Source organism: Falsiroseomonas stagni DSM 19981 (genome assembly GCF_900114315.1).
Lineage (GTDB): Bacteria > Pseudomonadota > Alphaproteobacteria > Acetobacterales > Acetobacteraceae > Falsiroseomonas > Falsiroseomonas stagni.
Genome location: NZ_FOSQ01000010.1, coordinates 1 through 56797, shown reverse-complemented (window position 1 = coordinate 56797; position 56797 = coordinate 1). Strand labels below are relative to the sequence as shown.

At 70.3% G+C, this 56797-nt stretch carries 53 protein-coding genes (1 of these 53 cut by a window edge); 23 read left to right on the top strand and 30 right to left on the bottom strand.

Features of this window, described 5'->3' with window-relative positions:
- From BM041_RS21450 to BM041_RS21435, 4 genes are all read left to right on the top strand, one after another.
- A protein-coding gene (locus BM041_RS21450; protein ID WP_245762211.1) for a class I SAM-dependent RNA methyltransferase crosses the window boundary here: on the top strand, positions 1-342 show its final stretch. Its footprint begins 942 nt before the window's first position; the window shows 342 of its 1284 coding nt (coding positions 943-1284); the start codon falls outside the window, past its left edge; it ends in the stop codon at positions 340-342.
- A 110-nt stretch (positions 343-452) separates the two neighbouring features.
- A complete protein-coding gene (locus BM041_RS21445; RefSeq protein WP_092961954.1) occupies positions 453-1430 on the top strand; it encodes an MBL fold metallo-hydrolase in 978 nt (325 codons plus the stop codon).
- A gap of 13 nt (positions 1431-1443) precedes the next feature.
- Positions 1444-2361, top strand: a complete 918-nt coding sequence (locus tag BM041_RS21440; protein ID WP_175534075.1) for an MBL fold metallo-hydrolase — start codon at positions 1444-1446, stop codon at positions 2359-2361.
- A gap of 65 nt (positions 2362-2426) precedes the next feature.
- Complete coding sequence (locus BM041_RS21435) at positions 2427-3776, top strand: hydrolase (protein ID WP_092961952.1); 1350 nt, start codon at positions 2427-2429, stop codon at positions 3774-3776.
- A 133-nt stretch (positions 3777-3909) separates the two neighbouring features.
- On the opposite strand, the gene BM041_RS21430 is transcribed toward BM041_RS21435, so the two are convergent.
- Positions 3910-4929, bottom strand: a complete 1020-nt coding sequence (locus tag BM041_RS21430) for a hydroxyacid dehydrogenase (protein ID WP_175534074.1) — start codon at positions 4927-4929, stop codon at positions 3910-3912.
- Positions 4930-5071: 142 nt separating this feature from the next.
- Here BM041_RS21430 and BM041_RS21425 point away from each other — a divergent pair, with 142 nt between their 5' ends.
- Positions 5072-7705, top strand: coding sequence for a M10 family metallopeptidase (locus BM041_RS21425; protein WP_175534073.1), 2634 nt, complete (start codon positions 5072-5074; stop codon positions 7703-7705).
- Between the two features lie 3 nt (positions 7706-7708).
- On the opposite strand, the gene BM041_RS21420 is transcribed toward BM041_RS21425, so the two are convergent.
- The 9 genes from BM041_RS21420 to BM041_RS21380 all read right to left on the bottom strand — a co-directional run bounded on the left by BM041_RS21420 (position 7709) and on the right by BM041_RS21380 (position 15405).
- Positions 7709-8785: an MBL fold metallo-hydrolase gene (locus BM041_RS21420; protein WP_245762210.1), complete on the bottom strand. Its 1077-nt coding sequence runs from the start codon at positions 8783-8785 to the stop codon at positions 7709-7711.
- Positions 8786-8858: 73 nt separating this feature from the next.
- Positions 8859-9230: a HesB/IscA family protein gene (locus BM041_RS21415; protein ID WP_092961948.1), complete on the bottom strand. Its 372-nt coding sequence runs from the start codon at positions 9228-9230 to the stop codon at positions 8859-8861.
- A 43-nt stretch (positions 9231-9273) separates the two neighbouring features.
- Complete coding sequence (locus BM041_RS21410) at positions 9274-9669, bottom strand: SUF system Fe-S cluster assembly protein (protein ID WP_092961947.1); 396 nt, start codon at positions 9667-9669, stop codon at positions 9274-9276.
- A complete protein-coding gene (gene sufU / locus BM041_RS21405) occupies positions 9638-10117 on the bottom strand; it encodes a Fe-S cluster assembly sulfur transfer protein SufU (protein WP_092961946.1) in 480 nt (159 codons plus the stop codon). The genes BM041_RS21410 and sufU overlap by 32 nt, the downstream gene beginning before the upstream one ends.
- Positions 10114-11343, bottom strand: coding sequence for an aminotransferase class V-fold PLP-dependent enzyme (locus BM041_RS21400; RefSeq protein ID WP_408735415.1), 1230 nt, complete (start codon positions 11341-11343; stop codon positions 10114-10116). The genes sufU and BM041_RS21400 overlap by 4 nt, the downstream gene beginning before the upstream one ends.
- A gap of 11 nt (positions 11344-11354) precedes the next feature.
- A complete protein-coding gene (gene sufD / locus BM041_RS21395; RefSeq protein WP_092961945.1) occupies positions 11355-12665 on the bottom strand; it encodes a Fe-S cluster assembly protein SufD in 1311 nt (436 codons plus the stop codon).
- Positions 12662-13408, bottom strand: coding sequence for a Fe-S cluster assembly ATPase SufC (sufC, locus tag BM041_RS21390; protein ID WP_092961944.1), 747 nt, complete (start codon positions 13406-13408; stop codon positions 12662-12664). The genes sufD and sufC overlap by 4 nt, the downstream gene beginning before the upstream one ends.
- 16 nt (positions 13409-13424) lie before the next feature.
- Positions 13425-14924, bottom strand: coding sequence for a Fe-S cluster assembly protein SufB (sufB, locus tag BM041_RS21385; protein WP_092961943.1), 1500 nt, complete (start codon positions 14922-14924; stop codon positions 13425-13427).
- A 10-nt stretch (positions 14925-14934) separates the two neighbouring features.
- Entirely contained in the window at positions 14935-15405 is a 471-nt protein-coding gene (locus BM041_RS21380; protein ID WP_092961942.1) for an Rrf2 family transcriptional regulator, read from the bottom strand.
- A 167-nt stretch (positions 15406-15572) separates the two neighbouring features.
- On the opposite strand from BM041_RS21380, the gene BM041_RS21375 reads away from it, so the two are divergent.
- Both BM041_RS21375 and BM041_RS21370 read left to right on the top strand, forming a co-directional pair.
- A complete protein-coding gene (locus tag BM041_RS21375) occupies positions 15573-16460 on the top strand; it encodes an alpha/beta fold hydrolase (RefSeq protein ID WP_092961941.1) in 888 nt (295 codons plus the stop codon).
- Positions 16461-16477: 17 nt separating this feature from the next.
- A complete protein-coding gene (locus BM041_RS21370; RefSeq protein ID WP_092961940.1) occupies positions 16478-17152 on the top strand; it encodes a Crp/Fnr family transcriptional regulator in 675 nt (224 codons plus the stop codon).
- Positions 17153-17155: 3 nt separating this feature from the next.
- On the opposite strand, the gene BM041_RS21365 is transcribed toward BM041_RS21370, so the two are convergent.
- From BM041_RS21365 to BM041_RS21355, 3 genes are read right to left on the bottom strand one after another with little or no spacing between them, the layout of a single operon-like run.
- Complete coding sequence (locus tag BM041_RS21365; protein ID WP_092961939.1) at positions 17156-18115, bottom strand: ABC transporter substrate-binding protein; 960 nt, start codon at positions 18113-18115, stop codon at positions 17156-17158.
- A 22-nt stretch (positions 18116-18137) separates the two neighbouring features.
- Entirely contained in the window at positions 18138-18899 is a 762-nt protein-coding gene (locus BM041_RS21360) for an ABC transporter permease (protein ID WP_092961938.1), read from the bottom strand.
- A complete protein-coding gene (locus BM041_RS21355) occupies positions 18892-19659 on the bottom strand; it encodes an ABC transporter ATP-binding protein (protein WP_092961937.1) in 768 nt (255 codons plus the stop codon). Before BM041_RS21355 ends, BM041_RS21360 begins: the two co-directional genes overlap by 8 nt.
- A gap of 120 nt (positions 19660-19779) precedes the next feature.
- On the opposite strand from BM041_RS21355, the gene BM041_RS21350 reads away from it, so the two are divergent.
- Genes BM041_RS21350 through BM041_RS21330 form a run of 5 tightly spaced genes read left to right on the top strand, consistent with a single transcriptional unit; the run spans position 19780 to position 25428 of the window.
- Positions 19780-20691 (top strand): SDR family NAD(P)-dependent oxidoreductase, encoded by a 912-nt coding sequence (locus BM041_RS21350; RefSeq protein WP_092961936.1) that lies wholly within the window; start codon positions 19780-19782, stop codon positions 20689-20691.
- Positions 20691-21842: an acyl-CoA dehydrogenase family protein gene (locus tag BM041_RS21345; protein ID WP_092961935.1), complete on the top strand. Its 1152-nt coding sequence runs from the start codon at positions 20691-20693 to the stop codon at positions 21840-21842. Before BM041_RS21350 ends, BM041_RS21345 begins: the two co-directional genes overlap by 1 nt.
- A 13-nt stretch (positions 21843-21855) precedes the next feature.
- Positions 21856-23898: an acetate--CoA ligase family protein gene (locus tag BM041_RS21340; protein ID WP_092961934.1), complete on the top strand. Its 2043-nt coding sequence runs from the start codon at positions 21856-21858 to the stop codon at positions 23896-23898.
- A 32-nt stretch (positions 23899-23930) separates the two neighbouring features.
- Positions 23931-24740, top strand: a complete 810-nt coding sequence (locus BM041_RS21335) for a nitroreductase family protein (protein ID WP_175534072.1) — start codon at positions 23931-23933, stop codon at positions 24738-24740.
- A complete protein-coding gene (locus tag BM041_RS21330; RefSeq protein ID WP_245762209.1) occupies positions 24733-25428 on the top strand; it encodes an NUDIX hydrolase in 696 nt (231 codons plus the stop codon). Before BM041_RS21335 ends, BM041_RS21330 begins: the two co-directional genes overlap by 8 nt.
- A 3-nt stretch (positions 25429-25431) precedes the next feature.
- Here the strand turns inward: BM041_RS21330 and BM041_RS21325 are convergent, their stop codons facing one another.
- Genes BM041_RS21325 through BM041_RS21305 form a run of 5 tightly spaced genes read right to left on the bottom strand, consistent with a single transcriptional unit; the run spans position 25432 to position 30686 of the window.
- Positions 25432-26316 (bottom strand): MBL fold metallo-hydrolase, encoded by an 885-nt coding sequence (locus BM041_RS21325; protein ID WP_092961931.1) that lies wholly within the window; start codon positions 26314-26316, stop codon positions 25432-25434.
- Positions 26313-27224, bottom strand: a complete 912-nt coding sequence (locus BM041_RS21320; RefSeq protein WP_092961930.1) for a DMT family transporter — start codon at positions 27222-27224, stop codon at positions 26313-26315. The genes BM041_RS21325 and BM041_RS21320 overlap by 4 nt, the downstream gene beginning before the upstream one ends.
- The gene (locus tag BM041_RS21315; protein WP_245762208.1) at positions 27225-28196 is read right to left on the bottom strand and encodes a DMT family transporter; all 972 of its coding nucleotides are present in this window, start codon (positions 28194-28196) and stop codon (positions 27225-27227) included. It abuts the gene before it with no gap.
- On the bottom strand, positions 28189-29031 hold the full coding sequence (locus tag BM041_RS21310; RefSeq protein ID WP_092961929.1) for an FAS1-like dehydratase domain-containing protein: 843 nt from the start codon (positions 29029-29031) through the stop codon (positions 28189-28191). Before BM041_RS21310 ends, BM041_RS21315 begins: the two co-directional genes overlap by 8 nt.
- Positions 29028-30686 carry a hypothetical protein gene (locus tag BM041_RS21305; RefSeq protein ID WP_092961928.1) on the bottom strand — a complete coding sequence of 553 codons (1659 nt, stop codon included), beginning with the start codon at positions 30684-30686 and terminating at the stop codon, positions 29028-29030. The genes BM041_RS21310 and BM041_RS21305 overlap by 4 nt, the downstream gene beginning before the upstream one ends.
- 128 nt (positions 30687-30814) lie before the next feature.
- Between BM041_RS21305 and BM041_RS21300 the strand changes: the two genes are divergently transcribed.
- From BM041_RS21300 to BM041_RS21280, 5 genes are read left to right on the top strand one after another with little or no spacing between them, the layout of a single operon-like run.
- Positions 30815-31549 (top strand): class I SAM-dependent methyltransferase, encoded by a 735-nt coding sequence (locus BM041_RS21300; RefSeq protein ID WP_092961927.1) that lies wholly within the window; start codon positions 30815-30817, stop codon positions 31547-31549.
- 14 nt (positions 31550-31563) lie between these two features.
- Positions 31564-32565 (top strand): glycosyltransferase family 2 protein, encoded by a 1002-nt coding sequence (locus tag BM041_RS21295; protein WP_092962085.1) that lies wholly within the window; start codon positions 31564-31566, stop codon positions 32563-32565.
- 25 nt (positions 32566-32590) lie between these two features.
- Entirely contained in the window at positions 32591-32941 is a 351-nt protein-coding gene (locus tag BM041_RS21290) for a DMT family transporter (protein ID WP_092961926.1), read from the top strand.
- Complete coding sequence (locus BM041_RS21285; protein ID WP_175534071.1) at positions 32938-34107, top strand: MFS transporter; 1170 nt, start codon at positions 32938-32940, stop codon at positions 34105-34107. Before BM041_RS21290 ends, BM041_RS21285 begins: the two co-directional genes overlap by 4 nt.
- Before the next feature lie 10 nt (positions 34108-34117).
- Positions 34118-34516, top strand: coding sequence for a DUF3574 domain-containing protein (locus BM041_RS21280; protein WP_092961924.1), 399 nt, complete (start codon positions 34118-34120; stop codon positions 34514-34516).
- On the opposite strand, the gene BM041_RS21275 is transcribed toward BM041_RS21280, so the two are convergent.
- Together BM041_RS21275 and BM041_RS21270 are read right to left on the bottom strand one after the other, a co-directional pair.
- Entirely contained in the window at positions 34517-37309 is a 2793-nt protein-coding gene (locus tag BM041_RS21275) for a phosphoenolpyruvate carboxylase (protein WP_092961923.1), read from the bottom strand. It abuts the gene before it with no gap.
- A 99-nt stretch (positions 37310-37408) separates the two neighbouring features.
- Complete coding sequence (locus BM041_RS21270) at positions 37409-38953, bottom strand: ABC transporter substrate-binding protein (RefSeq protein ID WP_175534070.1); 1545 nt, start codon at positions 38951-38953, stop codon at positions 37409-37411.
- 101 nt (positions 38954-39054) lie between these two features.
- On the opposite strand from BM041_RS21270, the gene BM041_RS21265 reads away from it, so the two are divergent.
- Entirely contained in the window at positions 39055-40593 is a 1539-nt protein-coding gene (locus tag BM041_RS21265) for a M81 family metallopeptidase (protein ID WP_092961921.1), read from the top strand.
- Here BM041_RS21265 and BM041_RS21260 read toward each other — a convergent pair.
- From BM041_RS21260 to BM041_RS21230, 7 genes are all read right to left on the bottom strand, one after another.
- On the bottom strand, positions 40533-42758 hold the full coding sequence (locus tag BM041_RS21260) for an ATP-binding protein (protein WP_175534069.1): 2226 nt from the start codon (positions 42756-42758) through the stop codon (positions 40533-40535). The genes BM041_RS21265 and BM041_RS21260 overlap by 61 nt on opposite strands.
- A 186-nt stretch (positions 42759-42944) precedes the next feature.
- Complete coding sequence (locus BM041_RS21255) at positions 42945-43685, bottom strand: SDR family NAD(P)-dependent oxidoreductase (protein WP_092961919.1); 741 nt, start codon at positions 43683-43685, stop codon at positions 42945-42947.
- 36 nt (positions 43686-43721) lie between these two features.
- Positions 43722-44852 (bottom strand): DegT/DnrJ/EryC1/StrS family aminotransferase, encoded by a 1131-nt coding sequence (locus tag BM041_RS21250; protein ID WP_092961918.1) that lies wholly within the window; start codon positions 44850-44852, stop codon positions 43722-43724.
- A gap of 14 nt (positions 44853-44866) precedes the next feature.
- A complete protein-coding gene (locus BM041_RS21245; protein ID WP_092961917.1) occupies positions 44867-45853 on the bottom strand; it encodes an NAD-dependent epimerase/dehydratase family protein in 987 nt (328 codons plus the stop codon).
- Between the two features lie 47 nt (positions 45854-45900).
- Entirely contained in the window at positions 45901-46971 is a 1071-nt protein-coding gene (gene rfbB, locus BM041_RS21240) for a dTDP-glucose 4,6-dehydratase (protein WP_092961916.1), read from the bottom strand.
- Positions 46972-47050: 79 nt separating this feature from the next.
- The gene (locus BM041_RS21235; protein WP_092961915.1) at positions 47051-48067 is read right to left on the bottom strand and encodes a potassium channel family protein; all 1017 of its coding nucleotides are present in this window, start codon (positions 48065-48067) and stop codon (positions 47051-47053) included.
- Positions 48064-48414: a RidA family protein gene (locus BM041_RS21230; protein WP_092961914.1), complete on the bottom strand. Its 351-nt coding sequence runs from the start codon at positions 48412-48414 to the stop codon at positions 48064-48066. Before BM041_RS21230 ends, BM041_RS21235 begins: the two co-directional genes overlap by 4 nt.
- An 85-nt stretch (positions 48415-48499) precedes the next feature.
- On the opposite strand from BM041_RS21230, the gene BM041_RS21225 reads away from it, so the two are divergent.
- Positions 48500-49009, top strand: coding sequence for a YqhA family protein (locus BM041_RS21225; RefSeq protein ID WP_092961913.1), 510 nt, complete (start codon positions 48500-48502; stop codon positions 49007-49009).
- A gap of 10 nt (positions 49010-49019) precedes the next feature.
- Here the strand turns inward: BM041_RS21225 and BM041_RS21220 are convergent, their stop codons facing one another.
- A complete protein-coding gene (locus BM041_RS21220) occupies positions 49020-49883 on the bottom strand; it encodes a metal ABC transporter permease (RefSeq protein WP_456303967.1) in 864 nt (287 codons plus the stop codon).
- Positions 49884-49887: 4 nt separating this feature from the next.
- Positions 49888-50640, bottom strand: coding sequence for a metal ABC transporter ATP-binding protein (locus BM041_RS21215; protein ID WP_092961912.1), 753 nt, complete (start codon positions 50638-50640; stop codon positions 49888-49890).
- Between the two features lie 226 nt (positions 50641-50866).
- Between BM041_RS21215 and BM041_RS21210 the strand changes: the two genes are divergently transcribed.
- Both BM041_RS21210 and BM041_RS31910 read left to right on the top strand, forming a co-directional pair.
- Positions 50867-52156: a DUF445 domain-containing protein gene (locus BM041_RS21210; RefSeq protein ID WP_092961911.1), complete on the top strand. Its 1290-nt coding sequence runs from the start codon at positions 50867-50869 to the stop codon at positions 52154-52156.
- 116 nt (positions 52157-52272) lie between these two features.
- A complete protein-coding gene (locus BM041_RS31910; RefSeq protein ID WP_092961910.1) occupies positions 52273-54498 on the top strand; it encodes a VCBS domain-containing protein in 2226 nt (741 codons plus the stop codon).
- A 19-nt stretch (positions 54499-54517) separates the two neighbouring features.
- On the opposite strand, the gene BM041_RS21200 is transcribed toward BM041_RS31910, so the two are convergent.
- Positions 54518-54988 (bottom strand): nucleoside deaminase, encoded by a 471-nt coding sequence (locus BM041_RS21200; RefSeq protein ID WP_092962083.1) that lies wholly within the window; start codon positions 54986-54988, stop codon positions 54518-54520.
- A 52-nt stretch (positions 54989-55040) separates the two neighbouring features.
- Here BM041_RS21200 and BM041_RS21195 point away from each other — a divergent pair, with 52 nt between their 5' ends.
- Together BM041_RS21195 and BM041_RS21190 are read left to right on the top strand one after the other, a co-directional pair.
- Positions 55041-56075, top strand: coding sequence for an LLM class flavin-dependent oxidoreductase (locus BM041_RS21195; protein WP_092961909.1), 1035 nt, complete (start codon positions 55041-55043; stop codon positions 56073-56075).
- A 285-nt stretch (positions 56076-56360) separates the two neighbouring features.
- On the top strand, positions 56361-56797 hold a 437-nt coding region (locus BM041_RS21190; protein ID WP_139226128.1), incomplete at its 3' end, for a hypothetical protein.

Below are 56797 nucleotides of genomic sequence, written 5' to 3'. Positions count from 1 at the left end.
GAGGCCGGCGCGGTGGCCGCGCTGGACGCCGCCGCGCGCAAGGCGGGCGGGCGGGTGGAGGCCATCAAGCGGGACCTGGCCTATCGCCCGCTGCTGCCAGCGGAGCTCGATGCCTTCGGCGCGGTAGTGCTGGACCCGCCCTATAGCGGCGCGGTGGAGCAGGTGGCGCAGATCGCGCGCAGCAAGGTCCGGCACGCCATCTATGTCTCCTGCAACCCGGTCGCGCTGGCGCGGGATGCGGCGGTGCTGGGCAAGGCGGGGTTCAAGGCGGTGTCGGCGGTGCCGGTCGACCAGTTCCCGTGGTCCCCCCATCTCGAATCGGTTGTCGCCTTCGCGCGCTGAAAAGCGTCCCGTCCGGTGAAAGAAGCTTGCGTTGGGGGCACCCTTGGGGGTTGCATCCCGCGCCTGCCGCCCAACGTCGCGGCGAGCCAACCGTCCCGGAGGGAAGAAGCATGATCCGCAGGTCCTTGTTCATGGGGGCGGCCGCTGCCCTTGCTGCGCCCGCGCTGCTGCGGGCCGGCCCCGCTTTCGCCCAGGCTGCCGCGCCCGCGCCGCTTGCCCAGGCGCCGGGCTTCTTCCGCTTCCGTCTGGGGTCGCTGACAGTGACCATGCTGCATGATGGCAGCCGCGCCATCCCGCTGAATGCGGGCTTCGTGCGCAATGCCTCGCTGGAAGACGTGCAGCGCGTGCTGGCGGAAAGCTTCCTGCCCACCGACACCTTCCGCATCCCCTTCACACTGACCTGCGTGGAGACACCGAACGGGCTGGTGCTGTTCGATACCGGCAACGGCCCCTCCGGCCCCAACGCCCCGGTCGGGCTGCTGGTGCAGAACATGCGCGCCGCGGGCCTCGACCCGGCCCGGGTCACGACGGTGGTGTTCAGCCACTTCCATGGCGACCACATCAGCGGCCTCCTGAACGCCGACGGCACCGCCGCCTTCCCGAATGCGGAACTCGTCGTGCCGGCGCCGGAATGGGCCTGGTGGACCGATGCGGGGAATGAGAGCCGCAGCCCCGAATTCCAGCGCGCCACCTTCGCCAACACCGCTCGCCGCTTCGCGCCCTACCAGGGCAAGGTCCGGCAGGTGGCGCCGGGGGCGGAGGTGATGCCCGGCATCACCAGCATCGCCGCGCATGGCCATACGCCGGGCCACACGATCTACCGGGTCTCCAGCGGGAACGAGCAGCTGGTCTTCCTGGCGGACATCACCAACCGGCCGGAGGTCTTCGCCCGCCGCCCCGATTTCCACCTGGTCTTCGACTTCGACGCGCAGGCGGCGGAGGCGACGCGCCGGCGGGTCTTCGACATGGTGTCCACGGACCGCATCCGGGTCACCGGCTACCACTTCCCCTTCCCCTCCACGGGTTTCATGGCGAAGGACGGCAATGGCTACCGCTTCGTGCCGTCCGACTGGGCGGCGGCGGGCTGAGGAGAGCACGGCCATGATGATCGATCGTCGCGGCCTGCTGGCCGCGGGCGTGGGCCTCGCCCTGGCGCCCTCCCTTGCCCAGGCACAGGCGCCGACCTCCCACCGCGTGGCGGTGGGCGGGCTTGAAGCCTTCATCGTCACGGACGGGTCCGTGGTGCGGGCGGACGCCACCCAGGGCTTCGTGCTGAACGCCACGCCGGCGCAGGTGTCCGCCGCCATGCAGGCCGCGGGCATGCAGGGGACGGCCCTCGACAATCCCTTCAACGTCACGGTGGTCAGGACGCCGCGTGGTCTTGTGATGCTGGATGTCGGGCGCGGCGCGCCGGGCAGCACGATGCTGGCCAATATGCGCGCGGCCGGGCTCGACCCCGCGCAGGTCATCCTGGTGGTACACACGCATTTCCACGGCGACCACATCGGCGGGCTGACGGATGCGCAGGGCCAGGCGCTGTTCCCGGGCGTGCCGGTGCTCGTGCCGGAACGGGAATGGGCCTACTGGACCGATGCGGGGGAGGAGTCCCGCGCGCCGGAAGGCCGCCGCCCCGGCTTCGCCAATGTGCGGCAGAAATTCGCCCCCTACCGTGATCGCGTGCAGACCTTCGCACCCGGCGCACAGGTGGCGCCGGGCATCACCGCCATCGCGACCAACGGGCATTCGCCGGGCCATGCCTCCTTCATGATCGCCGATGGGCGGGACCAGCTTCTGGTCATCGGCGATGCGGTGAACGCGCCAGCCTTCTTTATGGCCAATCCGGAATGGCACCCGGTCTTCGACATGGATGCCGCCATGGCGGTGCAGACCCGCCGGCGCCTGCTGGACCAGGCGGCGACGGACCGCGTGCCGGTGGTGGGCTACCACTTCCCCATGCCCGCCACAGGCCGGGTGGAGCGCGCGGGCAGCAGCTATCGCCTTGTGCCGGCCAGCGCGTGACGTGACCAGGCGGGGCGGGCGATGGCTGTTCCATGCCGTCGCCCGTCCCGCTAATCTTCCGCCCAATGGAAACGTACCGACGCAGCCTCCTCCTCGCAGCCGGCGCGATGCCGCTGGCGGTGCCCTTCATCGCCCGCGCCCAGGGCACGGCCCTGCCGCCGCCGATCCTCTTCGTGCACGGCAATGGCGACCATGCGGCGCTGTGGCTCAGCACGCTGTGGCGCTTCGAGTCGAACGGCTGCCCGCCGGACCGGCTGCTGGCGGTGGACATGCCGGACCCCCTGGCGCGGGACGATGACGCGGTGCCCCAGCCCGGCCGCAGCGGCAGCGCGGAGCAGACGGCGCGCCTGGCCGCCTTCGTCGCCGAATTCCGCGCCCGCCATGGCGGCGCGCGCATCGCGCTCGTCGGCAATTCCCGCGGCGGCTACCCCATCCGCGACTTCGTGGTGCACCAGGGCGGCAGCGACGCTGTCTCCCACGCCGTGCTCTGCGGCACGCCCAATCGCGGCGTCTATGACTGGCCGGAGATCCGGAACCGCGAATTCAACAGCCAGTCCGACTTCCTGCGGCGGCTGAATGGCGGCGCGACCGATGTGGTCCCCGGCACCGCCTTCCTGACCATCCGCAGCGCCTGGAACGACGTCTTCGCCCAGCCCCGCGCCATCTGGTCCACGACACCCGATCGCCCCACCGGCACCGATGTGGACGGGCCAGAACTGCGTGGCGCCACCAACCTGGTGCTGGGTGCGCTGGACCATCGGGAGGTCGCCTACCACCATCGCGCCTTCGCCGAGATTTTTTCGTTCGTGACCGGCCGCCCGCCCGCGCGGATCTCGGTGGAACCGGAGGCACGGCCGGTGCTGGACGGGCGCGTGACGAACACCGCCGGCGGCGTCACCAACCGGCCCGTGGCCGGCGCGACGGTCGAGCTCTATCGCGTCTCGCCCGAGACCGGGGAACGCATGGGGGACGCCATCCATCGCCGCGTGACCGAGGAAGATGGGCGCTGGGGCGGCGTGCCCGTCGGGCCGGATTGGACGCTGGAATTCGTCGTCGCCGCGCCGCGCCACCCCATCACCCACATCTATCGCGGCCCCTTCCCGCGGGGCTCCACGGTGGTGAACCTGCGGCCCGCCCGCGCGCCGACCCAGGCGGAGCGCGATGGCGGCGGCGGCGTGGTGCTGTTCCAGCGCACCCGCGGCTATTTCGGCATCCCGCGCGACGCGATCCTGCTGGATGGCCGCGTGCCGCCGGAATTGCGGCCTGGTGTCGCGATCTCGGCGCTCGCCACGCGGCAGATCCCGGCGGCGGAACTCGGGCGCCCGGTGGTAGGCATCTTCAACGAGGAACGCGTCGTCTCCCGCGCCTGGCCGGCGGCGGAGAACCGGATCACGCTGGCGGAGCTGACCTGGTAGAAGGTCGTCCAGGCACCCCGGCGGGTCGGCTTCGCGGGTCTTTCTCGCCCCTTCGTCTTTGCCAGGCTGGCCGATGCAACCAGCATCGGCGGCGCCCGGTGCCTTGCGGGGACAAGAAATCCCTCGCGAATCCTCAGCCGCCGGAGCGCCCGGACGACCTCAGGACTTCCGGGTTCACCACGGCATCGCTTGGCGGCGTGCGGCCGAGCAGGATGTCGAGCAGGTGGCGCGCCGCCGTCTCCGCCGTCGCGCTGCGGGCGACGGTGGTGGCGGCGCCGACATGCGGGCTCAGGATGGCGTTGGGCAGGCCGAGCAGCGGGTTGTCGCGCGGCGGGGGTTCCTGCGTCAGCACATCGATGCCCGCACCCCAGATGCGGCCTTCCCGCAGCACGTCAGCCAGCGCGGCCTCATCCACCAGGCCGCCGCGGCCGGTATTCACCAGGATCGCCTCCTTCCCCATCAGCGCCAGTTCGGCGGCGCCGATCAGGTTGCGGGAGGACTCGGTCAGCGGGATGTGCAGGGACAGCACGTCGCAGCCGCGGATCAGGTCGTGCAGCGTCGCGGCGCGCGTCACCGGCGCGATGTCGCCGGCCTTGTGGAGGTTGGGGCTCCAGGCGAAGACCGCCATGCCGAAGGCCTGCGCCAGCGCCGCCACCTTCTGCGCGATGCGGCCGTAGCCTACCAGGCCGAGACGCCGGCCGCGCAGTTCGAGCCCGAGGCGCGCCCGTTCCCAGCCGCCAGCCTGGATCGCCGTGTTATGGCGCGCGATGTTGCGGGCGACCGTCAGCAGCAGGCCCATCGTGTATTCGGCGACGGATTGCGCATTGGCACCGACGGCCGTCAGTACCGCGATGCCCTGCGCCGTCGCGGCCGCCATGTCGAGATTGTCGTAGCCCACCGCCGCACGGCTGATGACGCGCAGCGTGGGGCAGCTGCGCATCGCATCGCCGCCGATCGGCACGATGCGGGAGATGATGCCGTCATAGGCCGTGGTGGCGAGCCTGCGTTCCAGCTCCGCCCGCGCACCCTGCGCCGTCAGCGCGCCGGTCGCATCGGCGGTGAGGAAATCCACCCGGCATCCCGCCTCCTCCAGCATCCCGAGGCCGGGCTGGTCGAGATGGGTGTGGGTGACGAGAAGCTGGAAACGGGCCATGGCCCCTTCCTCCCGCGATGGCCCGTCCGGGTCAATACGGCGCGGCACGGCACGCCTGCGCAACATCCGGTTAAGGAGGCTCGACAAGGCTGCATGGGCGCGGGGCCGATTGTTCCCCGCCCGCACGACAAGGACGGCGGCCATGGCGACGACACGCGCGATTGCCGCGACCGGCAACAGATACATCGACGGCGTACTGTCCGGCACCGCCTGGAACGGGCCGCTCACCTTCAGCTTTCCCGACGCGGCCGGCGACTACGAGTCGCCCTATGGCAACAACGAACCCGGCAGCGGCTTCGCGCAGGTGTCGCTGGCGACGATGCAGGTGGCGCGCCACGCGCTGGCCGGCACCAGCGCCGCCATCGGCGGCAAGGCGGTGCTGCGCGGCGCGGGCATCGCCGACTTCACGCTGCTGGCCATCAGCGATGCGGGCTTCGACGGCGCCGATCTGCGCCTCGCCCAGTCCAGCCTGCCGGCGACGGCCTATGCCCGCTATCCCGCCGGCGGATCGGGCGGCGATATCTGGTTCGGCACCGCCTATAACTACCGCAACCCGACGCTCGGCAACTACGCCTACCACACCACGCTGCATGAGATCGGCCACGCCATGGGCCTCAAGCATTCGCAGGAGGCGGGCGGGCCGGGCGGCGCGGCGGTACCGGCGGATCGCGATGGCCTCGAATTCACGGTGATGAGCTACCGCAGCTATATCGGCGGGCCGGCCGGCGGCTACACCTACGAACAATGGTCCGCGCCGCAATCCTACATGATGCTGGACATCGCGGCGCTGCAGGTGATGTACGGCGCTGACTTCACCATGCAGTCCTGGGATACGACCTACAGCTGGAACCCCGCCACCGGCCAGATGTCGATCAACGGCGCCGGCCAGGGCACGCCGGGCGGCAACCGCATCTTCCTCACGATCTGGGATGGCGGCGGGCGCGATACCTATGACCTCTCGAACTATGCCGGCGGCGTCGCCATCGACCTGTCGCCCGGGGGCTGGTCCGTCGCCAGCACGGCGCAACTGGCCCTGCTGGGCACCGGCAAGGTGGCACGCGGCAACATCTTCAACGCGATGCAATACCAGGGCGATGCGCGGTCGCTGATCGAGGATGCGATCGGCGGCGCGGGCAATGACCGGATGACGGGCAACGAGGCCGCGAACTGGCTGCGCGGCAATGCCGGCAATGACACGCTGCTGGGTGGCGCCGGCGGCGATATGCTGGACGGCGGCACGGGCGCGGACAGCCTCCTCGGCGGACTCGGTGATGATTGCTACGTCGTGGCCGATGCTGCCTGCCTGGTGATGGAGACGGCCGGCCAGGGCAACGATCTGGTCCGCGCCGCCGTCACCTGGACCCTGGGCGCGAATCTGGAATCACTGACGCTGACGGGCACCGCCGACATCGACGGGACGGGCAACACGCTGGCGAACACGCTGGTCGGCAATGCCGGCGCCAACCGCCTGTCGGGCGGCGCGGGCAATGACCTGATCCAGGGCATGGGCGGGGCGGATGTGCTGAATGCGGGGCTCGGCGCCGATACCCTGACGGGCGGCACGGGCGATGACCTGTTCTACGTCTACGCCATCAGCCAGGTCGTGACCGAGGAGGACGGCGCGGGCGCGGATACGATCGTCTCCTCCGTCGCCTGGACACTCTCTGCCGCGGTCGAGAATCTCGTCCTGGCCGGCACCGCCGGCATCGCCGGCACCGGCAATGCCGGCGCCAACGCCATCACCGGCAATGGCGGCGCCAACCGCCTGCTGGGCCTGGAAGGCGCGGACACGCTGATGGGCGGCGCGGGGGCGGATACGCTGGATGGCGGCACGGGCGCTGACCGCCAGGTCGGCGGCCTCGGCAATGATATCCATGTGGTCGACGATGGCGGCGATTTGGTGGTGGAGGACGCGCTGGGCGGCATCGACCTGGTGCTGAGCAGCGTGGACTGGACGCTGGACGCCGAGGTGGAGCGACTGACGCTGAGCGGCGGCACGGGCCTTTCCGGCACCGGCAATGCGCTGGGCAACCTCATCACCGGGAATGCGGGCGACAACTGGCTGCGCGGCCTGGAGGGGGCCGACACGCTGAATGGCGGGCTCGGCAATGACACGCTGGATGGCGGCGCGGGCAACGACGCCATGACCGGGGGCGCGGGCAATGACCGCTACGTCGTCGACAGCACGACGGACAAGGTGGTGGAGACTGCAAGCGGCGGCACCGACACGATCCTGGCCAGCGTCTCCGTCGTGCTGGCCACCAACCTGGAAGCGCTGGAACTGGCGGGATCAGCTGCCCTGAACGGCACCGGCAATGCGGTCGCGAACAGCATCGCCGGGAATGCCGGCGACAACATCGTCTCCGGCATGGCCGGGAACGACACGCTGGCGGGCGGCGGGGGCGCGGATACGCTGCGCGGGGGCCTCGGCGCGGACATGCTGACCGGCGGCGCTGGCGCGGATGCCTTCCGCTTCGCGCTGGTGACGGAGGGCGGAGACGTCATCACCGACTTCACGATCGGAGAGGATGTAGTGCAGATCTCGGCCGCCGGCTTCCGTGGCGGGCTGGTGGCGGGCATGGACCTCTCGGCCATGAACCGCCTGCAGATCAACGCGGCGGGAACGCCGGTCGGCACGCTGGCGCAGCTGCTCTTCGCGACGGATACGCATTTGCTGAGCTGGGACAGCAACGGCACGGGCGCCGGCGGCGTCACCGTGCTGGCGGAGCTGGCGGGCGCGGCGCCGACGGCGAGTTCCTTCTTGGTGATCGCCTGAGGATCAGGCGGCCGCGTCGGTCCAGACCAGGCCGGGCCGCGCCGCGACGAAGCGGGCGGGATCCACGCCCTTCGCGGCCAGCGCGGTGGCCAGGTCCGCCGGCGGGCTGTCCACGCCTTCATTCGTCAGGTTGAAGGTGCCCCAATGGTAGCCGATCGCCTGCCGCGCGCCGAGCAGCTGGAACCCCTGCACCGCATCATCCGGATTCATGTGCTGCGCCTGCATGAACCAGCGCGGCTCATAGGCGCCGATCGGCAACAGGGCGAGGCCGAGGCCGGGATGGCGCTGCGCGACGCGCCGGAAGGGGCGCCCCTGGTCGAAACCCGTGTCGCCGGCAAAGAAGATGCCATCGCCGATGCCCTTCAGGACGAAGCCGCCCCACAGCGCGTGGTTGCGGTCGAAGATCCCGCGGGCGGACCAGTGGTGAACCGCCTCCAGCGTCGCCGTCACGCCGGCACCGAGGTCCCGCTGGTCATGCCAGTCCATCGTCTCCACCACCATGGCGGGGTGGTGGCCCCGCAGGATCACGTCATTGCCGAGCGGTGCAAGGATGCGCGGGCGGTCGCGTTCCCAGAGGCGGCGGAGCGTATCCACATCCATGTGGTCGTAATGGCCGTGCGAGACCAGCACGACATCGATCCGCGGCAGGGCCGCGAAATCGATGCCGGGGGCGTTGACGCGCTTCGGGCCGGTGAAGCTGAAGGGGCTGGCGCGGTCCGACCAGACGGGATCGGTGAGGATGTTGAGCCCGGCGCCCTGGATCAGGAAGGTCGAGTGCCCGACGAAGGAGATGCGGGGCGCACGGCCCGGGACGCGCGCGGGCGGCGCATCCTGCGGGAAGGGGCTCGGGAAGCTCTCCGGCCAGGGCGTGCGGGTTTCCGTCAACTGCCAGCGCAGCAACTGCGTGAAGCTGCGCGGGGCCTCCCCCTCCGGGTTGAAGAAACGGCTGCCGTCGAAATGGTCCGAGACCGGGCCGGCATAGTAGTCGCTGCCCTGTCGGGTGCCGACGCAGGCGCCGAGGATGGGCACCGCGGCCAGAAGGGCGGCGAGCTTGCGGCGGGTGATGACGGCTGGCGGCAAGGGCGGGCTTCCAACAGGGGAAGCCCCGATGTGGCGCGCGCGGTCGCGCGCGCCAAGGCGGCGTAACAATCCGTCAGACGTGGAAGCTTTCCCCGCAGCCGCAGCGGCCCTTCTCATTCGGATTGGTGAAGGTGAAGCCGGCGGACATGGCTTTCACCTCGTAATCCATCACCGTGCCGATCAGGAACAGCGTCGCCTTGCGGTCGACCAGGACGGTGATGCCCTTGTCGGTCACGACCTCATCCCCCGGACCCGCGCCATCGACCCAGGAGAGGTCGTAGGACATGCCGGAACAGCCCTTGGTCTTGACGGCGATGCGCAGCAGCTTGCCGGCCTCACCCTTCTCATACAGCCCGCGCAACCGTTCCGCGGCGCCATCGGACAGCGTCATCAGCGGCGGCAGGGCCCGCTTGGGACGGGCGGGCGCGTCGGTGGAGATGCTCATGGTGTCACCCTAACGCTTGGGGCGGCCGATGCTGCGGCCGCCGTCAGTACATGTTGAGCGCGAGGCGCGCATCCTCGCTCATCCGGCTCTGGTCCCAGGGCGGATCCCAGACGACCTCGACCGTCACATCCGTCACGCCCGGCACGGCGCGCACCGCTTCCTCCGCCTGGTTCGGCAATTCCTGGGCCGAGGGGCAGGAAGGGGTGGTGAGCGTCATCTCGACCTTCACATGGCCGTCGTCACCGATCTCGACCGCGTAGATCAGGCCGAGTTCGTAGATGTCGACGGGGATCTCGGGATCGAAGACGGTCTTGAGGACGGCGATCACCGCATCCTCATGCACCTTCACCGGCGGCTCCGTGGGGCCATCGGGGGTCCAGGCGCCGTGGTTCGGCAGGGTTGGCGTCTCACTCACTGCTCGCCTCCTTCGCCTGGCCATCGAGGGCGGCGTTCAAGGTGTGCCAGGCCAGCGTCGCGCATTTCACGCGGCTCGGGAAGTCATGCACGCCGGACAGCGGCGCCAGGCGTTCCATGTCTTCCACGATGTCGCCGCCGCATTCGGGGCAGGTGCCCGTCATGGCCAGCGTCCGGAACTTGTCGCTCATCTCATGCGCCTGCGCCGGCGACTTGCCCTTGACCGTGTCGGTCATGAGGGAGGCCGAGGCCATGGAAATGGCGCAGCCGCGGCCCTGGAAGGCGGCGTCCGCGATGGTGCCGTCCGGCGCCATCTTCAGGAACAATTCCATCCGGTCGCCGCACATCGGGTTGTCCCCGCGCGCGGTGCAGTCGGCATCATCAAGCCGGCGGAAGTTCCGCGGCTTGCGGCCATGGTCCAGGATGACTTCCTGGTAGAGGTCGCGGAGGTCGTCAAAGAGACCGCCACTCATCGAAAGAACTCCCTCGCCTGCCCCAACGCATCGGCGAGGAGATCGACTTCCTCCGGCGTGGTGTAGAGGCCGAAGGAGGCGCGGCAGGTGCTCTCGACATTGAAGCGCGCATGCAGCGGTTCGGCGCAATGGCGGCCGGAGCGCACCGCGATGCCCGCGCGGTCCAGCAGCGTCGCGACGTCATGCGCATGGGCCGTGTCGAGGGCGAAGGCGAAGACGCCGCCGCGATCCTGCGCGCGGCCGAGCAGCGTGACGCCCTCGATATGCGGCAGGCGGGCCATGGCGCGATCGACGAGGGCGCGTTCATGCGCCTCGATCGCCGGCATGCCGATGGCCTCGACATAGTCGATGGCGGCGTGCAGGCCGATCGCCTCGATGATCGGCGGCGTCCCGGCCTCGAATTTTCCCGGAATCGGCGCCCAGATCGACTTCTCGAAGGTGACTTCGGCAATCATGTCCCCACCGCCGAGGAAGGGCGGCATCGCTTCCAGCAGCGCGGCCTTGGCGTAGAGCACGCCGATGCCGGTCGGGCCGTAGAGCTTGTGGCCGGTGAACACATAGAAGTCCGCATCCAGCGCCTGCATGTCCACGCGGCGATGCACCGCCGCCTGGCTGCCGTCGAACAGCACCTTTGCCCCGGCCTCATGCGCCATCCGCGCGATCAACGCCGCCGGCGTGACGGTGCCGAGCACGTTGGACATATGCGTGACGGCGACGAGGCCAACCTTGCCATCCGCGAGCTTCGCCGCGAGGTCTTCGAGGTCAAGCTCCCCGGCATCGGTGATTCGGGCGACACGAAGCTCGATCCCATGCGCGTCGCGCAGCATCTGCCAGGGCACCAGGTTCGCGTGGTGCTCCATCTCCGAGATCACCACCGCCTGGCCGGGCTTCATCACGCCACGGCCGTAGCTATGCGCCACCAGGTTGATGGCGTTGGTGCTGCTGCCCGTGAAGATGATCTCACGCTCATCGGCCGCGTTCAGGAAGCGCTGCACGGCGCGGCGGGAGGCCTCATAGGCCTCGGTCGCCTGCTCGCTCATGTGGTAGGCGCCGCGATGGACGTTGGCGTAGGCCTTCTCCATCATCCGCACCATGGCACCGATCACCTGGCGCGGCTTCTGGGCGGAGGCGCCGCTATCGAGGAAGGTGAAGCGCTTGCCGCGCACCGTCTCCGACAGGATGGGGAAATCCGCCCGGATCGCCGCGAGGTCCATCCTCGGCGCCATGTGCCCGTCCATCACGCGACCTCGATCCCGCCGGCCACACCCTGGCGCTGCCACCAGCCCGAAACGGCGCCGGACAGCGCCGCCCGGATCGCCTCATCCGCCACGGCTTCCACCGCTTCCGTCAGGAAGGCCTCGACGAGGATCGCCTTGGCCTGTTCCAGCGGGATGCCGCGGCTGCGCAGGAAGAAGAGGTTGTCGGCATCCAGTTCACCGACGGTCGCGCCATGGCTGCACTTCACGTCATCGGCGTAGATTTCCAGCTGCGGCTTGCTGTCGATCTCGGCATCCGGGCTCAGCAGCAAGGCCTGGTTCATCTGGTAGCCATCGGTCTTCTGCGCGACCTTGCGCACCAGGATCTTGCCCTGGAACACGCCGCGCGACCGGCCGGCCAGCACGGTCTTGTAGGTCTGTCGGGATGCGCAGTCCGGTGCCGCGTGATCCAGCGCCGTCGTCGTATCCGCATGCTGGCCATCAGCCACCAGCTGCACGCCGTTCATGTGGCATTCGGCCTTGGGGCCGGCCAGCGCGACGTGGATCTCGTTCCGCGCCAGGCGGGCGCCGGCGTTGAGCGTGAAATTGTCATAGGTCCCGCCCTCCGCCACCGCCGCATAGACGGTGGAGAGGAAGAAGGCATCGAGGCCTTCCTGCTGCAGGCGGCCATGATTGAAGCGCGCGCGGGCCGCGACCTCGATCTCGAAGACCGGGTTGTGCAGGTAGCGCGCGGCGGCGGGGCCGGCGGCGGTCTCGATCAGCGTCAGCGATGCGCCCTCCGCCAGCCGCACCAGGTGGCGCGGGTGGTAGGCCGGCGCGCGGTCCGACAGCGTGGCGAAGGACAGCAGTTCCAGCACGCCACCGGCAACGCCGGCGGGCACGGTCACGACCAGCCCATCCTCGAACAGCATGCCGTTCAGCGCCGCCAGCGCCTGCTCCGCCGGGCGCGCGACGGCGCCGAGCCGCCCTTCCAGCGAGGGCAGCGCCACGGCCAGGCTTTCGACCGTGTAGCCCAGGCCATCCAGGGTCGAGAGGTCCGCGCGGAAGCGGCCATCGACGAAGACCGCACGGGAATTGCCGGTGGCGGGCAGCGCCAGCGCATCATCCACGCCCGTCAGCGCTTCGCCGAACACAGTGCCGTTGACGGCGGCGAGGTCGGTGTAGCGCCAGGCCTCGACGCGGCGCGTCGGGAAGCCCTGCGCGCGGAAGGCGGCCGCGGCGGCTTCGCGCATCGCCACGACCCAGGGCAGCCCCGCGCCCGGCAGGCGCGCGCGCAGCCCCTCATGCCGCGCCAGGAAGGCGCCGGCGCCGGTTGTGTTGACCGCCGTCATGCCGCGGCCACCGAGGCGGCGTAGCCCGTCGCCTCGAGCTCCTGCGCCAGTTCCGGGCCGCCGCTGCGGATGATGCGCCCGGCCGAGAGGACGTGCACATGGTCCGGCACGATGTGGTTCAGCAGGCGCTGGTAATGCGTGATGACCAGCGCGCTGAAGGTCGGGCCGCGCAGGCTGTTCACCGTATCCGCCACCATCTTCAGCGCATCGATGTCGAGCCCGCTGTCGGTCTCATCCAGCAGCGCCAGCGTCGGCGACAGCATCGCCATCTGCAGCATCTCGTTCCGCTTCTTCTCGCCGCCGGAGAAGCCGACATTGACCGGGCGCTTCAGCATGTCGTCCGGCATGTTCAGCACCTTCATGCGCGCGCGGGCGAGCTTGAGGAACTGGATCGCGTCCACCTCGCTCTCCCCCTTCGCGCGGCGCACCGCATTCAGCGCCGTGCGGAGGAAGTTGGCGTTGCCGACGCCGGGCAGTTCGACGGGCGCCTGGAAGGCCAGGAACACGCCGGCCACCGCCCGCTCCTCCGGCTCCATCGCCAGCAGGTCCTGGCCCTTGTAGGTGACGGAGCCTTCCGTGACCTCATAGCCCTCCCGCCCCGCCAGCACGTAGCTGAGGGTGGATTTGCCGGAGCCGTTCGGGCCCATAATGGCGTGGATCTCGCCTGGCGCGATCTCCAGCGTCAGGCCCTTCAGGATCTGCTTGCCATCGACCGTGGCGTGCAGGTTCTCGATCTTCAGCATGATATCAGGCGATCCCTTAACCGACCGAGCCTTCGAGGCTGATCTGCAGCAGCTTCTGCGCTTCCACGGCGAATTCCATCGGCAGTTCCTTCAGGACCTCCCGGCAGAACCCGTTGACGATAAGGCCCACGGCATCTTCCTCGCTCAGGCCGCGCTGGCGGCAGTAGAAGAGCTGGTCCTCGGCAATGCGGGACGTCGTCGCCTCATGCTCCACCTTGGCGGACATGCAGCGATTCTCGATGTAGGGCACGGTATGCGCGCCGCATTCATCGCCGATCAGCAGGCTGTCGCATTGCGTGAAGTTGCGGGCGCCGGCGGCCTTCGGGCTGATCTTCACCAGGCCGCGATAGGTGTTCTGCCCGCGGCCCGCGCTGATACCCTTGCTGACGATGGTACTGCGCGTGTTCTTCCCGATATGGAACATCTTCGTCCCGGTATCGGCCTGCTGGCGATTGTTGGTGATGGCAACGGAGTAGAATTCGCCGACGCTGTCATCGCCACGCAGGATGCAGGACGGATACTTCCAGGTGATGGCGGACCCGGTCTCGACCTGCGTCCAGCTCACCTTGCTCCGCGCGCCGCGGCAATCCGCCCGCTTGGTGACGAAGTTGTAGATACCGCCACGACCCTCGGCATCCCCGGGGTACCAGTTCTGCACCGTGCTGTACTTGATCGTCGCATCATCCAGCGCGACCAGTTCCACCACCGCGGCATGCAGCTGGTTCTCGTCCCGCTGCGGCGCCGTGCAGCCTTCGAGGTAGCTGACCGTGCTGCCCTCATCCGCGATGATGAGCGTACGCTCGAACTGCCCCGTGCTCTTGGCATTGATGCGGAAATAGGTGGACAGCTCCATCGGGCAGCGAACGCCCTTCGGGATGTAGACGAAGCTGCCATCGGTGAAGACGGCGCTGTTCAGCGCGGCGAAGTAGTTGTCGGCCTGCGGCACGACGGTGCCGAGGTACTGGCGCACCAGCTCCGGGTGCTCCTGCACCGCCTCGCTGATCGCGCAGAAGATGATGCCGTCCTTCGCCAGGCGCTCCTTGTAGGAGGTCGCGACGGAGACACTGTCGAACACCGCGTCCACGGCGATGGGCATGCGCCCGCCATCCGCCGGCGTATCGCCCGCGCCTTCGACACCCGCCAGGATCGCCTGTTCCTTCAGCGGGATGCCTAGCTTGGCATAGGTCTTCAGCAGTTCCGGATCGACCTCATCCAGCGACTTCGGCTTCACCTTCTGCGTCGGCGCCGCGTAGTAGTAGGCGTCCTGGTAGTCGATCTTGGGGTAGGAGACGGCGGCCCAGCTGGGCTCCTCCATCTTCTTCCACATCGCGAAGGCCTTCAGCCGCCATTCCAGCAGCCAGGCGGGCTCGTTCTTCTTCGCGGAGATGAAGCGGACGATGTCCTCGTTCAGGCCCTTGGGCGCGAACTCCATCTCGATGTCGGTCTCGAACCCCCATTTGTAGCCGCCCTCGGTGACGGACTGGACGGTTTCGAGCGTCTCGGTGACGGCGGGCATGGAACTTGTCCTACTCGGCCAGAAGGGCAGGCACGGGGGTTTCGACGACGCGCGACGCGGGCATCGGCACGCGGGGCCCACCGGGGGCGGCGATCTCACTCACCATGATGGCGGAGAGCGCGCCGCGGATGGCGGCATTCACGGGGTCCCAGCGGCCACGCACGGGGCAGGTATTCTCGGCCTCGCAAAGACCGAACCCGCCGTCGACGCAGGCCGTCAGCGCGATCGGGCCATCGATGGCGACGATCACATCCGACAGCGGCAGGGATGACAGCGGCCGCAGCAGGCGGTAGCCGCCGCGGGCGCCACGAAGCCCCTCCACCAGCCCGGACTGGGCCAGCATCTTCAGGACCTTGGCGACCGTGGGCTCCGCAATCCCGGTGCCGCTGGCAAGCCCGGGGGCGGTCTGAACGCCCCCCTCGGCCTCCAGGCGGCTCAGCACCACCACGGCATAATCGGTGAATTTGGAAACCCGCAGCACGCGGCGTCGCTCCCGCTTTGTCAAAGGGGACCCTTGGGGTCCGGTTTGGCAGATGCGCTCGCCCCCCGTCGGAGTCAAGGTGGCCCTGCGCGGCTTGCCGACTCCATGCCTTGGCGCCACGATCCGCCCCGCCTGAGACCAGGGCCTGCGACCAGACTGGAGAGACGATGCCTACGATCCGCGCCGATGACGGGGTGAGCCTGTATTATGAGGAAGCGGGCTCCGGCACGCCCATGGTCTTCGTGCATGAATATGCCGGCGACCACCGGAGCTGGGAGGCGCAGATGCGCTTCTTCTCCCGCCGCTATCGCTGCGTCACCTACGCCGCCCGGGGCTACACGCCGTCCGAGGTCCCGTCCGACCCCGCGAAGTACAGCCAGGACCGCGCGACGGATGACATCGCCGCCGTGATCAAGGGTCTCGGCCTCGGCAAGACGCATGTCGTCGGCCTGTCCATGGGCGGCTTCGCGACGCTCCATATGGGCCTGCGGCACGCGGATATCTGCCGCAGCCTGGTGGCGGCCGGCGTCGGCTATGGCGCATCCCCCGACAAGATGCCGCAATTCCACAAGGAGACGGACGCCGCCATCGCCCGCATCCGCTCCGAGGGGATGGAAACCTTCGGCCTGACCTACAGCCGCGGCCCGACCCGCCTGGTGTTCGAGGAGAAGGACCCCCGCGGCTACAAGGAATTCCAGGACCAGTTGCGGGAACACAGCACCGAAGGCTCCGCCCTGACCATGAACGGCGTGCAGCGCCGCCGCCCCAGCCTGTTCGACCTGAAGGACGGCTTCGCCGCCATGGAAGTGCCGACGCTGGTGATCGCGGGCGACGAGGATGACCCGACGCTGGAGGCCAGCATCTACCTGAAGCGCACCATCAAGAGCAGCGCGCTGCTGGTCATGCCGAAATGCGGCCACACCATGAACCTGGAAGACCCGGACGCCTTCAACCGCGCGGTGCTGGACTTCGTCACCCAGGTGGATGCCGGCCGCTGGACCAACCGCATCCCCGCCAGCCTGTCCGGCGGCATCATCGCCGCGGCCGAGAAGTAGCAGCAACGGGCGCGGCGATGTCCATCGAGGCCCGCCGCGCCATCGACCGCCTGCCCCTGCTGGCCGGCGTGCCGGAAGCCGCCCGCGCCCGCCTGGCCGCCGCCGCGCGGCCCGTGCGGTACCGGGAGGGGGAGGTCGTGTTCCGCCGCGGCGATCCCGGCACGGATGGCATGCTGCTGGTACTGGACGGCGTGGTGCGCCTCCACCTGGCCACCCACGCCGGGCGGGAACTCACGCTGGGCCTGGCGGGAGCCGGGGAGCCTGTGGGCGAGGTCGCGCTGATCGATGGCGGGCCGCGCAGCGCGGATTGCACGGCGCTGACGCCGGTATCGGGCCTGCTGGTTCGCCATGCCGATGCCGCCGCGGTGCTGGCGGAGGATCATGCGACCGCCCTGGCCCTGCTGCGGACCCTGGCCGCGCGGCTTCGGCGCACGACGGAGCAGACGGAGGCGGTGGCGCTGCGCCCCCTGCCGCAGCGCCTGGCGACGGCGCTGCTGAAGCTGGCGGCGGCCGATCCCGCCGGACTGGTGCGGCTGCCGCAGGGGCAGCTGGCCGCCCTGGTGGCGGCGACGCGCCCCAAGGTGAATGTGCTGCTGGTGGAATGGCGCGCGGGCAGGCTGGTGGAACCGGCCCGCGCGGGCCTCAGGATCACCGATCCGCCAGGGCTGCGTGCCCTGGCGGAAGCGGATTGAGCCTCAGATCGTCACGCGGCCGGCGGCGGCGGCGGCGAGCGGCGCCTTCCAGATCACCTGATCCGGCGTGACCGGGCGGGCAAGCCGGTTCATGCCGCGCAGCTGATCGATGGCGAGCTGGATGTTGCCGACGCTGTCAGGCGTCAGGTTCACCTTGAACTCCACCTTGGTCATCAGCTCCGCGATGAAGGCGCGGTCCTGGCGAAGGAAGCGGGCGACCTGCGCGGCGGCTTCCGTCGGGTTGCTGGCGATGAATTCCTGCGCCTGGATCATGGACCGCATGAAGCGCTGGGTCGCCTCCTGGTTGGACTCGGCCCAGCCCTTGTTCATGTAGATGAAGTTGCGGACGATCTGGATCTGGTCGTTCGACAGCAGGATCTTGGTGTTGGGGATGGCGCGCATGGCGCGGGTCGGCCAGGGCTCCCACACAGCGAAGGCGTCGATGTTGCCGCGTTCCAGCGCGGCCACCATCTCCGGCGCCTCGACATTCACGATGGTGTAGTCGGCCGGGTTCAGGTTGAGCTTGGCGACGACGGAGAGCCAGAAGGTCTCGCTGCCCGTGCCGCGGGCGACGCCGACGCGCTTGCCCTTCAGCGCTTCCATGTTCTCGACATTGCGGCCGAGGATGCTGATCCAGCGCAGCAGCGCCGTGCCTTCCGCCACCGCGACCACATTGGGATCGACCAGGTGCGCGGAGACGCCGGCCTGTTCGGCGCCATAGGCGGAGTTGATCTGGTTGCCGACGAGGAAGGCGATCATGGCGGAGCCGGAGGGGCCGGTGTTGACCGTCACGTCCAGGCCATTGCGCTGGAAGAAGCCACCCTCGCGGGCGACGTAGTAGGGGGCGAAGGACGGGTCCACGCCCGTCGCGATCGTCATCCTGATGGGCGCGCCCTGCGCGAAGGCGGGGATGGGCAGGGCGGCGGCAGTGCCCGCGGCAAGCAGGCTACGGCGGTTGATCATGGTTCTCTCTCCCTGTTCGTATTCACATGGTCGGGTTGAAGCGGCCCGCGAAGGCGCGGATCAGCAGGCGGAAGGCGCGGTCGGTGGCGAAGCCCAGCAGGCCGAGCGCGATGAGGGCGACGAAAATGTCCTCCACCTGCATGAACAGGCGGGCGTCCCACAGCATCTTGCCGAGCCCGTCATTGGAGGCGACGAGTTCCGCCGCGACGATGGTGACGAAGGCGTTGGCCATGGCCAGCCGCATGCCCGTCAGGATGTAGGGCACCGTCGCCGGCAGGGCGACGAGGGCGAAGAGCTGGAACTTGCTGGCACCCAGGCATTGCGCCGCGCGGATCTTGTCCCTGCCCACGGCGCCGACGCCGGCCGCCGTCGCGATGATGACGACGAAGACGGTGGTATACGCGATCAGGAAGATCTTGCTCTCCTCCCCGATGCCGAACCAGATCACGGCGACCGTGATCATCGCGACGGCGGGGATGAAGCGGAAGAACTCCGTCCAGGGTTCCAGCAGCAGCCGAACGGGCCTGAAGCTGCCGAGTGCCAGGCCGATCGGGATGCCGAGCGCGCTGCCGAGCAGGAAGCCCTGCAGGATGCGGCGCATGGAGGCGATGACGGCCTCCTGCAGCAACCCATCCTCGATCAGCACCACGGCCCGTTCGAAGACCGGAAAGGGCGAGGGAAACAGCACCGAGCGCACCAGATACAGCGCGGCCAAGTGCCAGATCAGGAACAGCAGGGCGAAGCCGGCGATGTAACCGCCGATGGTGGCCGCGCGGCTATTCATGAGGGTGGATCTCCTCATGGATCAGCGCATGCACCTGGCGGAAGGTCTGCATGAATCCGTCCGATGTGCGTTCGCGGGGAAAGGGAAGATCGACCGGCACCACGGCCTTCAGCGTGCCGCCCGGGCCCCGCTTCATCACGCCGACGCGGGTGGAAAGCGCCACCGCTTCCTCGATGTCATGGGTGATGAAGAGCACGGTCTTGCCGGATTTCGCCCAGATGTCGGACAATTCGTTCTGCAGCACCGCGCGCGTCATGGCATCCAGCGCGCCGAAGGGTTCGTCCATCAGCAGGATGCGCGGATCATTGGCCAGGGCGCGGGCGATCTGGATGCGCTGCTTCATGCCGCCGGAAAGCTCTGACGGGTGCTTGGCCCCCTGCCCCGTCAGCCCGACCATGGTCAGGAAGCGATCCGCCACCGCGCGGCGTTCGGCTTTCGCCATGCCGCGCAGGCGCAACCCGAAGGCGATATTGTCCCGCGCCGTCAGCCAGTCATACAGGCTGTCATGGCCCTGGAAGACGACGCCGCGATCGGCGCCGGGGCCACGCACGGGCTTGCCATCCAGCAGGATGCGGCCCGCGGTCGGCGCCTCGAACCCCGCCAGCATGTTGAGCACGGTGGTCTTGCCGCAGCCCGAAGTACCGAGCAGGCAGAAGAACTCGCCTTCCGCCAGTTCGAGGGAGAAGTCGCGCACGGCCTCCCACGCGCCGGTCCGGCCGCGAAAGGTCTTTCCAACCCCCTCAAGGGTCACCAACGCCATGCTGTTTCCCTGACCCCGCTATGCGCAGCACAATAGTGCGGGCAACGATGGGGGCAACCCGGCTTCACGCCCCGATCGACCGGGACTAGAACGCCCCTGCGCACAAGGGAGGCAGCCGGCATGATGCTTGAAGGCAAGGTCGCGGTGGTGACCGGCGCGGGCGGCGGAATCGGGCGGGAGATCGCGCTCGCCATGGCACTCGCCGGCGCGGCCGTGGTGGTCAACGATATCGGCGCGAGCCTGACGGGCGAGGGTCCGACCAGCGCGACGCCGGGGGAGCAGACCGTCGCCATCATCCAGCAGCGCGGCGGGCGGGCAGTGGCCAATACCGACAGCGTGGCGGAATGGGCCAATGCCCAGCGAATCGTGCAGACGGCGCTGGATTCCTTCGGCCGGATCGACATCGTCGTGAACAATGCCGGCATCCTGCGGGACCAGATCTTCCACAAGATGTCGCCTGAGGAATGGCTGGCCGTCATCAACGTCCACCTCAACGGCACCTTCTTCGTCAGCCGCGCCGCCGCCGAACACTTTCGGAAGTCGGGCTCCGGCGCCTTCGTGCATATGACGTCAACATCCGGCCTGATCGGCAATTTCGGTCAGGCGAACTATTCCGCCGCGAAACTCGGCATCGCCGCGATGTCGAAATCGATCGCGCTCGACATGCAGCGCTTCGGCGTGCGGTCCAACTGCATCGCGCCCTTCGCCTGGTCCCGCATGACAAGCTCCATCCCCGCGAGCACCGAGGCGGAGCGCGCGCGCGTGGCGCGGCTGCAGCAGATGACGCCGGACAAGAATGCGCCGCTGGCGGTGTTCCTCGCCTCCGACGCCGCCAAGGACGTCACCGGCCAGATCTTCGCCGCACGGCACAATGAGTTGTTCCTGTTCAGCCAGCCGCGCCCCATCCGCAGCACGCATCGCGGTGAGGGCTGGACGCCGGAGGCCATCGCGGAAACCGCGCTGCCGGCGCTGAAGTCTCATTTCCTGCCGCTCGACCGCAGCGGCGACGTCTTCTCGTGGGATCCCGTCTGATGCATTTCGGCCTGACCGAGGAACAGATCGCCTTCCAGGACAGCGTGCGCCGCTTCGCGGAGCAGCACCTGGCCAAGGACGCCGTGGCGCGGGCGCATGATGAGCGCTTCCCCTGGGATGTCGCGAAGCTGATGGCGGAGAACGGGCTGTTCGGCATCATGCTGCCGGAGGCAGATGGCGGCCAGGGCGGTACGCTGTTCGACGCCGTGCTGGCAATGGAGCAGATCGCCTATGTCTGCCCCCGCAGCGCGGATGTCCTCCAGGCCGGCAATTTCGGCGCTTTTCGTACGTTCGCCGAATACGCGACGCCCGGCCAGAAGGAGAAGTACTTCACCCCTCTGCTGAAGGGCGAGACGATCGCGGCCGTGGGGATGACGGAGCCCGATGCGGGGTCCGCGCTGACGGATTTGAAGACCACCTGCACCAAGGACGGGAACGGCTACCGGCTGAATGGCGGCAAGGTCTTCACCTCCAACACCGAGGATGCCGGCGTCTTCGTCGTCTATTGCCGCTTCGGACCGGGCGTGAACGGCATCGGCAGCGTCATCGTGGAACGCGGGATGGAGGGTTTCCGCCTCGGCCAGCCCAGCCGCTACATGAATGGCGAGACCTGGTGCGCGCTCTACTTCGACAACGTCTTCATCCCCGCCGAGAACGTGCTGCTGGGCGAAGGCGGGTTCCGCAAGCAGATCGCGGGCTTCAATGTGGAGCGCTGCGGCAACACGACGCGCGCGCTGGCGTTGGGCGAATACTGCTTCCGCCAGGCCAAGACGCATGCCGAGCAGCGGAAGCAGTTCGGCAAGGCGCTGATGGAATTCCAGGGCCTGCAATGGAAGTTTGCCGAAATGCGCGTGGCGCTGGATAGCGCGCAACTGCTGCTGTATCGCGCCGCCGTCGGCGCTGGTGACGGTCTGCCGGACGCCCAGCAGATCGCGCTGGCGAAGTATGCCTGCAACCAGGCTGGCTGGATGGCCTCCAACGAATCCATGCAGATCATGGGCGGCACGGGCTACAGCCAGGACCTGCTGATCGAATACTGCGTGCGCAAGACGCGGGGCTGGATGATCGCAGGCGGCAGCCTGGAGATGATGAAGAACCGCATCGCGGAAGGCATCTTCGGCCGCAGCTTCTCCCAGAGGCCTTCAAAGTGAGGGGGCCGGCCAAGTGACCCCGCTGGCGCAGGCGCTGCTCAATCCGCGCCGCATCGCCCTCATCGGTGCCTCCGCCGATGAGGGCAGGCTGACGGCGCGGCCGCAGCGCTACCTGCGCCGGCATGGCTACACGGGCGACCTGCTTCCGGTGAATCCACGCGCGGCGGAGGTGCTGGGCGAGCGCGCCTATGCGTCGATCGACGACATCCCCGGCGACATCGATTTCGCCTACATCCTGCTGGGCACCGACAATGTCGAAGCCCAGGTCGCCGCCTGCGCCGCGCGCGGCATCCCGCTGGCCTGCGTGCTTGCCGATGGATTTGCCGAAGCGGGGCCGGAAGGTGCGGCCCTGCAGGCGCGCGTGCTGGCCGCGGCGAAGTCGGGCGGGATGCGGCTGCTCGGCCCCAATTCCATGGGCGTGGTGAACGCCAATGCCCGCACGGCGCTGACGACCAATGCGGCGCTGGAAGCCGAAACGCTGCCCGCCGGCCGCGTCGCGCTGATCTCCCAATCCGGCTCCATGATGGGCGCGCTGCTGTCGCGCGGCGCGGCGCGGGGGCTCGGCTTCTCCCACCTCATCGGCACGGGGAACGAGGCCGATCTGACGGCGGGGGAGATCGCCTCGCTCGCGCTCGACGATCCCGATGTGGATGTGGTCTGCCTGTTCCTGGAAGCGATCCGCGCGCCGGATCAGATGGCGGCTGCAGCGGCGAAGTCGCATCGCCTCGGCAAGCCCATCGTCGCCTTGAAACTCGGCCGCAGCCCTTTCGGCGCGGAACTCGCCAACAGCCACACGGGCGCGCTGGCCGGCAGCGATGCCGCGGCGGATGCCTTCTTCCGCGCGAACGGCATCCTGCGCGTGACGATGCTGGAGGCGCTGCTGGAATTGCCGCTGCTGGTGGCGGGACGGCGGCCGGCGGCACGCACGCATCGCGGCGTCGGCGTCATGACCACGACGGGCGGCGGCGGCGCGCTGGCGGTGGACGCGCTGGGGGTGCTGGGGATCGAGGCGAAGAAGCCCGATGCCGTGGCCAGCGCGAAGCTGGAAGCGGCCAAGCTGCCGCATCACGCGCGCCTGCTGGACATGACGCTGGCCGGCACGCGGCCGGATCGCGTGATGGCGGGGCTCGATGCGCTGCGCAGCGCGGGGGATACGGATCTGGCGCTCGTCGTCGTCGGCTCCTCCGCCCAGTTCCGGCCGAAGGATGCCGTCGGCGGCGTGGTGGAAGCGGCGAAGATCCCTGGTAAACCCATCGCCGCCTTCCTGGCGCCGCAGGCCGAAGCCTCGCTCCGCATGCTGGCGGAAGCGGGCATCGCCGCCTTCCGCACGCCGGAAGGGGCCGCGGATGCCATCCGCGCCTTCTGCGACTGGCGCGCCCCCGTGGCCGCGCCCGCGATCAGCGCGCCGGCCGTCACCCTGGCCGCGGAACCGGATGAGGCGGATGCGCGCACCCTCTTCGCGGCGCTTGGCCTCGCCTCGGACAGCCAGGTGATGCAGGACGAACCGCCGGCTGGCCTCCGCTATCCAGTCGCGCTGAAGATCCTGTCGCCCGATCTGGCGCACAAGACGGAAGTCGGCGGCGTGGCGCTGCACATCGCCGATGCGGTCGCGCTGCGCGATGCCGCCGCCGCCATGCGGGCGCGCGTCTCTGCGGCAGCGCCGGATGCGCGCATCACGGGGATGCTGGTGCAGCCCATGGCGAAGGGGTTGGCGGAGGCGATCCTCGGTTTCCGGCGCGATCCGGAAGTGGGCCCGGTGGTGCTGCTCGGCGCCGGGGGCGTGCTGTCCGAACTCCATCGCGACATCGCGCTGCGGCTTGCCCCCGTCAGCCTCGACGAAGCCCATGCGATGATCGGGGAGGTCCGCGCCATGAAGCCGCTGACCGGCTGGCGCAACCTGCCCAAGGGCGACCTGGATGCGCTCGCGCAGGCGATCGTCGCCGTCTCGGCACTCGCGGCCGTGCCGGCGGTGGCGGAGGCGGAGATCAACCCGCTGATCGTCGGCCGACCCGGTGAGGGCGTGACGGTTGCCGATGCCTGGGTGGTCCGGGCGTGACGGCGCCCGCGCCCGGTGCCACGCTGCAGGCCATGAATGCCGAAGACCTGATCCGCGCGCGCTACGGCGCCCTGCCCTTCGCCCCGGTCGATGTCCCGGATGCCCTGGCCGCGATGCTCGGCCGCAGCGTGACACGGCGCTACAGCGCCGAACCCGTATCGGAGGCGCTGCTGGATACGGTGCTGGCGGGCGCACAATCCGCGCCGGCGAAGTCCGACCTCCAGCAGTATTCCATCCTGGTGACGCGCGATCCCACCAAGATTGCGGCCATCGCGGATGCCATCGGCACCATGCCCTGGATCAAGGAAGCGCCGGTCCTGCTGATCTTCTGCGGCGACATCCGCCGCGGGCGGCAGGTCTGCGCGCATCACGGCCGCGCGCATGCCAATGACAGCGTCGATACCTTCCTGAATGCCAGCGCCGATGCCGCGCTGGCCATGGGGTTCTGCGTCATGGCGGCGCATCACGCGGGGCTCGGCACCTGCCCGATCTCTTATGTGCGGAACAACCTCGATCTGGTGGCGTCGCTGTTCGGGCTGCCGGAAGGCGTCTTCCCGGTGGCAGGGCTGACACTCGGCTTTCCCGCCGCGCGCAACGCGACCTCGCCCCGCCTGCCGCCTTATGTGGTCGTGCATCGCGAACGCTATGACGACAGCGGCCTGCTGCCCGCCCTGCCGGCCTATGATGCGCTGCGCCCGCCGGGCAAGCCGCGCTACCCGGAGGTCCACGGCCCGAAGCCCGAGGGCTGCACCTGGAGCGAGAATGCCGCCCGCCAGCTATCGGTGCCGGAGCGCGCGAATTTCCGCGCCTGGCTTGCCTCGAGGGGTCTGAACCTTGACTGACACCAAGCCGAAGGACCCGACGGCCGACAATCCCGGCGGCGCGGATCTTGTTGCCGCGAAGCCCGTCAGGAAGCACGCGGTGAAGCCCCGCCACGCCGCCAGCCTCATCGTCTGGCGCGATGGCCAGGCCGAGCCCGAGATCCTGATGGGCATGCGCCACGCCAAGCACAAATTCATGCCGAGCGTGCTGGTCTTCCCCGGCGGCCGCGTGGACCGCGCCGACCACGGCGTGAAGGTGCTGTCCAAACTCAAGCCGGAAACGCTGGCCCTGCTCGCGCACCGCGCCCCGCCCTCGCTGGCCCGGGCGCTGGGCGTGGCGGCGGTGCGCGAATTGTATGAGGAAACCGGCCTGCTGATGGGGGAGATGAAGGGCAAGCGGCTGATGGCCGATCTCTCCGCCCTCGACTATCTCTGCCGCGCCGTCACGCCGACATCCCGTTCCATGCGCTTCAATGCGCGCTTCCTGATCGCCCCCGCCAGCGCCGTGCGGGGGGAGATTGCGGGATCGGGCGAGTTGGAAGGGCTCGACTGGTATCCGCTGTCGCGGGCGCTCGGCGCGAAGCTGGCCAACATCACGGAACGCATTCTCGTGGAGTTTCGGGAATGGCACGCGACCGCGCCCGCGTCGCGCGCGGCGCTGCCGAAGATCGTCTATCGCGGCAATGACAACCGGATGAGCGACGAATAGGCGCTACCGCGCCTCGAAGCTCTCACCGTCCCGCGCCGCGGCGCCTTCCGCCGCCAGCTTGATGAGGTGCGCCAGCAGGCTGCGCGCGGCGGCCGGCACCAGGCGCGGGTCGAGCGTCGGCCCGTAGGCGGCGGGCACCAGGTCCAGCGGCGTGGCGCGCCGCGCCGCCCGCAGCGCGTCCAGCACCTTCGCCTCCCGCTCCAGCCGATGCGCGGCCAGGGCGGCCACGAAGGGCGCGGGGTCGGGCAAGGGCGGGCCGTGGCCTGGCAGGTACAGGTCGTGGTCGCGCGCCGCCAGCCTGGCGAGGGACGTCATGTAGGCCGCCATGTCGCCATCGGGCGGGCTGACCACGGTGGTGGACCAGCTCATCACATGGTCGGCGCTGAACAGCGTGCCAGTGCCGGCCTCGTCCTCCAGCGCGAAGCACAGATGGTTCGCGCAATGGCCGGGCGTGTGCAGCGCCGTCAGGCGCCAGTCATCGCCTTCCAGCGCGGTGCCGTCGGGCAGCGTGATGTCCGGGTGGAAATCATGATCGCCGCCCTCCCCGCCCTGGTCCGGCGGCGTGACATGCGGGCCGAAGCCGAAGGTCGGCGCGCCGGTCGCGGCCGCCAGCGCGGCAACGCCGGGGGAATGGTCGCGATGGGTGTGGCTGACCAGGATGTGGGTGATCGCCTCCCCGGCCGTCGCGCGCAGGATCGCCGCGCATTGCGCGGCATCGGCGGGGCCAGGGTCCAGCACCGCCACGCGGCCACGGCCGATGATCCAGCTGTTGGTGCCGCGCCAGGTGAAGGGGCCGGGATTGCCGCAGAGGATGCGCCGCACCCCCGGTGCAACCTGCTGCACCACGCCGACCTCGGCACTGTCATCGCGCAGGAACGGGATGCTCATGACTTCTTCCTCCCGCGCAGCAATTCGCGGTGCATGATGTAGAGGCTGGCGGCGACGATCGCCGAGGCACCGGCCATGGTCCAGAGGCTCGGCACATCGCCGAAGAACACCATGCCGAACAGGATCGCCCAGAGCAGCGAGGAATAGGAATAGGGCGCGAGCGCCGAGACCTGCGCGCTGGCCCAGGCCTCCGTCAGCAGCGTCTGCGCCACCCCGCCGAGCGTGCCGATCGCCATCAGAATCAGCATGTCCTGCCAGCTCGGCGTGACCCAGACGAAGGGCAGCGCCAGGCCGATGATCGCCGTCATCAGCAGGGATTGCCACAGGACGATGGTGGTGGAGGCCTCGGTCGCCGACAGGCTGCGGACCATCAGCGTGGTAATGGCGGAGAAGATGCCATGCGTGGTCGCCGCGATGATGCCCATCCGCGCCGCGCCACCGTAATCCCCGGTGAAGGCGCCCTGCCCGAAGGCGATAATGAGAATCCCCAGGAACCCCGCCAGCACCGCGCCGGCGCGATGCAGCCCCACCTTCTCCCCCAGGAAGGGGATGGACAGGATGGTGACGAACAGCGGCGTGGCGTTGGTCAGGGCCTGGTGTTCCGCCAGCGGCAGCACGCCGAGCGCATAGAAGGAACAGGCGGTGGCGCAGACGCCGCTGGCCGCGCGCACCAGATGGCCGCCGAAGCGCTTCGTCTTCAGCACCGTGGTGAAGCCGGTGCCGAAGCCCGTGCGCCGCAGCACGATCAGCGCCACCACCGGCAGGGCGAAGGCGCTGCGGAAGAACATCTGCTCCTGGAAGGGCACGCGGCCCGCCAGCGACTTCACCAGCACCGACATGAAGGCGAAGAGCGCGCAGGCCGACAGCATGAAGATGATGCCGCGGCGAAGGTCGTGGCGCAGCGGCATTTATGGCCTCGGCCCTTGGGCCGCATCGCGTGCCGTCGCCTCGGCCTCACGCTTCCGCACATGTTCGCGGTGCAGATTGTAGAGGCCGGCCGCCATGACGATCAGCGCGCCCACCAGCGTGTTCAGCGCCGGCACCTCCGCCCACAGCAGGAAGCCCAGGATGCCGCCCCAGAGCAGCGTCGTGTATTCGTAGGGCGCCAGCGCCGAGACCGGGGCGATGGCGAAGGCGCGGGCGAAGAGGAAATGCGCGCAGCCATTCGCCAGGCCCAGGAAGGCCAGGCACAGCGTCACGTCCCAGGCCGGGATCAGCGGCCCGAGCGGCGGGAAGACCGGCAACAGGAGAAAACCGGTCGGCACATGCGCGGCCAACAGCGCAAAGGCGATGGCCTGGGGCGTATCGGTGCGCGCCAGCACCCGGGTCCAGATGCGGGTCAGCGCCAGCAGCGCCGCGGCGGCCAGCAGCATCCCGGCCTCCCACCGCCACAACTCGCCGCCGGGCTGGAGGATGACCATCACGCCCGCGAAGCCGACGCAGGTGCTGGTCCAGCGCCGCCAGCCTACCTTCTCCCCCAGCAGGGGAATGGCCAGCACAGTCATCATCAGCGGCGCGGCGGCGTTCACGGCATAGGACCCGCCCAGCGGAAAGCCGCGGAACCAGGCGAGGTAGAAGGAAACAGTCACGGCGCAGTGCAGGATGGACCGCAAGGCCAGCAGCGGCCGACGCACCGGCACCAGGCCCTGGCCGCGCGACAGGATGGCGATGGCGATCATGCCGAAGACGCCACGCCAGATCATGGCGACGGCGACGCCCACTTCCGGCAGCGCCCATTTCACCGCGGCATCCGCGCCGGAGATGATGCCATAGCCCAGCGCGACGACGGCGATGCCCTTGATCGTGTCCTGCGTCAGCGGCAGGCGGGGGCGCGACGGCGGCGCGGAAGCCGCCGTCGCGCCCTGTGTTCGATCAGCCAATGGGCTGCCCTTCAAGCACCGCTTCCGCCTGCATGCAGGTGGCGCCGGTATCGTCGCGCGTCTCCAGCAGCACCTGGGCGCCCTCCTCCCGCCGCAGCACCGTCAGCGCGCGGCCATCGAAGCAGGGGCGGCGGCCGCGATAGGCGAAGCACGCCAGGCGGGCGCCGGGGGCGGCGTGATCCAGCGCGTGATGGGCCATGAAGGTGGCCTGCAGCGGGCCATGCACGACCAGGCCGGGATAGCCTTCCTCCCCCGTCACATAGGGGTGGTCGTAGTGGATGCGGTGGCCGTTGCCCGTCAGAGCGGAGTAGCGGAACAGCATGACGCTGTCCGGCACCACCACGGTCGAAACCGCGTCGGGCCAGGCGGGCGCCGGGTCCGCCGCCTTCACCGCCGCGCCATCGGCGCCGCGATAGACGATGTCCTGCTCCTCCTCCACCGCGAGGCCCGCGGGCCCCTCGACGCGATGCTGGACGGTGACGAAGACGAGGCGCCCGGCGCCGCCCGATTTCTCCGCCACCTTCAGGATGGTGCTGGTGCGCCGCACGGCATCGCCGATCCGCAGCACCGCACCGGGGAAGGCCACGCGCCCGCCCGCCCACATGCGGCGCGGCAGGTCATGCACCGGCGGCAGGAAGCCGCCCCGCTTCGGGTGGCCGTCCGGGCCGATGCCGTCGGGCATCACCCAGTCCTGGAACAGCATCCAGTGCCACAGCGGCGGCAGCGCCGCCGGCACGGGCCGGCCCAGAGTCGCGGCCAGGCCGCGGACCAGGCGGGCATCCAGCGTGTCCTCCCGGATGTCGGTTTTCCCGACGTAGTCGTCGTAGGCCATCATTCCTCGCGCAGATAGAGCAGGTAATTGTCCAAATGGACGATGCGGGTGTAGCGCCGCCAGGTCTCCTCGAAGGCCGGGTGGCGGGAGAAATAGGCGATGGGGTCGAACTCCTCCGCCCCGCAGCGGGGGATGCCGGACCGCTTCGCCACCAGCACCGCGCCGGGCGGCGCGCGGGCGAAGTCCTCCGCCACCGTGCGATAGACCAGGAATTCGGGGCGGGACATCTCCCAGGGCTCCCGGTAGCGGGCGGCGCCTTCCGGGCAGTCGGGATAGGCACCGACCAGCAGCCACAGGTTCATGGTGCGCAGCGTGGACCGGGCGCGGGCGTAGTTCAGCGCGGGATAGACGGGGTAGATGTCGGGCGAGAGGACCAGCAGCCTCTCCCCCGCCACTTCCCGCTTCAACTCGGCCGCCAGTTGGCCGTCGGACAGCGTGGTGTACCAGATCTGCCGCCAGGGGCTCTCGCCCCGGATATGAACGGCGGCGATAGCGAAGGTGCAGGCGATGGCCAGCATCGGCGCGGCGGCCAGCGCACGGCCGGATGGCAGGGCGCGGTCGAACCAGCGGGCCGCCACCCAGCCGCCGGCCAGCGCCGTCGCCATGGCCATGGGCACGACATGGTACGACCAGCCCTTGTGCTGCACGATGGCGGAGAGCATTCCCCCCAGCGCCACGCAGCCCAGCGCCCGCGCCCCTGGCCCCGCCCCGCGCCAGGCCAGCATCGGCAGCACCAGCAGCACCGCCACCACCGCGGAGCCCATCTTGTCCGTCAGCAGCACGGCGAAGACGTTGAGCCCCCCGGTGCCGAGGTAGAAATCCATCACCAGCGGCACGACGTGGCCGAGATAGTCCGGGAACAGCAGCGGCAGCGTCGCCAGGTAAAGCAGCCAGACCACGGCCATCAGCCAGGGCAGCGGGTCCCGCAGCGCCAGCGCCGGGCCGCGTCGCCACAGCACCAGCGCCTCCACCAGCAGGGGCACGGCCAGGAAATGCGGCTTCAGCGCGAAGGCCAGCGCAGCCGTCAGCGTAATGCCGAGCGCGAGCCCCGTCGGTGTCCCCTGCCCCTCCATCCGCCGTGCGGCCAGAAGCGCATAGGGCAGCGCGAAAAGCCCCATCAGATGTTCGCGCTGGCCGACATCATAGGCCGCCAGCAGGCAGGTGAGCGGCACCAGCGCATCCAGCACGGCGGCTTCGACCGGCCCCTCCCGCTGGTCCCGCCGCAGCGCCACGCAGAACCGCCAGGCCAGGGCGCAGCAGCCCAGCACGCAGGCCTGCAGCGCCTGCACGGAATCCAGCGGCGTGAAGCGGTCGATCAGCGCCGGGATCGCGGTCAGCGCGAAGATCAGCGGCGGGTTGACGTCGATCAGGTCGCGGTAGAGCCGCTCCCCACCCACCCAGCGCTCGGCGAAATTCAGGATGGCCGCGACATCGTGATTGAGCGGCGGCGCCAGCACCATCAGCAGGAAGGCCAGGGTCGGTGCCAGCGCCAGGGCACGCAGCACCCGGGCGCGGGTTTCCGGCTGGACGGCGATCGGTTGCCCCTGCGGCTGGGCCACTTCCGCCGCCGTGGCGCGGTCGGGCGCGGCGGAGGCCGGCAGGGGATGGGCACCCCTGGCCTGGACGGCGTGGTGCGGTGGGCTGGTCGGCGGGGTCATCGGCGGCCGCATCCTCGGCCCGCAAGGGTCAAGGCGCAACCGCATTGCGGCGCCGATGCGGCGGATCTGCCCTGCGTCGGTCGCGGTCCCGCCTTGCCCTCGCCGCGCTCCACCGCCACAACGGTTTCGTGGAACCCGCCGAATACGCCCTGATGGACGCCGCCGAGGATGGCATGTGGTGGTTCAAGGCCGCCCATGCCCGCGTGCTGGACGCGCTGCGCGCCCGCCCGGGACCGGATGGCCCGGTGCTGGATGCAGGCTGCGGGACAGGCGGCTTCCTGCGCCGGATGCGGGATGAGATGCCGGGCCGCGCCGCGATGGGCCTGGAATACATGCCCGATGCCGCCCACCGCGCGCAGCAGAAATCCGGCTGGCCGGTCGCGGCGGGGGATGCGAATGCGCTGCCCTTCCGGGATGCCAGCTTCGGCGCCGCGGTCAGCATCGACGTGATCTGCCACGCCGGCGTCGATCCCGCGCGCGGCCTGGCGGAACTGCACCGCGTGCTTCGGCCGGGCGGCACCGTGGTGCTGAACCTGCCCGCCTTCGAATGGCTGCGCAGCGCGCATGACGCGCGCGTGCACACCGCCCGCCGCTACACCGCCGCGGGCGCCACGGCGATGATGGAACAGGCGGGCTTCACCGCGATTGCATCGCGGTACTGGAACGGCCTGCTGCTGCCGCTCATGGCGCTGCAACGCAAGGTGCTGCACCGCAAGCCCGATGCCCCGAGTGACGTGACCCACTTCCCCCCCTGGATCGACCGAACCCTGCACGCCGTCGCGGAGACGGAGCGGCGGATCGGCCTGGCCGGCATCCCCATGCCGGCAGGCGGTTCCGTCCTCGTGATCGCGACGCGCCCGTGATGGAGACCGAAGAGATGACTGACGTGACCGGCCGCCCGGTCGGCCTTTCGATCGTGGTGCCCGTCTATCGCGGCGCCACCACCGTCGGCGCGCTGGTGGAAGCGCTGTCCGCGCTGCGCCCCGCCGGCGGCATCGAGATCGTCCTGGTCAATGACGGCAGCCCCGACAATTCGGGGGAGGTCTGCCGCAAGCTCCAGCGCACCGCGACCGTGCCGCTCACCTACATCGAGCACGCCCGCAACTTCGGCGAGCACAACGCGGTGATGACCGGGCTGCGCCATGCCCGCGGCGCCTATGTCATCACCATGGATGACGACCTCCAGAACCCGCCGGAGGAGGTGATCCGCCTGTACGACCACGCCCGCCTCGGCGGCTGGGACGTGGTCTACACGCGCTACGCGAAGAAGGAACATGAGGGCTGGCGCAACCTCGGCAGCCGCTTCGCCAATGGCGTGGCGGACCTGCTGCTGGACAAGCCGAAGGGCCTCTACCTCTCCTCCTTCCGCTGCATGTCGGCGCTGGCGGTGCGCGAAGTCGCGAAATACAGCGGCCCCTACCCCTATGTGGACGGGCTGCTGATGCAGGTGACGCAACGCCTCGACAGCATCGAGGTGAAGCACCTGCCGCGGGCGGAAGGCCGTTCCAACTACACGCTGAAGCGCCTCGTGCTGCTGTGGCTGAACCTCGCCACCAACTTCTCCGTCCTGCCGCTGCGGCTCGCGATCCTGGCCGGCGCCGCCATGGGCGTGCTCGGCCTGGTCGCCGCCGCCGTGGTGATCTTCGAGGGGCTGAGCGGGGAGACGCCGTCCGGCTGGGCCTCGATGATGACGGTGGTGCTGCTGGTCTCCGGCGTGCAGTTCCTGATCCTCGGCGTGCTCGGCGAATATGTCGGCCGCGCCTTCCTCTCGGCCAATGGCAAGCCGCAGGGCGTGGTGAGGGAGGTGATGCCGGCCGCGGAGGCGGAGTCCGAGGCTGCCCCGGCCGCGGAGGCGAACCGGGTGCGCGTGGTCTCGTGACGGCGGAGCGGGAGGGGCTGCCCCCATGCTGAGCGCCTGGATCACGCTCGCCGCCGCGATCACCACCTCGCTGGTCGGCCAGGTGCTGCTCAAGGCCGGCGCCTCCGGCTCCGTCGCGGCGGAGACAGGCTTCTTCGACCAGCTCTTCCGCTGGCAGACCATCATCGGGCTTGGCGCCTATGGCGGTGCCGCGCTGCTCTACATCATCGCGCTGCGGAAGATCCCGATGAGCGTGGCGCTGCCCTGCACGGCGGCGAGCTATGTCGTCATCGCCATCATCGGCTGGGCGGTGTTCGGGGAAAGCCTCGGCGCGCAGAAGCTGGCAGCGATCGGGCTGATCTCCGCGGGCGTGTTGCTGCTCGCCACGACTGCGTGAAGCCGGCCGCCCCGGGCTGGGCTGTCGTCACCGCGCTTGGCGTATCCCTCATCCTGGGCTGGGGGACCGGCTACTTCCTGCCGGGCGTGCTGGGCGTGGCGATGGAACGCGACCTCGGCCTGCCCGCCGGCGCCAGCTTCCTCATCGTCGCCATCCAGCTCGGCCTGGCGGGATTGCTGGCGCCGCGGGTCGGGCGGCTGATCGACCGGCGCGGGCCGCGCGCGGTGATGGTGGCGGGATCGCTCTTCTACGCCGCCGGGCTGGCGATGCTCGCGGCTTCGCCCGGCGCCGTGATGGCGCTGCTGGCCTGCCTCGTGCTGGGCATCGCCGCCGCCATGACGCTGTCGGAGGCCAGCAACGCCGCGCTGGCGACGCTCGGTGCCGATGGCGCGCGCAAGCGGATCGCGGCGCTGGCCGCCATCTCCGGCCTCGCCGCCGCCGTCGCCTGGCCCGCCCTTGCCTGGGCGGAAGCGCATTGGGGCTGGCGCGTGGCGGTGCTGGGCGCGGCGGCATCGCACCTGCTGGTGGCGCTGCCGCTGCATGCCACGCTGGTGCCCCGCGGCAGCCGGGAGAGGGCGCCGCGCGGCCCCGCCCCCCGCCTGTCGCCCCGGCTGCGATGGCTGTCCGCCGCGCTCACGGTGCAGGTGCTGGTGGGCTCTTCGCTGCTGGCGAACATGGTGGCGGTGGTGGAGGCGCTGGGCATGGATCGCGGCAGCGCCATCTTCTGGGCCTCCCTCGCCGGCCCGGCCCAGGTGGCGGCCCGGCTGTTCGACTTCGTGGGCGGGGCGCGGCTGCGGGCCATGACGCTGGCCTCCATCGCGCTGCTGGCCATGCCGGCTTCCATCCTGCTGCCGCTGATCGGGCATGTGCTGGCGCCGGGGCTCGGCGCCGCGGTCACCGTGCCGGTCTTCGTGCTGTGCTACGGGCTGGCCTCGGGCGTGATGAGCGTGATGCGCCCGGCCACGCTGATCGAACTGCATGGCACCGATGGCTATGCGACGGTGGCGGGCAAGGTGATGGCGCCCGTCACCTTCGCCATGGCGGTGGCGCCGGTGATGTTCGCGCCGCTGCTGCTGAACACGGGCGCCGATGTCGCGCTGCCCATCATCGCCGCGATCTGCTTCGGCGGCTTCCTGATGCTTCGCCGCGCCGCGCGGGGGTTGTAGGCTGCGCGCCATGCGCCACGCCATCCTTCCCCTGCTGTTCCTCGCCGGATGCGCGGCGCACCCACCATGTCCGCCCGGGCTCGGGCCGGCCACGCTCGCCAGCGCCTATTTCGGCCGGACCTCGGGCGGCGAGGAGATCGTCACCGACGCCGCCTGGGCCCGCTTCATGGATGACGCCGTGACACCCGCCTTCCCCGATGGCCTGACCGTGCTGGACGGCGCCGGCCAGTGGCGCGGGCGCAGCGGCACCATCAGCCGCCAGCGCAGCAAGGTCCTGGTCGTGGCGCTGCCGAACGGCGATGCGGCGGAGGCGCAGCGGCGCCTTGCCCCCGTCATCGCCACCTACCGGGAGCGGTTCCGGCAGGAGAGCGTGATGGTCACGACCCAGTCAGTGTGCCTCGGCTTCTGATCAGCCAAAGGCGCCGACCTCATGCACGATGGCCGCGCTGCATTCGCGGACCAGGGCGAAGAGCTGCCCCATCGGGTGGAACAGCGTCGCGTGTTCCGCCGCGTAGGAATTGCTCGTGCGTTCCGGCGCCGGCTCATGGAAATCGAGGCCGGATGACGGGTCGGGATTGGCCGGGAAGACCTCCGCCAGCAGTTTCAGCGCGCGCTCGACGTCGAGTTGCAGGATGCCCGCCACCAGGCTGTCGCGCGTCGCGCCATGCCGCGGGCTGAATTCCGGCAGCGCGACGGCCAGCAGCCAGATGCGGTGGATCAGCGCCAGGCGCAGCGCATGCAGCAGCACCAGGCGGTCCGGCATCCGCGGCAGGTCCGGCCAGGCGGCGCGCAGCGCCAGGTGGTCCGCCTGCAGCCGCCGGAACATGCGGACGACGACGGCGGAGAGGTCGAGCTTCTCCAGCGCCTCCGCCACCGCCATCAACTCCTCCCGCCGCCCCGGGCGCTGGGTGGCGCCGGCGCGGTCCAGCCAGGGGCCGGGGTCCAGCGTATCCACCGCCGCGCGCAGCACGCCGATGTCGGAACTCGCCGCCGCCCGCGCGGCCATGGCGAGCGCGCGGGCAAAGCGGGGGCTGCGCGCGCGGAGGTCCGCGAAGGCATCGGGGTTGGCCGCCGCCGCCGCGCCCAGCCCGTGCAGCGTATTCGCCAGCCAGCCCATCTGCTGGAGGATGGCGTTGTTCGGGATGGCGCGAAGCTGGCTCGGATGGCTGATGCGCGAAGGGCCGCCCATGTCCGATTGCCGCGCGGCGGGGCGTGAACCCGTGCGGTCCAGCAGCCCCGGTCCGAAGGCGCCGAGCAGCGCGGCATAGCCGGGGTCCTCGACCAGCTCCTGCATCTCCCGCCGGATGGTGGCGAAGAAATCCGCGGCCCAATCGCTCTCGGCATAGATCGGGTCGGGCTCGCCCTCGGGCTCCGCGAAGGCATGTTCCGCGATGCGGGCGATGGTGGCGGCGGCGAGTTGGGGCGTGCCGAACAGCAGGTAGCCATCGCCGCCCTGGAAGCTGCTCTCCTCCCGCAGCTTGAGGCCCACCTTGGTCAGCGCCGCCCGCGCCTGGGGCGGCGAGAGGTAGTCGAGGCGATCCGCCAGGCTGTCCGGATGCCCGCCGCGGCCGATGCTCTCCCCATGCGTGTCGAACAGCACGAGTTCGAGATCCGCCAGCCCATGCCGCCGCAACTGGTCCGCCAGCCGCAGCTTGAGCCGTTCCGCCAGGTAGCTCGCGGGAAGCTGGCCGACATAGCGGCCGGAATCGGAATAGCCGAATTGCAGGCAGAGCCTGCCATGGGCGCGCAGGTAGTCGCGGAAATGCGGGCTGCGGAGTGCTTCCTCCACCACCCGGTCGCCGCGCTCCAGCGCCTCCGCCGTCTCGAACAAGGGCGAGATCTCGATCCGCTCCGCGATGCCGAGGCGCTTCGCCAGCCACAGCGCGCCGAGCAGCGTGTAGCCCGTCTCCGTCTCCGCGATCAGGAAGCGCACGGGCTGGGAGGCATCCACATGCTTGGTGATCTGCGCCACCGTCATCATCAGCTTGGCGGCGGAGGCCTGTTCCGCCAGCAGCGCGCCGAAATCGACAGGCTGGGCCTCGACCTCCGCCAGCGCCTGGTTGATCTGCGTGAGCAGGCCGCGGCGGCTGGCCATGTCATCCGGCGCGGCGGTGAGGCCGAGGCGCTGGCGCAGCGCGTTGTGGATCTGGCTGGCGTTGAGGCGCGTGTGGGTATGCGCCAGCGCCAGCCCATGCGCGGCCAGACCCGCGCGCGCGACGGCGAGCTTCAGGCGCGTGGCATCATCCGGCGCGGCCGCCATGGCGGCGGGGAACAGCGCCAGCAGCGGCGCGGGATCGACCAGCGCATCGTCGCGCCGCCCGACCAGCACGGCGGCGAAGGCCTGGACCTCATCGGGCTTCGGGCCGCTCGGCAGGGCTTCCAGCTGCGCCGCCACCGCCTGTTCGGCCAGCAGCACGCGGGCCGCCAGGGCAGCGACGCCGTCACCCAGCGGCGAAAGCTGCGCGGCCAGGCGCTGCAACTGCAGCCGCTTCATCGTCAGCCGCAGCCCGATCGTGTCCCACCAGCCGATATCGGTACGGCCATCCGTGTCGTAGCCGACCCAGGTCGAGAGCAGCACGGGCGAGGGCCGCAGCTGCTGCCAGCGATCGCCCCAGACCCCCTGCGCCGCCAACAGCAGCGCGGCAGCCAGTTCATCCAGCGCATCCCGCCCGCGGGCGATGGCGGCGGCGGCCTGGACGAATTCCTCCGTGAGTGTCGGCGCCGCCGGGCGATGCGCCAGGCCGCGCGGCATGGTGCCGCCCGATGCCGCCGCGGCCACCGCGGCATTGGTGCCGGGGGGCAGGGAGAAGGTGGGGTGCGCCGTGAACACGGCCGCGAAGCGCGGCCGCTCCACCGCCTCCCGATAGGCGGCGAAGGGCACGGGGCTGTCATCGGGATCGGGCCGCACCAGCCGCGCCGCCAGCGCATCCAGCCCGCCGGCGCGGCCGATGCCGACGTAATTCGCCAGGCGCTGCGCGCGTTCCGCCGCGGCATCATCAGCGATCCGGCCGATCAGCGCGGCGATGGCGGGCGCGTCCAGCCTGCCATCATCCAGGCGTCGGCTGATGGCGAGGGCCATCAGCAGCACGGGGTCGCCGAAGGGGTCGGTGGCGGCGGCCTCCCGCGCCTCCTTCAGGCGCGCCAGGAGGTCGGCCAGGGTTTCGGCGACGGGATCAGGCGCGGGGGCTTGGACGTCGGGCATGGCCCGATGCTGCACCTGCGAAGCGGGGCGGCGCCAGCACGGAATCGCGCGGCGACGCAGCCCCGGAACGAATCCGCCGCCGGATCGGGCAGGCGGCGCCTAATCCGGCCGCATCATCAGCGCGTTGAAGCGGCGCTCCGGCCGGCTGGTGATGGTGATGCCCCGCTTGGCGGCAAAGTCCCAGGAGGGATGGAAGACCGGGATCAGGGCCACATCCTCGAAGGCCGCATCGATCGCGGTGTGCAGCTTCGCGCGCCGGCGGCCCGGGTCGATCTCGGCCATCGCGTCCTGGATCAGCGCATCCACGCGGGGGTTGGAGTAGCGCGTGCGGTTGGCGTTGCCGTAGCCGCGCCCGGCCTCGAAGCTGTGCACCACGGCGCGGGGGCCCTCCCCGGCTTCGTTGGTGCCGTATTGAGCGATGAAGGCGGAATAGGCCTGGCGCGTCGCCTCCGTGAAGAAGACCTGGCCCGCGACGCCGGCGACGGAGGCCTGGATGCCGGCGCGGTTCCACATCTGCGCGATGGCCTGGGCCACCTGCTCATCCTTCGGGTAGCGGTCCGTCGTGGCGTGCAGCGTCAGGCGGAAGCCCTGGGGAAAGCCGGCCTCCGCCAGCAGGGCGCGGGCGCGGGCGGGGTCATGCGGGGTGGGGCGGAGGTTGGGGCTGGTGCCATCGATGGTGTTGGGCAGGAACTGGCTGGCCGGCGTCGCGCTGCCTTCCATCAGGCGGGTCACGATGGCGTTCCGGTCGATCGCCATGGACAGCGCCTGGCGGACGCGGACATCCATCAGCGGGTTGCGCACCGGCGTGCCATCCCGCCCCGTCACGAAGGGGCTTTCCGGCCGGGCACTGTCCAGCGCGATGTAGTGCACGACGGCGGCGGGGCCGCTGAACAGCCGGAAGCGCGGATCGGCGGCGATGCGCGCCTTGTCGCCCGTCGGCACCTGGTCGATCGCATCGACATCGCCGGCCAGCAGCGCCGCGACGCGGGACGGGTCCCGCGCGATGGTGCGGATCGTGACGTTGCCCCAGGCCGCGCGCGGGCCCCAATGCGCGTCGTTGCGCGTCAGCGCCAGGCTTTCGCTGTTCACATAGCCCGCGAAGCGATAGGGGCCGGTGCCATTCACGCGGCCGGCGTTGAACTCGCTGGTCGTCTGCCCGGCATCCCGCGCCGCCACCAGCAGCACGCGGGCCAGGTCGCCCGGCAGCGTCGCGGTCGGGGTGGAGGTGGTGATGCGGATGGTGGTGTCGTTCACCACCGTCACCTCCCTCACCGCCCGGATGAAGCTGGTGAACAGCGCGGGGCTGTTCTGCACATTGGGCACGCGCGCGAAGGTCGCGGTGATGTCGGCCGCCGTGAAGGGCGTGCCGTCATGGAAGCGCACGCCGGGGCGGAGGTCGAACTCCCAGGTATTGGCGTCGATCAGCCGCCAGGCGGTGGCGAGGCCCGGCTTCACCTGCAAATTCTCGTCGATCTCCGTCAGCGCGTCCCAGATCTGCGGATGCGCGGATCCCGCGGGGAAGCCGTTGAAGAAATGCGGGTCCATCGTGTTCAGCGACAGGCTGGTCGCGATGGTCAGGTTCTGCGCGGTCACGGCATTCGCGCCGAAAGCGAGCATCGCCGCGGCGATGATGGTCTTCTTCATGGTGCGGGCCTCCCGTCGCCCCGCCCCCATCCTGCCCGGCCGCGCATGGACGCGCCAGCGCCACGGCCATAGGCTTTCCGCGCTTCAGGGGGAAACGCGCCATGGCCGGACCACGCATCGCACTCGGCGGCTTCATGCTGGAAAGCAACGGCCACGCGCCGGTCGCGACGCGGGCGGAGTTCGAGGCCGCCTGCTGGCTGGAAGGCGATGCGCTGGCGGCGGACCTGGCGAAGCCCGCGCCGCGCGCGCCGGCGGGGCTTTCGGGCTTCATGCGCGCCATGGATGCGGGGCGGCCCTGGCAGCCGGTCTTCACCATCGCCGCCACCGCCGGTGCCTCCGGCCCCATGGACCAGGATGTCTTCGACGATGTCGTGGCGCGGCTGGAAGCAGGGCTGCGCGCGGCGATGCCACTCGATGGCGTCTTCCTCGCCTTGCATGGCGCCGCCACCGCGACGGTGGACAGGGACCCCGATGGCACGCTCCTGAAGCGCGTCCGCGCCACTGTCGGCCCGGACGTGCCCATCCTCGGCACGCTCGACCTGCACACCAACGTGTCCTGGGCGATGGTGGAGGCCGCCGACATGCTGGCGTCCTACATCACCAACCCGCATGTGGACCAGGCGGAGCGCGGCGCGGAATGCGCGGCCGTGATGCGCGCCATGCTGGGCGGCATGCGGCCGCGCAGCGCCTTCGTGAAGCTGCCCTTCATCCCGCCCGCCACCAGCCAGAACACCGCCGCCGGCCCCTATGCGGACGCCATCGCCTTCGGCCAGCGCTACCTGGACCATGAGGTGCTGAACGTCTCCATCTCCTCCGGCTTCTCGCTGGGCGACACGCCGAAGAACGGGCTTTCCGTCATCGTCACCACCCGCACCGATGGCGCGCGGGCGCGACAGGTGGCGGAGGAGATCGCGGACTGGATCTGGTCCACCCGCGACAAGTGGATCACCAATTTGACGAGCCTGGAGGACGCGACGGCGATGGCGCTGGCCGCCGGGCGCGACGCCGCGGCGCCATCCCTTCTCTTCGCCGATGTCGCCGACAATCCCGGCGGCGGCGGGCGCGGCAACACCGCCTTCATCCTCGAATCCTTCGTGAAGGCGGGCGTGGAGGGCGCGGTCTTCGGCATCCACAACGACCCCGCCTTGGCGGCGGAGGCCCATGCGCTCGGCCTCGGCGCCCGCTTCACCGCGCGCTTCAACCGGGACGAGACCAACATCTTCTCGAAGCCCTTCGAGGCCGAGGCGGTGGTGGAGGCATTGACCGATGGGGAGGTCGTGGGCCGCCGCGGCATCTATCGCGGCCGCAGCGTCTCCACCGGGCCGACCGCCCTGCTGCGCATCGGCGGCGTGCGCGTCGCCGTCGTGACCAACCGCCGGCAATTGGCGGAACCCCGCATGGTGGAATCGCTCGGCGTCGATCTGCGCGCCGTGCGATCGCTGGTGGTGAAGTCGCGCGGCCATTTCCGCGCCGGCTTCGACGACATCTGGACCCCCGACCGGATCATCGAGGTGGATGTCCCCGGCCTGACCACCGTGGTGCTGACGCGGGTGCCCTGGCGGGAAGTGCCGCGCCCGATCTACCCCCTGGACCCGGCCATGGACTGGAAGGCCGGCGGCGCCTCGCTCCGCGGCGACTGAACGACCACCTCCGACTGGAGGAGGGTGATGGTGAAGACCGCGCCCCCGTCCTGGTTCCGCGCGGCGATGGTGCCGCCCATGGCCTTCACCAGGCCATGGCAGATGGACAGGCCAAGGCCGGTGCCCTTGTCCACGCCCTTGGTGGTGACGAAGGGTTCGAAGATGCGGGCCAGCACCCTGGGCGCGATGCCGCCGCCAGTATCGCGCAGCAGCAGTTCCACGCGGCCTTCCGGCGGCGCGGCGCCCAGTTCGATGGTGATGCGCCGCGGCTGCCCCGGGGGCAGCGTCTCCATCGCATGGCAGGCATTCATCAGCAGGTTCACCAGGACCTGCTCCAGCCCCACCAGATGCCCCAGGACCATCGGCGAGGCCTCGCCGAAATCGACGGTGACGGCGACATCGGCGTCGCGCAGCGACCCGCCGACCAGCGTCATCGCCCCTTCCACCGCCGCCTCCAGCGCCAGCGGTTCGGGGGGCGCCGCCTCATCCGACCCGCGGGCGAAGCGGCGGAGGTGTTCGATGATGTTCCCGGCGCGGGCTGATTGCTCGACGATGCGCTCGATCCGCTGCCGCGCCGCGGAAAGCCGGCCGGAATCCAGCGCCTTCTGCAGGTTCTGCGCGGCCAGGGACATGATGGTCAGGGGCTGGCGGAGTTCATGGGCGAGGCCCGTCGCCATCTCCCCCAGCGAGGCCAGGCGCCCGGCCGCCGCCAACTGGCCGGCGCGCTCCCGCTCCGCGCTGACATCGGCGGTGTAGCCGACGATCTCCACCACGCCATTGTCCCGGCGCTGGGTCACCGCGGCCACGGTGCGCAGCCAGCGGCCGCCGCCATCGGGCTGGCGCAGGCGGAACTCACGCTCGGCCCGACCTTCCCGGCCCACCGTCTGCATGAATTCCTCGAAGGCGTCGGGCTCGGGCGCGCGCAGCGCCGCCCAGCCGCCCGGCGCCTCGATCACCTCGGCCGGCCAGCCCGTCACCGCCTCCACATTGCCGCCGATCCGGCGGTAGCGGGGCGGCACGCCGGGGGCGACTTCCACCTGGAACATCAGCGTCGGCACGCCATCCAGCAGGCGGGTCGTCTCCGCCCGGCTGGACCGCAGCAGCGCCGTCTCCCGCGCCGCCATCTGGTGGCGTTCCTCCGCCGCGCTGGCGGCATCCTGCTGGGCCTGCACCAGGCGGCTGAAGCGGATCATCACCGCCAGGCAGAGGAGGGTGACGATGGCCAGCACGCCGATGCCGGCGCCGAGTTCGAGGCGGTGGCGATGGACCGGCGCCAGGATCACATCCAGCGTCCGCGACACTTCCACCACCATCATGCCGGTGGCCGTCACGCCGAAGGCGGCGGTGGCGGGCGTGCCGCTGCTATCCTCCACCTGCTGGATGCCGGCATCGAGGCGCGGCAGGTAGTCCCGGAACAGCCAGGCGGCGGGGTTGGCGACGCCGACACCCTCCGTCCGTCCATCGGAACGCGCCAGCAGCACGGCATCCAGCCGGTGGAAGCGCACGGAGACGTTGAAGGCATCCGCCGCGCGCTGTCCGATGGCGGTCAGGTAGTCCGGGTTCATCAGCGCGATGACGAAGCCGCCCGGCAGGCCGTTCGGGTCCAGGATGGGCCGCAACAGCGGGATGCTCCAGCGCCCCGCCTGCTGGATGGTCTGGCCGGGCCGGCCGAAGAAGCGCCCGGGTTCCGGGCTGCCGATCGCGAGCTGGGAGGCCCCGCTGGGCGAGACCTCCAGCCACCGCCGGTCGGCCAGCGAGAGGCCGACAAGCGCCTCCTCCGTCGAGAAGACGATCCGGCCTTCCGCATTCACCACCGCCGCGGCGCGGAGATGCGGCAACTGCGCCAGGCGCATGCCGACGCGGTCGATCTCCCAGGGCTGGCCGCGCTGCTCGATGCCGCGCACCATCTCGATCAGCAGGATATCGGTGGTTTCCAGCGCGCGCGTCAGCTGGTCCACCACGCTGGCGAGCACGCCGATCACGTCGCGGCGCGCTTCATCCGACGCGGCCCGCTGTTCGCGCTGCCCCAGCAGGGCGAAGAGGGACAGGAAGCAGATGGCCAGCATGACGCCGGCCAGCACGCCCAGCGCCCTGGCCCGCCCCGGCCTTGATGCCCAGGCGCGCAGCAGCCGGAAGCGGAAGGCCTCCGGTTCCGTCGCGCGCACCGGGCCTTGCTGCTCCGCTTCCATCATCCCCAATGCCAAGGCCCGCCCGGCCCCCGGGCCGGCAGGTCCAGGGGCAGGGCGGCCGCAAGCCTGCCTTCAGGCCCTCGGCACCCTCACCCTAGCGTCATATTCGCGCGAGGCTGTGTCCAAAATCTTGACGAAACGCCAAAGGATGAAAAGGGGGCGTCAGGTCTCCGCGCCGCCATTCACCGCCAGCATCTGGCCGTTCACATAGGCGCCCCCCGGGCTGACCAGCATCCGCACCACCGTCGCGACCTCCGCGGGCTTGCCCATCCGGCCGACCGGCACCTTGGCGACATAGCCGTGGCGGTGGGTCTGCACGCCGGGCTGGTCGTCATCGGCCTCGATCGGACCAGGGGAGATGGCGTTCACCGTGATGCCCTTCGGCCCGAATTCCTTGCCGAGCGACTTCGTCAGGCCCCAGAGGCCGTGCTTCGCGACGGACACGGGCGCGCGGCCAGCATAGCCATGGATCGCGTTCATGCCGGTGAAGTTCACGATCCGGCCCCAGCCGCGCTCCAGCATCCCGGGGATGCAGGCCTGGGACAGCCAGATGGCGCCTTCCAGGTCCACCGCCATCACCCGGCGGAACTCCGCCGGCGTCAGTTCGAGAAACCTGTGCTGGGGGCGCAGCGCGGCGTTGTTCACCAGCACATCAACCGCGCCGAAGGCGGCAATCGCTTCCCGGGCGATTCGCTGGCAATCCTCGGGGCTGCCGACATCTCCCATGGCGACCAGCGCGCCGACGCCCTTCTCCCGGGCATCGGCCGCCACCGCTTCCGCCGCCGCGCGGTCGGAGGAGCCGTTGACGACGACGTTGAACCCATCCTCCGCCAGGCCGAGGGCGATGGCTCGGCCGATGTTGCGGCCGGCGCCGGTGATGAGGGCGGTCTTCTTCGTCGTCATGGTCCTGGGATCCCCCGGTTATGGTGATCCCGCTTGCTACAACCCCCGGAGCACCGTGCAAACATGCCCGACCTGGGCATCGGTGAGTTCCGGGAACATCGGCAGGCTCATCACCTCCGCCGCCGCCCGCGCCGTCTCCGCGCAGCCGGCCGGGCCGAGGGCCGTGCGGCCGCGATAGGCGGGCTGCAGGTGGACGGGGGACGGGTAGTGGATGGCGGTGGCCACGCCTTCCGCCCGCAGCCGGGCCATCAGTGCCGCGCGTTCCGGCACCCTCAGGACATACTGGTGGAAGACATGGCCCGATCCCTCCCGCCGGATCGGCGCGGCGTAGCGGGTGCCGGCCAGCGCCTCGTCATAGGCGGCCGCGATCGCCTGGCGGCGGGCGTTCCCGGCATCGAGGTAGTTGAGCTTCACGCGGAGGATCGCGGCCTGGATCTCGTCGAGCCGGCTGTTCACGCCGACGCCGTCGCTGATGTAGCGCTCCTTCCACCCGTATTGCCGGATGGCACCGATGCGGTCGGCCAGGGCCTCGTCATCCGTGGTCAGCACGCCGCCATCGCCCAGCGCGCCGAGGTTCTTGGTCGGGTACAGGGAGAAGCAGGCGGCGTCCCCCATGGTGCCGACCTTGCGACCGGTCAGCGTGGCGCCATGCGCCTGGCTGCAATCCTCGATCAGCATCACGCCATGGGCCTTGCAGGCCGCCAGCATGGGGTCGAGGTCGCAGGCCTGGCCATACAGGTGCACGGGGATGATGGCGCGGATCGGCGGCAGGCCCGGCGGCGGGTCCTCCAGCACCGCCACCAGCTCATCGGCATCCATGGTGAAGGTGTCGGGGTCGATGTCGACCAGCAGCGGCGTGGCGCCCGTCATCTCGATCGCCGCCACCGTGGCCACGGCGGTGTGGGAGACGGTGACGACGGTGCAGCCCGGGCCGATGCCCATGCCGCGCAAGGTCAGCGCCAGCGCATCCGTGCCATTGGCGCAGCCGACGGCGCGCTTCTGGCCCTGCCAGGCCGCGTATTCCTTCTCGAAGGCCTCGCCTTCCTTGCCCAGGATGTACCAGCCGGAGCCGAGCGCGCGCAGCGCCGCGGCGTCGATCTCCTCCTTATGCGCGCGGTAGCCGGCGCCGGGATCGGCCTGCGGGACGGTGATGGTGGTGGCGTTCATGCTCGTGGGCCCCCTCAGGCCACATATTCTTCAAGACGCGGACGGTACCATTCGAGCGACCGGCGCAAGCCTTCATCCACATCCACCCGCGGCCACCAGCCGGTGGCGGCGCGGAAGGCGCGGTCATCGGCGGCGTAGCTGCCGATGTCGATCTGCGCGCGGTCGGCCGGGAATTCCTTCATGACATAGCTGCCCTGGCCGCCATTCGCCGCGACCAGGCGATCCGCCAAATCCTTCAGGGAGAGTGGGGGCGGGCCGCCGATGTTGAAGACATGGCCATTCACCTGCGGCTCCGTCGCGTGGCTGGCCGCGCGGAGAAAGGCATCGGTGACGTCGTCGAGGTAGGTGAGGTCGCGCAGCTGCTCGCCGCCCCAGACCTCGAAGGGCTCGCCCTCCAGCACCCGGCGGATCCAGATGCCGAGGAAGGTCTGCCGCGCATCCTTGATGCGCAGCCGCGGGCCATAGCAGTTGGTGAGGCGAAGCGAGACGACGGGGCGGCCATGCACCCGGTTCTCCAGCAGCCAGTACTGCTCCCCGGCCCATTTGGAGACGCCGTTGGAATCCGGCGGGTTCACCGTGTGCTTCTCATCCACCGGCATGTATTGCGGGCGGCCATAGAACTGCCTCGTGGAGGCATGCACCACCACCGCCTTCGGCGCCGCTTCCCGCATGATGCCGATCAGCCGCACCTGCGCCACGGCATTGATGGCGATGTCGGAGACCGGGTCCTTCTGCCCGCCCATATGGCTGGTCTGGGCGGCCATGTTGAACAGCACGTCGATGCCCTGACACAGGCTGTGCATCTCCGCATCGCGGATGTCGCCGCGCACCAGCATCACGTTGCTGCCTTCCAGGTTCAGCGGATTGGCGCCGCCATCCGGCACCATGGCGTCCAGCGCCACCACCCGTGCGCCCTGCGCGGCCAGGGCGTGGCAGATGCCGCTGCCCAGGAACCCCGCCCCGCCCGTCACCAGAACCCGCTTGCCGCGCCAGCTATCCATGGCCACCGAAACCGTTTCCTTCCGTCGTCGTTCCGCCCCCACAGGCATCAACCTGCCGTGTTGGCGCCGCCCAGCCTCTGCCCCGCATAGCGCCGCGCGCGGATCGGGCCCCACCAATCCTCATGGTCGAGGTACCAGCGCAAGGTGTGCTCCAGCCCACTCTCAAAATCGTATTTCGCCCGCCAGCCCAGCACGATTTCGGCCGAGGTCGGGTCCATGGCGTAGCGGAAATCATGGCCGGGCCGGTCCTTCACGAAGGTGATCAGCCGCGCCCGGGGCCCCGCGGGGTCCGGCCGCAGCCTGTCCAGCACGGCGCAGATCGCGTGCACGACCTGGAGGTTGCTGCGTTCCTGCCGCGGGCCGATGCAATAGGTGCCGCCGGGCTTGCCGGCATGGAGCGCCGCCAGCACCAGCGCCTCCGCATGGTCCTCCACATGGATCCAGTCGCGGATGTTGGAACCATCGCCATAGACCGGCAGCGGCTTGCCATCCAGCGCATTGAGGCTGACCAGCGGGATCAGCTTCTCCGGGAATTGCCAGGGGCCGTAGTTGTTCGTGGTGTTGGAGACGAAGGCGGGGAATCCGTAGGTGTGGTGCCAGGCCCGCACCAGATGGTCCGACGCCGCCTTGGATGCGCTGTAGGGGCTGCGCGGGTCATAGGGCGTGTGTTCGTCGAAGGGTTTTTCCTCACTCGACTCCAGCGACCCGAAGACCTCATCCGTGGAGATATGGTGGAAGCGGAAGGCGGCCTTGCAGGGCGCGTCGAGGCCCGACCAATAGGCGCGGGCCGCTTCCAGCAGAACCTGGGTGCCCACCACATTGGTGCGGATGAACTCGGCCGGGCCGTCGATGGACCGGTCCACATGGCTTTCCGCCGCCAGGTGCATCACCACCTCCGGCTGCCATTCCTGGAACGCCGCCGCCATGGCGGCCGCGTCGCAGATATCGGCCTTCAGGTGGACATGCCGGGCGTGGCCGCGGGCGGCGTCCAGCGCCTCATGGCTCGCCGCATAGGTCTCCTTGTCCACATTCACCACCACATGATCGGTGGTGGCGATCAGGCGGCGGATCACGGCGGAACCGATGAACCCCAGGCCACCCGTCAGCAGGATACGCATGTCCACTCCTCGGTCGGCGTCAGGAATGATCCTGAATTAAGGCAGCCCCGCGGCCCGGGCGTGTCGGCACTGCGGTGCCTCAGTGCCCGCCATGGCCGCGCGGCGGCGGAGAATGCCCGGCGGCCCCGCCAGGGTCTACATGGGCGTCCGCCGCCGCCCGCGCCCGGCCGGCCGGGCCTTCCGTCCGCACCCGGCGGCTGCGCATGATCTCGGCAAAGCCGAACAACAGGAGAAGCTGGCCCGCCAGCACCTCCAGGCTCGCCAGTACCCGCGCGCCGTCGTCGGCGGGGCGGATATCGCCGTAGCCGACGGTGGAAAGCGTCGCGATGGAGAAGTGCAGCGCATCCGAATAGCTCAGCCGGATCGGCCCCTCCGGCCCATGGAACAAGGCCTGGTGGCTGAGCCCGTCGGCGATGCGGTAGGCGGCGCCGAAGCCGATGACGAGCAGCGCATACATCAGCAGGAAGGCCACGATCGGCACCGCCAGGTGGCGGGCGCGGCTGCCCAACTCCTCCATGATCAGCGCCACATCGACCAGCAGTCGCACCACGTCCCGGACCGAGTAGGCGACCACGCCGCCGATCACGGCCATCGCCGCCATCAGCGTCAGCGCCTGCCATTCCGGCGCCAGGCGGTTCACCGGCAGGGCGAAGCAGATGATGCCCACGGCGGAGACGCCGGCCAGCCAGCGCGCGGCATAGGGCAGCAGGTCCAGGCTCTCGGCCTCCTGCTTCTCCGCGATCTCCGCCAATTCGTGCCGGCGCCAGAAGACGGTGCCCAGGAAGGCCAGCACCGGCAGCAGGAAGGCGATGGGGCGGGACCATTCCGCGGCCTGCGGGAATTGCGCCCGCCCCAGCACGACGAAGAGCGTGGCATAGAGTGCCAGGCCCGTCGCCGTGCCGAAGGCGAAGTGCAGCCCGCGCGGGAACAGGCGATACAGCAGGCCAAGCCCGAGACCCGCCACGCCCAGCACCACGGCCGGAAGCGCCAGCCCCTCATCCCCCACCCCCAGCGCCACCAGCAGGGACAGCGCGACGGTGAAGACGACGGATCGGGCCCAGGCATGCAGCAGCCGGCGCGGCGGAAGCGGGTTCACGGCGCCAGCGCCACGCCGGTGATCTCGACCTTCCAGCGCGGATCGACCAGCGCGGCCTCGATCGTCATGCGGGCGGGCTTGGCGCCAGCGTCGAGCCAGGCATCCCAGGCGCGGTTCATGGCCGGGGCGTCGCGGATATCGGCCAGCACGATCGTCACCGACATCAGCGCGCGCTTGTCCGTGCCCGCTTCCGCCAGCAGGGCGTCGATCTGGGCCAGGATGTCAGCCGTCTGCCCTTCCGCGTCCAGCGTCGGGTCATCCGCCACCTGGCCGGCCAGCCAGATGATGCCGCCCCCCATCACGGCGCCCGACAGGCGCTGCTCCTCCGCGATCCGGCGAATGGTCATGGTTCGTCTCCCGTCATGAAGGCGGCGTGGCAAGCTTCCAAACCGCGCCGGCGAATGCCACATCGCGGATAACCGGGAGCCTGACATGCAGTCCATCCTCGACAAGGCCATGATCGCCAGCCGCTACCTGCTGGTGGTGTTCTTCGGCGGGCTGGTGGTGGCCCTCGCGATCTACGCCGTGGGCTTCCTCAAGAAGCTGTGGAAATTCGCGACCAACGCCGCCAATGGGGCGGACAACCAGCAATTGCTGGATCTGCTGCACCTGCTGGATGCCGCGCTGGTCGCCTCGCTCGTCGTGATGGTGGCGGTGTCCTCCTACGACAGCCTGGTCAATCCGCTGGGGGCCAAGGAGGGCGAGAAGGATGTGGCCTGGCTGGCGGCGGTGGATCCCGGGAACCTGAAGCTGAAGCTGGCGACCGCGCTGATCGCCATCTCCTCCATCCACCTGCTGCAGATCTTCATGGAGATCGGCAATTACGACGACCGCGCCGTGACCTGGGGCCTGGCCATCCATGGCATGTTCCTGCTGGGCGCGCTGGTCCTGGGGCTGGTGGATCGCATCACCGCCGCCAGCAAGAAGGCCGGCAAGCTGTAGCCGCCAGCGGCTACCCGGCCAGGTGCGGCCTGCGCAGCCAGCGGGCGAGCAGCCCGTCCACCGGCCCGGCGACCACCGACACCACCCAGAGCCCACCCGCCGCCAGCACGATGGCGGGGCCGGAGGGCAGGTCCAGGTGATAGCTGGCCAGCAGCCCGCCCAGGCTGGCGGCGGCGGCGAGTCCCACGGCGGCATAGGCGAGCCCCGCCAGTTCCCGTGACCAGTGCCGCGCCGCGACGGCGGGCAGCATCATCAACCCGACGGCCATCAGGGTGCCCATGGCCTGGAAGGCGGCCAGCACGTTCAACACCACCAGGCCGAGGAAGGCCAGGTGCCAGGCACCGCCGCCCACGCCCTCGGCCTGGGCGAAGCCGGGGTCGAAGCATTCCAGCGCGAGGGGCCGCCAGCCCAGCGCCAGCACCGGCAGGGTCAGCGTCGCGACGCCGGCCATCAGCAGCAAGGCGGGGTCATCCACCCCCAGCACCTGGCCGAACAGCAGGTGGGTCAGATCCCCCGTATCGCCCCGCAGCGACACCAGCGTGACGCCGAGCGCGAGGGCAATAAGATAGAGCGCCGTCAGCGCCGCATCCTCCCGCCCCCCCGTGGCGCGGGACAGCGCCCCGGCGCCGACCGCCACGACCAGCCCCGCCACCAGCCCGCCGATCGACATGGCGGGCACGGACAGCCCGGCGATGAGGAAGCCGGCCGCGATGCCCGGCGTGACGCCATGGGCCAGGACCTCCGCCGTCAGGCTGGTCCGCCGCAGCATGAGGAAGATGCCGAGCAGGGGCGCCGCGACGGACAGCGCCAGGCAGCCCACCAGCGCCCGGCGCATGAAGCCGAATTCGACGAAGGGGCCGAACAGCGCTTCCAAGGGATCAGGCCGCGCAGGCGGGGGCGGTTTCGTCCCAGGCCTCGGCCATCCGGCGGGCGCGCAGGCGGTTGGCGGCGGACAGCACTTCCGCCGTCGGGCCGCTGGCGACGCATTCGCGGGCCAGCAACAGGCAATGCGGGAATTCGTCCCGCACCAGATCCATGTCGTGCAGCACGGCCATGACGGTGCGCCCTTCCCCGTGCCAGCGGCGGACCACGGCCAGCAGATCGGCCGCGGTGCGGGCATCGACGGCGTTGAAGGGCTCATCCAGCAGGATCAAATCTGCGTCCTGCACCAGCAGGCGGGCGAAGAGCAGGCGCTGGAACTGGCCGGCGGACATGGCGCCGACCGGGCGGCGGGCGAATCCGCCCAGGCCCACGGCCTCCAGCGCCGCCTGGGCGCGGTCGCGGTCGGCGGCGGAGGCCGCCCCGAAGGCGCCGAGCTTCGACCACATGCCCTGCATCACGACATCGAGGCAGAGGATCGGAAAGGCGCGGTCCATGCCGGATTGCTGCGGCAGCAGGGCCAGGCGGGGGCTGGCGCCAGAGGGGATGCCGGTGATGGCGACGCGGCCGGAATCAATCCGGTGCAGGCCGGCGATGCTGCGCAGCAGGGTGGTCTTGCCCGCGCCATTCGGGCCGACGATGGCCGTCAGGCTGCCCGGTTCGAACCGGGCGGAGACATGGTGGACCGCCGGGTGGCGCTGATGCGTCGCCGTCAGGTCCCGGATCTCGACGGCCGGCCCGCGCGCGGTCACAGCGCCATCGCCCAGGCCACGGCCCCCCAGAGCCCGGCCAGCACCAGCCCCGCCAGCGCCAGGCGGGCGCCGGCACCGGAAGACAGGGCCAGGGGGTCGGGGAACGGGGGGCGCATGGTTACCTTATAACGTCACGCCCGATGTAGCGCCGCCGGGGTGACATTCAAAGCCCCGCTCCGCGCATGGCTGGGAAAACGCATGGCGGGGGCCTAACTGCGGGGGTGTGATGCAGCCCCTCCCTCCCCCGCCCCCCGAAGACCCCGATATCGAGCTGCGGCGCGCGCTGACGAAACACCGGCGGGCGGCATCGCTGCTGCTGGCCGGCATGGGGGGGCTGCTGGTGGGCAGCTACTGGCTGCCACCGGGCTATGGCACGGACCTGCTGCAGGCTTCCGCGAAGGCCGGGCTGGTGGGCGGCATCGCCGACTGGTTCGCGGTGACGGCCCTGTTCCGCCATCCCCTCGGCCTGCCCATCCCGCACACCGCCATCATCCCCCGGCAGAAGGAGAGGCTGGGCGCGGGGCTCGGCCGCTTCGTGGCGAACCATGTGTTCACGGAAGCCGAGGTCGCGCGCGTCCTGGCGCGGCTCGACCTGGCCGGCATCCTGCGCGGCTGGTTCAACGATCCGGCCTCGGTCGAGCCCGCGGCGGCCGCGCTGGCCCGCGCCATGCCCCGCATCCTGGCCAGCCTGGAGGATGGCCGCGCGCGGCGCCTGTTCTCCCGCCTGCTGCCGCGCATCGCCGGCGGGCCCGGCGCCGCCCGCGTCGTGGCGCGCGCCCTGACCGCGCTGATCGAGGGCGGGCGCCACCAGGAGGTGTTCAACCTGGCCGTCGGCCAGCTCAAGGCCCTGCTGGCGGCGAAGGAGGACCAGCTGCAGGCGGCCATCGCCGCCCGGGTCCGGGCGGAGGGCGGTGCGCTGATGGGCTGGCTGGCCGGCGCCACCATCGCGCGGCGCGTGCTCTCCGCCCTCAATGCCGAACTGGACAAGGTGGAGCCCGGCGACAGCGACCTGCGCCTGGCCTTCGAGGGCTGGGTGAAGGCCGAGGTCGCGCGGCTGGAGAACGACCCGGAACGCGCCGCCGCGCTGGGCCGCGCGCTGCGGGAGGCGCTGCGCCACCCCGCCGTGGCCACCTGGCTCGGCGACATCTGGGAGAGGCTGCGCACGGCGCTGGAGGCCGATGCGGCGAACCCGCAGGGCCGCACCGTGCAGGTGCTGGCCGGCGCGCTGGCCAATGTCGGCACCATGCTGGCGGAGGATGAGGGCGCGCGGGCGCGCCTCAACAAGGGGGCGGAGCGCGTGCTGATCGCCCTGCTGCCGGCGGCGCGGACCCAGCTATCGGACTTCATCGCCGGCGTGGTGCGGAACTGGGACACGGCCACGGTGACGGAGAAGATCGAGCTGCGGGTCGGCAAGGACCTGCAATATGTCCGCATCAACGGCACGCTGGTGGGGTTCCTGGTGGGGGGCGCGCTCTATGCGCTGCTGACGGCGGTGTTCGGGCGGGTGGCGGGGTAGCCGCAACACGCCTGGCACCCCGCCTGGCATGGGGGCTGCACTGATCCCGGCAAGACGCAGTCCGGTTGCAAAACGCAACTGCACCCTGCGAGCCGAGACACCAGGAAGCGCCCCCGATGCCCCGCACGATCATCCGCACCGCCACCAACCAGGCCGACTGGCTCCATCTGCAGAATGCGAGCGACGCGATCGAGGTGCTGACCGGCGCCGGGGATGACGGCGTCTTCGGCAGTGCCTTCGCCGACCTGATCCGCGGCGGGGACGGCAACGACCTGCTCTGGGGCGAGGCCGGCGCCGACACGCTGACGGGCGATGCGGGCAACGACCAGCTCTGGGCCGGCGCGGGCGCGGACAGCCTGGATGGCGGCGCGGGCAACGACCTGATGTGGGGCGGCGCCGGGGACGACACGATGAACCTCGGCGAGGGCAACGACACGGCCTGGGGCGAGGATGGCGCGGACCGCTTCGTGACCGGCGGCGGCAATGACAGCGTCTGGGGCGGCCAGGGCAATGACAGCGTCGATGGCGGCGCGGGGGACGATGCCCTGTATGGCGATGCCGGGGACGACACCATCCTGGCCGGCGAGGGCCGCAACACGGTGGTGGGCGGCGAGGGCCATGACCGCATCACCGCCGGCGCGGGCGATGACAGCATCGTCGGCGATGCCGGGAATGACACGGTGGCGGCCGGCCATGGCCACAACACCGTCTGGGCCGGCCAGGGCGCCGACAGCATCACCAGCGGCACGGGCAACGACACGATCGGGGCCGATGACGGCAACGACACCGTGCTGGCCGGCGCCGGCAACGACGTGGTCTGGGCCAATGGCGGCAACGATCATGTGGACCTCGATGCCGGGAACGACCTGGCCAGCGGCGACATGGGCGCCGACACCATCCTGGCCGGCGCGGGCAACGACACGGTGTATGGCGGAGAGGGCGACGACCTGATTGCCGCCGGCACGGGCGCCGACCAGGTCTTCGCCGATGGCGGCAATGACCGCGTGGTGATGGATGTCGCGGGCGCCCGCGGCGATGTCTATGACGGCGGCTCGGGGGTCGACACGCTGGTCTTCTCCCTGACCCGGGCGGACTGGATGGGGGCGAGTTTCCAGGGCGACCTGGCGCGCTTCCTCTCGCATTCCGCAAGCACCCCCTGGGCGGATTTCCGCTTCGCCACGCAGTCCCTCACGGTCCGCAGCTTCGAAGCCGCGGCGGTGACGGTGGATGGCGTGGCGCTGACGGCGGCGGATGATTCGGTGGTGGCGGTGGCGGACCGCTTCACCGTCTCCGAGGATGCGGCCAGCGTCGCCGGCAACGTCACGGCCAATGATAGCGTGGCCGACCTGGTGGCGGCGGTGCGGCTGGTGACGGCGGCCAGCGGCGGCAGCCTGGTGCTGGGCGCGGATGGCGCCTTCAGCTGGACGGGCGGCGATGCCTTCCAGGCGCTGCGCGCCGGGCAGAGCGCCGAGGCCACCTTCAGCTATCGCGTGACGGATGCCGATGGCGACACGGGCATGGCGGTCGCGACCATCACCATCCTCGGCGCCAACGACGCGGCGACGATCGGCGGCGAGACCGAGGGCACGATCCGCGCCGGGGCGGCGGAGAAGGTGGGCGGGCGCCTTTCCATCACGGACCTCGATGCCGGTGAGGCCGTGTTCGGCGACGCCAAGGGCCTGGAGGGCCGCTACGGCCATTTCGACTTCGACGCCAAATCCGGCGACTGGACCTATGTGCTCGACATGCCGGCCGACAAGCTGCGCGAGATCGCGAAGGGCGAGGCGCTGGTGGAGACGCTGGTGGTGGTCTCCGCCGATGGCGGCACCAGCCAGGAAGTGACCGTCACCATCGAGGGGGCGCGGGAGAAGGGCGCCAATTTGCTGGTGAATGGCAGCTTCGAGGAGCCCGCCATCAAGGACGGCGCCTGGTCCCCGGTGAAGGATGTGGAGGGCTGGAGCAACAATGGTGGCGCGATCGAGGTCTGGGCCGGCTATGGCGGCATGAAGGCCAGCGACGGCCGCCAGCACATCGAGATCGACTACGACCGCGCCGTGGACCGCATCAGCCAGGAGATCGATGTCGAGGCCGGCGAGAAGTACGTGCTGACCTTCGATGCCCGCGCCCGCACCGACAAGCCGGCGACCGAGGGCTTCGTCGTGGCGTGGAACGAGGAGAAGCTGGCCTTCATCCAGCCCACGACCAAGGAATGGACCAGCTACGAATTCATCGTCGAGGGCCGCAAGGGCATGGACATCCTGGCCTTCGTCGAGGACGCCTCCGGCAATGACAGCTATGGCGGGCTGCTGGACAATGTGGCGCTGCGCGACGCGGTGTGGTGAAGAGGCCGGACCGGCGCCCTCAGTAGGCGACCTTGTCGGGCTTGTTGGCCCAGGCCTCGAAGACCTCCAGCGCCTCGGCCGCCAGCAGGCGGCGCATCGGCAGGCTGCGGGCCTCGATGGGCTTGGGCAGTTCCGTGTAGAGAAGCTCATCGTCGAAGCCGATGGCGGCGGCCTGGAAACGGTCATTCGCATAGGCCACGGCATCGACGCGGGCCCAGTAGAGCGCGGCCAGGCACATCGGGCAGGGCTCGCAACTCGTGTAGACCGTCGCGCCGCGCAGGTCGAAGCGGCCGAGTGCGGCGCAGGCGCGGCGGATGGCGACGACCTCCGCATGCGCGGTGGGGTCGTTGGTGGAGGTGACCTGGTTCCAGCCCTCCGCCACCACCCGTCCCTCCATCACCACCACCGCGCCGAAGGGCCCGCCGGCGCCGGAGGCCATGCCGCGGCGGCTGACCTCGATCGCCTGGCGCATGAAGTCGGCATCGGTCATCGGCACACTCCAACCCTCGACGTTCCAGCGCGGAAGCGCCACCATCCTTCGCATGACGCTTACACTGTCGATCCTCGACCAATCCACCATCGCATCCGGCCGCGGCGCCGATGAGGCGATCCGGGAGACGCTGGCGCTGGCGCGGCTGGCGGACCAATGGGGCTACCACCGCTACTGGATGGCGGAACACCACAACAGCCAGTCCCATGCGGGCACGGCGCCCGAGATCCTCTGCGCCGCCATCGCCGCCACCACCAGCCGCATCCGCATCGGGACCGCCGGCATCATGCTGCCGCACTACTCCGCCCTGAAGGTGGCGGAGCAGTTCCGGGTGCTGGAGGCGATCGCGCCCGGGCGCATCGACCTCGGCGTCGGGCGCGCGCCGGGCAGCGACGGACGCACGGCCTATGCGCTGAACCCGGATGCGGCGCAGGCGGCGGACCGCTTCCCGCAGCAGGTGCAGGATCTGATGGGCTGGCTCGGCGACGGGCTGCCGGAGAGCCATCCCTTCCGGATGGTCGCCGCCAACCCCGTGGTGCCGACAAGGCCGGCGGTGTGGATCCTCGGCTCCTCCGATTTCGGGGCGCAGCTCGCGGCCTATTTCGGCCTGCCCTACTGCTTCGCGCATTTCATCACCGATGGCCGGGGCAGCGAGGAAGCGATGGCGCTGTACCGGGAGGGCTTCCGCCCCCACCCCGCCACGCCGGGGCGCCTGGCCGCGCCGCAGGGCGCCGTCGCGGTCTTCGCGCTGGCGGCGGCGACGGAGGCCGAGGCGCATCGCCTGTTCAAGTCCCGCGCCCTGTGGCGGCTGTTCCGGGACAAGGGGGTCTTCCCGCCGCTGCCCACGGTGGAGGAGGCGGAAGCCTACCCCTACACGCCGGACGATCTGGCGCGGATCGAGCGGATGCGCGCGCGGGCGATCATCGGCGCGCCGGACCAGGTGCTGGCGCGGCTGCGGGCGCTGGCCGCGGCGCATGGGGTGGAGGAGGTGGCGGTGCTGACCCCCTGCCACGATGCGGAGGCGCGGCGGACTTCCTATCGACTGCTGGCGGAGGCGAATGCGCCGGGGATCGCGAAGGCGGCGTGACGTGACATTTTAGTCGCTAACCCGTTTAAGCCGATTATGCCGATTTAGGACGTTTAGTCGCATTCCACGCATCGGCGGCGGGCGGCATCCGGGCGTGGATGGAGCGTTCCGGGCGTGGCTGGGGCCTTGGCTGACCGCGGATGATGCGGCAATTTTTCCTATCTGTCAAGCCGGGCGTTTCGCCGTGTTGCGCGGCCTGTGCCGCGCTGTTTCACCCGGCCCGCCGCGGCATTGACCCTGCCGCCCCCCTCGCCGCAGGGTCCCTGGGCCGCGAGGAGCCGCATCATGTCCTACCGAACCATCCCGAGCATCGGGCAGGCGCATGGCAATTCCTGCTGGGCGGCGTGCCTCGCCTGGTGGCTGAAGGCGGTGGCGGGCGGGCGGCCTTCCTGGAGCCAGGCGAAGATCATGGAGATCTACCACCGCAGCCTGGACGGGGATGGCGCGATGATCCCGGAATACATGGTCCAGGCCTGGCGGAACGACCAGCGGCTGAAGATGGGCACCATGGTGTTCAAGACGCCCAACGCCACGCTGGACCGGCTGCCGATCGGGCCGACGCCGGTCTGCATCGCCTTCAAGCACCTGACCGGCTTCGCCCATATGAACGTCATCTGGCCGAGTGAGCCCGGGAAGGTCTGGTGCATGGAGCCCTACTGGCCCTTCCCCGGCGTCAACGGCAAGCGGACCGGGCGCTTCGTGGAGCGGGAGATCAACGACCA

What these genes read in the sequence shown, in the direction of transcription:
- BM041_RS21445 (WP_092961954.1), top strand. Translation starts at nt 453, where the DNA reads ATGATCCGCAGGTCCTTGTTCATGGGGGCGGCCGCTGCCCTTGCTGCG.
- BM041_RS21440 (WP_175534075.1), top strand. Translation starts at nt 1,444, where the DNA reads ATGATGATCGATCGTCGCGGCCTGCTGGCCGCGGGCGTGGGCCTCGCC.
- BM041_RS21435 (WP_092961952.1), top strand. Translation starts at nt 2,427, where the DNA reads ATGGAAACGTACCGACGCAGCCTCCTCCTCGCAGCCGGCGCGATGCCG.
- BM041_RS21430 (WP_175534074.1), bottom strand. Translation starts at nt 4,929, where the DNA reads ATGGCCCGTTTCCAGCTTCTCGTCACCCACACCCATCTCGACCAGCCC.
- BM041_RS21425 (WP_175534073.1), top strand. Translation starts at nt 5,072, where the DNA reads ATGGCGACGACACGCGCGATTGCCGCGACCGGCAACAGATACATCGAC.
- BM041_RS21415 (WP_092961948.1), bottom strand. Translation starts at nt 9,230, where the DNA reads ATGAGCATCTCCACCGACGCGCCCGCCCGTCCCAAGCGGGCCCTGCCG.
- BM041_RS21410 (WP_092961947.1), bottom strand. Translation starts at nt 9,669, where the DNA reads ATGGCCAGGCGAAGGAGGCGAGCAGTGAGTGAGACGCCAACCCTGCCG.
- sufU (WP_092961946.1), bottom strand. Translation starts at nt 10,117, where the DNA reads ATGAGTGGCGGTCTCTTTGACGACCTCCGCGACCTCTACCAGGAAGTC.
- BM041_RS21400 (WP_408735415.1), bottom strand. Translation starts at nt 11,343, where the DNA reads ATGGCGCCGAGGATGGACCTCGCGGCGATCCGGGCGGATTTCCCCATC.
- sufD (WP_092961945.1), bottom strand. Translation starts at nt 12,665, where the DNA reads ATGACGGCGGTCAACACAACCGGCGCCGGCGCCTTCCTGGCGCGGCAT.
- sufC (WP_092961944.1), bottom strand. Translation starts at nt 13,408, where the DNA reads ATGCTGAAGATCGAGAACCTGCACGCCACGGTCGATGGCAAGCAGATC.
- sufB (WP_092961943.1), bottom strand. Translation starts at nt 14,924, where the DNA reads ATGCCCGCCGTCACCGAGACGCTCGAAACCGTCCAGTCCGTCACCGAG.
- BM041_RS21375 (WP_092961941.1), top strand. Translation starts at nt 15,573, where the DNA reads ATGCCTACGATCCGCGCCGATGACGGGGTGAGCCTGTATTATGAGGAA.
- BM041_RS21370 (WP_092961940.1), top strand. Translation starts at nt 16,478, where the DNA reads ATGTCCATCGAGGCCCGCCGCGCCATCGACCGCCTGCCCCTGCTGGCC.
- BM041_RS21365 (WP_092961939.1), bottom strand. Translation starts at nt 18,115, where the DNA reads ATGATCAACCGCCGTAGCCTGCTTGCCGCGGGCACTGCCGCCGCCCTG.
- BM041_RS21360 (WP_092961938.1), bottom strand. Translation starts at nt 18,899, where the DNA reads ATGAATAGCCGCGCGGCCACCATCGGCGGTTACATCGCCGGCTTCGCC.
- BM041_RS21355 (WP_092961937.1), bottom strand. Translation starts at nt 19,659, where the DNA reads ATGGCGTTGGTGACCCTTGAGGGGGTTGGAAAGACCTTTCGCGGCCGG.
- BM041_RS21350 (WP_092961936.1), top strand. Translation starts at nt 19,780, where the DNA reads ATGATGCTTGAAGGCAAGGTCGCGGTGGTGACCGGCGCGGGCGGCGGA.
- BM041_RS21345 (WP_092961935.1), top strand. Translation starts at nt 20,691, where the DNA reads ATGCATTTCGGCCTGACCGAGGAACAGATCGCCTTCCAGGACAGCGTG.
- BM041_RS21335 (WP_175534072.1), top strand. Translation starts at nt 23,931, where the DNA reads ATGAATGCCGAAGACCTGATCCGCGCGCGCTACGGCGCCCTGCCCTTC.
- BM041_RS21325 (WP_092961931.1), bottom strand. Translation starts at nt 26,316, where the DNA reads ATGAGCATCCCGTTCCTGCGCGATGACAGTGCCGAGGTCGGCGTGGTG.
- BM041_RS21320 (WP_092961930.1), bottom strand. Translation starts at nt 27,224, where the DNA reads ATGCCGCTGCGCCACGACCTTCGCCGCGGCATCATCTTCATGCTGTCG.
- BM041_RS21310 (WP_092961929.1), bottom strand. Translation starts at nt 29,031, where the DNA reads ATGATGGCCTACGACGACTACGTCGGGAAAACCGACATCCGGGAGGAC.
- BM041_RS21305 (WP_092961928.1), bottom strand. Translation starts at nt 30,686, where the DNA reads ATGACCCCGCCGACCAGCCCACCGCACCACGCCGTCCAGGCCAGGGGT.
- BM041_RS21295 (WP_092962085.1), top strand. Translation starts at nt 31,564, where the DNA reads ATGACTGACGTGACCGGCCGCCCGGTCGGCCTTTCGATCGTGGTGCCC.
- BM041_RS21290 (WP_092961926.1), top strand. Translation starts at nt 32,591, where the DNA reads ATGCTGAGCGCCTGGATCACGCTCGCCGCCGCGATCACCACCTCGCTG.
- BM041_RS21280 (WP_092961924.1), top strand. Translation starts at nt 34,118, where the DNA reads ATGCGCCACGCCATCCTTCCCCTGCTGTTCCTCGCCGGATGCGCGGCG.
- BM041_RS21275 (WP_092961923.1), bottom strand. Translation starts at nt 37,309, where the DNA reads ATGCCCGACGTCCAAGCCCCCGCGCCTGATCCCGTCGCCGAAACCCTG.
- BM041_RS21270 (WP_175534070.1), bottom strand. Translation starts at nt 38,953, where the DNA reads ATGAAGAAGACCATCATCGCCGCGGCGATGCTCGCTTTCGGCGCGAAT.
- BM041_RS21265 (WP_092961921.1), top strand. Translation starts at nt 39,055, where the DNA reads ATGGCCGGACCACGCATCGCACTCGGCGGCTTCATGCTGGAAAGCAAC.
- BM041_RS21255 (WP_092961919.1), bottom strand. Translation starts at nt 43,685, where the DNA reads ATGACGACGAAGAAGACCGCCCTCATCACCGGCGCCGGCCGCAACATC.
- BM041_RS21250 (WP_092961918.1), bottom strand. Translation starts at nt 44,852, where the DNA reads ATGAACGCCACCACCATCACCGTCCCGCAGGCCGATCCCGGCGCCGGC.
- BM041_RS21245 (WP_092961917.1), bottom strand. Translation starts at nt 45,853, where the DNA reads ATGGATAGCTGGCGCGGCAAGCGGGTTCTGGTGACGGGCGGGGCGGGG.
- rfbB (WP_092961916.1), bottom strand. Translation starts at nt 46,971, where the DNA reads ATGCGTATCCTGCTGACGGGTGGCCTGGGGTTCATCGGTTCCGCCGTG.
- BM041_RS21230 (WP_092961914.1), bottom strand. Translation starts at nt 48,414, where the DNA reads ATGACCATTCGCCGGATCGCGGAGGAGCAGCGCCTGTCGGGCGCCGTG.
- BM041_RS21225 (WP_092961913.1), top strand. Translation starts at nt 48,500, where the DNA reads ATGCAGTCCATCCTCGACAAGGCCATGATCGCCAGCCGCTACCTGCTG.
- BM041_RS21210 (WP_092961911.1), top strand. Translation starts at nt 50,867, where the DNA reads ATGCAGCCCCTCCCTCCCCCGCCCCCCGAAGACCCCGATATCGAGCTG.
- BM041_RS31910 (WP_092961910.1), top strand. Translation starts at nt 52,273, where the DNA reads ATGCCCCGCACGATCATCCGCACCGCCACCAACCAGGCCGACTGGCTC.
- BM041_RS21200 (WP_092962083.1), bottom strand. Translation starts at nt 54,988, where the DNA reads ATGACCGATGCCGACTTCATGCGCCAGGCGATCGAGGTCAGCCGCCGC.
- BM041_RS21195 (WP_092961909.1), top strand. Translation starts at nt 55,041, where the DNA reads ATGACGCTTACACTGTCGATCCTCGACCAATCCACCATCGCATCCGGC.